Origin of the sequence: Sphingobium estronivorans (assembly GCF_008692605.1) — a bacterium.
GTDB lineage: Bacteria > Pseudomonadota > Alphaproteobacteria > Sphingomonadales > Sphingomonadaceae > Sphingobium > Sphingobium estronivorans.
This window is the reverse complement of the sequence record NZ_LFCT01000005.1, coordinates 1-54,479: the sequence shown is the minus strand read 5'-3', so window position 1 is coordinate 54,479 and position 54,479 is coordinate 1. Positions and strand designations below refer to the sequence as shown.

Sequence of the window (54,479 nt, the reverse complement as noted above, 5' to 3'; positions counted from 1 at the left end):
CTCAAATCCGCCATAGATCAGCCGCGCGCCGGAAAAGGGCATCTCCTCCCCTTCCTTGGGCTGCATCCGTGGGTCCTTCATCACCTTTTCCGCGCCCGCGTCGCGCGTGGCCTTGTCGGGCCACTCGATCCAGGAAAAGACGACTTCCTCGCCTTCCTCCGCGATGACCGCCGTGCGGAAGTCATTCACCTTGCCGGGTTTGATATCGTTCGCCCAGCACTCCACGATCCGCAGCGCGCCATATTCGATGAAGATGGGCGCGGCATAGGCCGCGACTTCCCGGTATTTTTCCTTATTGCCCTTAGGCACCGGGATCACGAAACCGTCCATATAGCTCATGACATCTCTCCTGATGAAAGGCGCAGTTTCAGGCGGCTGCTTCCTTGTTCGCCGCCAGCGCCGCTTCCACGTCCATCCACGTCACCTCCCAGATGTGGCCGTCCAGATCGGCAAAGCTGCGGCCATACATGAAGCCATGGTCCTGCTGCGGATTGGGTTCGGTCCCACCCGCGGCCAGTGCCCTTTCCGTCGTCGCATCGACCTCCGCCCGGCTCGCTTCGCTCAACGCCAGCAGCACCTGGGCGGTTGCATGCGCGTCGGGAATCTTGCGCGGCGTGAAACCGGTGAACCGCTCATGCGTCAGCAGCATGACATGGATGCTTTCGGAAAAACTCAGCATCTGGGCGCTGTCATCGGCGAAATCCTTGTTCCTGACCGCGCCTACCGCCTCGTAAAAGGCGATGGAGGCCGGCAGGTCCCGCACCGGCAGGTTCACGAAAATCATCTTCGGAGTAGGGGCATTCGACATCGCACATCTCCTCGGGATTATCTGGTCCGGCGGTCGTGCAAGACTGTCCTTGGCCGACTCACCGACTTGAACTTTATGCACTGGTAGATTATCTTCTACAACAGTTAAGTTAGAAAAGATAACCAAGGACTCAGCCAAAGTGAAGAAACGGGCTTATCAGGATGGCTGCGCCGTCGCCCATGCGCTGGATCTGATCGGGGATCGGTGGGCGATGCCGATCATGCGGGAATTGATGCTCGGCCCCAAGCGCTTCACCGATCTGCGCGCCAGCCTGCCCGGAATCAGCGCCAATGTGCTGACCCAGCGGCTGGAGGAACTGGAAGCCGCCAGCATCCTCATCCGCCGCCGCCTGCCCCCGCCCGCCGCCAGCCAGATTTACGAGCTGACGGACTGGGGCCTCGAGTCGGAAATATTGTTCCGGGTCCTGGGCCGTTGGGCTTGCCGTTCGCCAACGATGGAGCCGGGCATGCCGATGAGCAATGTGTCGGTGATCCTGTCGCTGCGCACGATGATCGACCGCAGCCGGATCGGAGATATGGACGCCACCATCGGCCTGCGCTTCGGGGAGGAAGAATTCCGCCTGATCCTGAAGCATGGCGACTTCACCGCCGATCGCGGCGAAGCGGCCGGCGCGGACGTCATCCTGTCCGGCGACCAGAATGCACTGGCCGCTATGGTCTATGGCGGCGCGCCGTTCGAGGCTGTCGCCGATGCGCTGCGGGTCGAGGGGGACCGGGCCTTGGCGGAGCGTTTCGTCCGCCTCTTTCCCCTGCCTCCCAAGGCGCCCTCGACCGTCAGCTCGACAGCTTCATAAGGACCAGCCCGCCCAGGATCATCATGGCGGCGAGCAGGCGCATGGCCGTCGCAGCCTCGCCCAGAAAGGCAATGCCGACCAGAAACGCGCCCACTGCGCCGATGCCGGTCCAGATCGTGTAGGCGGTGCCCAGCGGCAGGCTCTTCATCGACAGCGACAACAGCGCGAAACTGCCGATCATCGCGACCAGAGTGACAAGCGTCGGCGTCAGCCGCGAAAAGCCCTGCGACTGCTTCATCGCAAAAGCCCAGACGATTTCGAGCAAACCGGCGATAATCAGATAGACCCAGGCCATGCGGCCCTCCTTTGCAAGAGAGCCGGGCCGTCCCGGACTTGAAACCCGCAAGGGGGGAGGACGTGGCCTCGCTTGGTGAGCGGGATAGGATAGGCGCCCGCCCTTCGCAACCGCCTACTTCGCCGGGATGAACGTTTCCCGCATCGGCGTCAGCGGGAAAGTCGGCACTTCGACCCGGACCGGCGCCCCCGCTTGCGGAGCGTTGGGCAGAAGGGCCGAAGGCGGGGTCATGGCCGCCGCATTGGGCGCGAAACCGGACGCGACCTCCCTGGGCGCCATGGGCGGCGGCGGCAGCGGCGTGGGCGACACCACCACCGTCACCGTCCCGCCGAAGCGCGACTGCCATTCGGCCAGCCGCCGCAGATAATCGGCATAGGCTGCGTAAAATTCCTGAAACGGCTTTTCCAGCGCCGTCAGCGCCTCTGGCGCGTAAGCCAGCAACTGGCTGGACGGCATGGCCAGGATCTTGGCCCCCACCTCGATCGCCACGGGGCAGAAGCTTTTCGTCACCGGCGGCAGGGCGAAGAAATTATAGACGACGGTGTTCAGCAGTTCCCGCGCCTTGAGCCCGCCTGTCCCATAGGCGGCCAGATAATTGCGGTCGACCGCCGCATTCGCCTCCCGCAGCGCCGCCTCATGCACATGCAATATCTGGTTATACTGGATGCGCGCCGGTTCATTGACGCCATGGCAGGACAGCGCCGCCACATTGAGCGCCATGCGCACATGCCAGAGCGCCGTATTGGCCGTCACCCCGCGATTGGGCGTCAGATATTGGCCGTCGCTCGCGACCTCCGGAATGCTCATCCCGTCCACCGCCCCCATGGGGGGCAGCGGCTTGATCGTACTCACGACCGGCGGAGGGGGCGTCGGCGGCGCCTTTTCGGGCGTGGAACACCCCGCGACCAGCGCCAGCGCACCGACGGAACCTAAATGGCAGAAACGGTGAAAAACGGCACGCGGCGGCAACCTGTCATCCCTTTGAAGATCATCCAGACTGCACAACTCTTCGCAAAGTCGGGCGTTCCCGACGACCGCCGGCGAATCGCTTCGTCGGGAGAGGGATTCGGTTCGTCCGATTTAACCGCGACGCTCCAGCGCGACCGCCGCCTCGGCCAGCAATTGGGCGATGATGTCGGTCACCGGCTCTTCCTTCGACACCATGCCGACCGACTGCCCGGCCATCAGCGAGCCGCCCTCGACATCGCCGTCGATCACCGCGCGGCGGAGAGCGCCTGCCCAATAATGTTCGATCTGCAACTGCGCCTCGCCCATGTCGACCGTTCCGCCGTCCAGCAGATTGGCGACTTCGCGCTGCTTGGCGGTGAACGCTTCGGTCCCGGCGTTTTTGAGCGCGCGCACCGGAATGACGGGCAGGCGCGGATCGATCTGCACACTGGCAATCGCATCGCGGGCAGAAGCGCGGAAGAAGGCCTTTTTGAAGTTCGGATGCGCAACGCTCTCGGTCGCGCAGGCAAAGCGGGTGCCCAACTGCACGCCCGCCGCGCCCATTTCCAGATAGGCGGCAATCGCCTCGCCCCGACCGATGCCGCCCGCGACGAACACGGGCACCTGAGAGGCCATTTCCGGCAGGATTTCCTGCGCCAGCACGCTGGTCGCCACCGGGCCGATATGACCGCCGGCCTCCATGCCCTCCACCACCAGCGCGTCCACGCCGGAGCGCACCAGCTTCTTCGCCAGCGCCAATGCGGGGGCAAAGCAGATCAGCTTCGCGCCTTTTTCCTTGATCGCCTCGATGCTGCCCTTGGGCGGCAGGCCGCCCGCGAGCACGACATGGCCAACATTGTGCTTCGCGCAGACATCGATCAGTTCGAACAACTGCGGATGCATGGTGATAAGATTGACGCCGAAGGGCTTGCTCGTCAGCGCCTTGGTCGCCGCGATTTCCTTGTCGAGCAGTTCGGGCGTCATCGCCCCGCAGGCGATCACGCCAAAGCCACCGGCATTGGAGATCGCCGCCACCAGGTTCCGCTCCGAAACCCAACTCATCGCCCCACACATGATCGCGACCTCACAGCCCAGAAATTCGGTGCCGCGGGCCATCAGGGAAGCGAGTTTGGCGTTCGTCATGGTCAAGCCTCAAGAATCAAAAAGCCCCTCCCCTTCAGGGGAGGGGTTGGGGTGGGGCGTGCCGAAGCAGCGCCCACGCCCTTCCTATTTCTCCCCCTGACGGCGGAGAAAGAAAAAATCAAGCGACCGGCGCGTCCAGCCCGTATGCCGTATGCAGCACGCGCACCGCCAGTTCGGTCTCGTCCTCGTCGATCAGCACGCTGACCTTGATCTCGCTGGTCGAGATGGCGAGGATATTGATCCCACGATCGGCCAGCGACTGGAACATGGTCGACGCGACACCTGCATGGCTCTTCATGCCGACGCCGACGACGGACACCTTGGCGACCTTCGTATCGGGGATCACCCGGTTGAAGCCGATGATGTCCTTCTGGCTTTCCAGCACGTCCAGCGCCCGCGCCAGATCCGCGCCCGGCACGGTGAAGGTGACGTCCGTCTCGCCCTTGTCGCGACCGACATTCTGGATGATCATGTCGACGTTGATCGCCGCATCGGCCAGCGGCGCGAAGATGTGCGCCACGGCGCCCGGACGATCCGGCACGCGGGTCAGGGTGATCTTCGCCTCATTCTTGTCATGGGCGATGCCGGTGATGAGCTGACGTTCCATCTTGTCTTCCTTGAGCTTGGCTTCCAGTTCCTCTTCGCTGACGATCAGCGTGCCGGGGAGGTCGGTCTGGGTGGGATCATCGAAGGAGGAAAGCACCTGCACGACCACGCCTTCCTTCATGGCGAGGCCGACCGAGCGGGTCTGGAGCACCTTGGCCCCGACCGAAGCCAGTTCCAGCATTTCCTCATAGGTGACGAGGTCGAGCTTGCGCGCGCGCGCCACGATGCGCGGGTCGGTGGTGTAGACGCCGTCGACATCGGTATAGATGTCGCAACGGTCCGCCTTCAGCGCCGCCGCGACCGCGACCGCCGAGGTATCCGAGCCGCCACGGCCCAGGGTCGAGATGCGGCCATCCTCCATCATGCCCTGGAAGCCGGGGATCACCGCCACGGTGCCCGAACGCATCGACGCCAGCAGGTCGATGGTGTCGATCTCCCCGATGCGCGCCTTGGCATGGGCTTCGTTGGTGCGGATCGGGAGCTGCCAGCCGAGCCAGCTGCGCGCGTCCACGCCCATGGCCTTGAGCGTCATGGCAAGCAGACCGCTCGTCACCTGCTCGCCGCTGGCGACGACGACATCATATTCCGCCGGATCGTACAGCGCGGAGGCTTCCTTGCAGAAACCGACCAGCCGGTCCGTTTCGCCCGCCATGGCGGACACGACGACAGCGACTTCATGGCCCTGTTCGACGACATGTTTGACTCGCGCGGCCACGTTGCGAATTCGCTCCATCCCCGCCATGGAGGTGCCGCCGAATTTCATCACGATGCGCGCCATTTGCTTGTCGAGCCTGCCTGGTTGTAGGAAAGAAAATGTCCCCCTAGGGCGACCCAGAGGAACGAAAACGGCGCCTCTATTAGCAGCGGATACAAATATGGCAAGCGAACCCACATCAACCATCGACCCACGCGAGGCCGCGCATTTCGGCACGATGGCCGCCGACTGGTGGGACCCGCATGGGTCCAGCGCGATGCTGCACAAGCTGAACCCGGTCCGGCTACACTATATCCGCAACGCCATCGACCATCACTGGCCGCAGGGAAGCGGCGGATTTCGGCCTCTTTCCGGCAAGCGCGCCATCGACGTCGGCTGCGGCGCGGGGTTGCTGGCGGAGCCATTGGCGCGCATGGGCGCCAACGTGACCGCGTTGGACGCGGCGGAAGAAAATATCGCGGTCGCCCGCGCCCATGCCGCGGGACAGGGCATTGCCATCGACTATCGCGCCACCCCTGTGGAGCAATTGGAGGCGAGCGGATTCGACCTCGTCACGTCCATGGAGGTGATCGAGCATGTCGCCGATCCCGCCGCCTTCGTCTGTGCGCTGGCGGCAAAGCTGGCGCCCGACGGCCTGATGATCCTGTCCACGCCCAACCGCACGCCCCTGTCCCGGCTGGCCATGATCACGATCGGCGAAAGCATCGGCGGCATCCCCAAGGGGACGCATGACTGGCACAAATTCCTCAATCCCGAGGAACTGACCGCCCTCCTCCAGGACGCGGGCCTGGACGTCACCGACAGCACCGGCCTCAGCTTCGATCCGCGCTATGGCTTCACCCTCTCGGCCAACAAGGCGATCAACTATCTGCTGACCGCCCGGCATCGGAGGGATTGAGCGACGATGGCAACCGAGCCGAAGGTCGATGCCTATATCGCCCGGCAGGCCGATTTTGCCCGCCCGATCCTCACCCATTTGCGGGGAGTCGTCCACGCCGCCTCACCGCAAATCGAGGAAGCGGTCAAATGGGGGATGCCCTTCTTCACCTTTAAAGGGCAGAATCTCTGCAACATGGCGGGGTTCAAGGCCCATGTCGCCTTCGGCTTCTGGCATGACAAGGTCGCCAGGGACGGCGCCAGCGAAGGGGCGATGGGCCAGTTCGGCCGGATCGCCAGCCTGAACGACCTGCCCGACGACGCCACACTCACCGCCCTGGTCGCCCAGGCCATGGCGTTGATCGATGCGGGCGAAAAACCGCGCTCAGGCCCGAAGCAGGCGCGCGAACCGTTGCCCCTCCACCCCGCCTTCGCCGCCGCAATTCAGGCCGATCCTGCGGCAACGGCCGTGTGGGCAGCCTTCCCGCCCGGCAAGGTCCGCGACTATTGCGAGTGGATCAACGATGCGAAGAGCGACGCCACCCGCGACAAACGCATCGCGCAGGCCGTGGCGTGGATCGCGGAAGGCAAGGGCCGCAACTGGAAATATGAAAAGCGGTCATAAGGGGCGCATGACATCGGCGGCACCGCGCTCCCCAAATGCGCGGTCCCGTTCCCGCCAAACTCAGCCTACCGGCTTCGCCGACGCCATGACGGCCGGTTGCACCTCCGGCTTGCCGTCAGCGGGCGCGGCGGCATTGACCGGCGTTGCAGGCTGCGTCTTCAGGGACGCAGCCGCCGTCTGAAGCGCCGCGGCCGCGGCTTCCAGCGCTGCTGCCGCCGACTGGGGCGTCACCTGCTGCGCCGCCGGGGCAGGCTCGGTGGCGGCCGCAACCGCAAGCGGATCGCTTGCCACCGCCGTTTCCTTGGCCATAGCCGGGGCCGCAGCAGGGGCTGCCACCGCTATCTCGCAGACATCGCCCACGCCGGCGGGTTTTTCCGCGAAATTCCGGGCCAGCACCGCGATCTCGCTTTCATTGGCGTTGGTCGCCAATGACAGCAATGTATCCGCCATCTGACAGAATCCCGCCGTTTGCATGCCGTCGGTATGGCTATTGGCCAGGCGCGTTATGAAATCATTATAAGCATCCTGACCGCCAGCAATGCCACCTTCCCGCATGAAATGCAGCTTCAGCGCATTATTATATTTATCAAGACTCCCTGACTTCTCGTAGAACTTGTCGTATTTCGTCGATATTTCGCTGTTGGATGCCCGACATTTCAAAGATCCCAGCATCAGCATGATCTGCAAATCCCTGACTCGCGCCGCCTCTATTTCATGCGGTTGCCAACATTGCGCCTCCCCCGCCGCCGCAACCCCGCCAAAAAAGAGCGCGCCAAAACAGCAGGCGGTTCCCACCGCCATCCGCAATCTAGACATGATGGACCTCGCAGACTCGACCAGACCCCGCTGAGAAAATATTAACATTTTGCCATGAAAATGCCATGTTTATTAACTTGACAGTGGCATAAAGGACGCAGCCGAAACGATCCCGGAATGCGGCCATTCCTCCGAACGACGGAGGCGCCCTCATCCTTAATTGCCACCGCTCCGCCTTCCCGTTTAACGCGACGACGATCGAGGGACAGGTTTGGGAAAATCGGGCAAAACCATGGCTGCCCTTGTCGCTATTCGCCCACCGCTTCCGCTCGGGCGATCAGGGCTTTCGCTTCCTCCACATGCATGCTTTCGACCATGCGCCCCTCAAAGCGCTCCGCACCGCCCGTCGCTGCCTCCACCAACCGCCGCGCATCGGCCACGGCCTGGGGATCGGGACCGAAAACCTGATTGGCGACCGGCACCTGGCTGGGATGGATCAGCGTCTTGCCGTCAAAGCCCAGCACATGGCCGGCAGCGCATTCCGCTTCGAACCCGGCCTCATCGTCCAGCCGGTTGAACACCCCATCGAACACGGCGACCCGCACTGCCCGCGCCGCCAGGATGACGGCCTGCAAGGACAGCGACAGTCCCTCGCGCCCGGCAGACGGCGGAATGCCCAGATCCTGCCGCAGGTCATTATTCCCCATGAACAACCCGGCGCAGCCCTCCCCCGCGGCGATCGCGGGCGCCGCCAGAACGCCTGCCGCGCTTTCGATCATGGCGATCACCGGTTTCTGGCAGACGCTGAACACGTCCTTCACCTGCTTGGGATTTTCGACCTTGGGCAGCACCACATAATCGACGGCCGACGTCTTCATCGCCACCATTTCCCGTCCGTGCGACGGAACGCCCGCGACATTGATGCGCACCGCCGTCAGCCGCGAGCCAAAGCCCTCCGCCAGCGCCTCGACCGCATGGGCCAGCGCCTCTTCCTTGCGGTCGTCGGGCACGGCATCTTCCAGATCGAGCAGCACCATGTCGCACGGCAGGACCCGCGCCTTGGCGATGGCGCGCGGGTTCGACGCCGGCAGGAACAGCAGCGAACGGGCATGGCGCAACAACATGATGTCTCTCCTTGGCTTTCCCTTTTCCCGTTAATGATTTCGCGGCATAGTCCAAGCGGATTTAATCCAGGCAGGTTTCAGGGGGGAAGACAGCCATGCTGACGACATTCGCGCTGACAGTGACATTTCTGGTGCTGTTCTACCTGGCGGTGAGCGTCAAGGTGGTGCGTCAGGGCTATCAATATACGATCGAACGCTTTGGCCGCTTCACGGAAGTCGCCCGCCCCGGCCTCAATTTCTACCCGGCCTTCTTCTATGCGGTCGGGCGGAAGATCAACATGATGGAACAGGTGGTCGACATTCCGGGGCAGGAGATCATCACCAAGGACAATGCCATGGTGTCGGTCGACGGCGTGGTGTTCTTTCAGGTCCTCGACGCGGCCAAGGCCGCCTATGAAGTGTCGGAACTGTATGTCGCGATCATGCAGCTTGCGACCACCAACCTGCGGACGGTGATGGGGTCGATGGATCTGGACGAAACCCTGTCCAAGCGCGACGAGATCAACGCCCGCCTGCTGTCCGTGGTGGATCATGCCACCAACGCCTGGGGGATCAAGATCACCCGTGTCGAATTGAAGGACATCCGCCCGCCCGCCGACATCGTGAACGCCATGGGCCGCCAGATGAAAGCGGAACGGGAGAAGCGCGCGCTGATCCTGGAATCGGAGGGGCTGCGCGCATCGGAAATCCTGAAAGCCGAAGGGCAGAAGCAGAGCCAGATATTGGAGGCCGAAGGGCGCCGCGAAGCCGCCTTCCGCGACGCGGAAGCGCGTGAACGCGAAGCGGAGGCCGAAGCCAAGGCCACCCAGATGGTGTCCGAAGCCATCGCCAGCGGCAATGCGCAGGCGATCAACTATTTCGTCGCGCAGAAATATGTGGAGGCGGTGAGCCAGTTCGCCACCTCGCCCAACGCCAAGACCATCCTCTTCCCGGTCGAGGCGACGCAGCTGATCGGCACGCTGGGCGGCATCGGCGCCCTTGCCAAGGAGGCGCTGGGCGGCGAAGCAACCCCGCCGCAGCCCGCACCGCCCCGTCGCGGACCGTTCGGACAAGGGCCGGCATGATGGCGTGGCTCAACGTGCTGGACGATCATTGGGGCTGGCTGATCTTCGCCGCGCTGCTGGGCGTGGGCGAAGTGCTTCTGCCCGGCGTCTTCCTGATCTGGGTGGCGCTCGCGGCGGCGGTGACGGGATTGGTCGCCCTTGCCCTTCCGATCTCGATTCCGGTCCAGTTGCTGCTGTTCGCCGCGCTCTGCCTCATTTCGGTCTGGGGCGGACGGCGCTGGTACAGCAGCAATCCGGTAGCGTCGCAGGACCCGCTGCTCAATGACCGTACGGCGCGGCTGGTGGGCGAGATCGTCACCCTGGTCGAACCGATCGACAATGGTCGCGGCCGGGTGAAAGTCGGCGACAGCGTCTGGTCGTGCCGCGGCCCCGATGCGCCGGCGGGCACGAAAGTCAGGGTGATCGGGGCGGAGGCATCGGTTTTGAACGTGGAACTGGCCTGAAGGGCTGGTTTTCCGGCGGAAACCCGACACCCAAATAAAAAGGGCCGGCGTCACCGCCAGCCCCCTTTTTATAGCAAGGCGCTGAGATGCTGACGCATCACGCCTTGGACATGCTCAAGCGCCGCACGGGCTTAACCAAAGCCCGTGCAACGAACGATCAGCCGACGAATGCCCGCTCGATCACATAAGCGCCCGGTGCAGCGTTGGACCCTTCGGCAAAGCCCTGTTCCTCGAAATAGGCGCCGAACTGCTTGATCATCTCCATGCTGCCGCACATCATGATCCGGTCGGTTTCCGGGTTGAACCTGGCGTCGCCCGGAATGCCTTCGAACAGCGCGCCCGTCTCCATCAGCTTGTCGATGCGGACATTGTTGCGGAACGGCTCACGCGTCACGGTCGGCACATAATGGAACTGCGCCCCCGCCTGCTCGGCCACCAGCGGGTCTTCCGCCAGCTTGCCGGTCAGTTCGTCATGGAAGGCCAGATCGCTCACCCGGCGAACCGAATGGACCACGACGACCTGCTCGTAAAATTCATAGACGTCCGGGTCGCGCGCCAGGCTGAGGAACGGTGCAAGGCCCGTGCCCGTCGACAGCATGAACAGCCGCTTGCCGGGCAGCAGCGCGTCGGTGACCAGCGTACCGGTCGGCTTGCGGCCCAGATAGATCTGGTCGCCCGGCTGGATCAACTGGAGCTTGGAGGTCAGCGGGCCGTCCTGCACCTTGATCGACAGAAATTCCAGTTCCTCGTCCCAGGACGGGCTGGCGACCGAATAGGCGCGCAGCAGCGGCTTGCCGTTCTCGCCCTGCAAACCGATCATGACGAATTCGCCCGAACGGAAGCGGAAGCTGGCCGGCCGCGTGATGCGGAAGCTGAACAAATGCTCGTTCCAGTGCTTCACCGACAGCACGGTTTCCACGGAGAGCGCGCCGGTCGGTTCCAGTACCGGCTTTTCGATGGTCACGTCGTTCAAAATCTTTTCCCCTGCCAAATCCACATCCGCCAACGCCCGCAAGGAACGTCAGTTGCGTGGGCTTCGCAATAAGCTATGCAGCGCGAATGCGCTCACGGGCGGGGGAAGGCAAGGCGAAAAAAACTTGTCGCCAGGAAAGCTGACGATCAGGCGCGGGGACAGAGGCGGGGATTTGCGCGCCGGTCGGGTACGCAGCAGAGCGGCTCCCCATGCGGTGGCGCGTGAAAAATTCCGACCTGAACGCAGGCGCCGTCCTGCCTCTGCTCATTGGCCAGATAGTGGCCCGGCATCGGACCTTGAACGCTCAACATCGCCATCATGGCGGCGCTGTCCCGCAGCATCTCCCCGATCATGGTAGCTTCCCTTGCCCATGGTCGCGAAATGCGGCCATGCCCCGGGCAGCGCCCATAGTCCTTTATCTATCCAAAGCCATACCCAAAGCAGGGTATGCCCGTGGCGAGACGGCAAATAATTCTCGGAAGCGGTCGGCCTTAGCCGAAAAGACCCTTGGCCAGATTGCCCAGTTCATTGAGCGGATTGCCGTCGCCATCCCGGTCGAACAGCCCGCCCAGCTTCGACAACATCGCTTCGGGCCCGCCGAAATGCGCGAAAAGCTCCTGCAATTTATCGGCTGACACGCCATGTTCGGCCGCCGTGGTCGCCAGCGCGGCGACATCGGTTTCGCCCGAGCCGATCTTGCCGCCGATTTCGTTCATCAGCGCCTGCATCTGTTCCGGTTGCAGGCCGATCTTGCCGGCTACCGCTTCAAGCCCGCCCATATTGCCCAGAAGATCATCGAACATAGCCATAGGACAAATCCCTGCAGAATTTGATGCAGGATAGCATTGTCTTGCGGGAACAGAAAGCAAAAGAGGCCGGGGAGCCTATCCCCGGCCTCTCTCTGCCGCTTGCGGACGATCGTGGCGTCAGGCGGCGGTCAGCGCCGCATCCCGCACGGATTCATCGACATGATCAACGAACTGGGCGAAATTGTCGACGAACTGCTTCACCAGCTTCGAGGCCGTCTCGTCATAGGCCGCCTTGTCGGCCCAGGTCGCCCGCGGATCGAGCATGGCCGATTCGACGCCCGGCACCGCGACCGGCACTTCGAAACCGAAGTTCGGATCGGTGCGGAATTCGGCATTGTTGAGGCTGCCGTCCAGCGCCGCGTTGAGCAAAGCGCGCGTGACCTTGATCGGCATGCGCTTGCCGACGCCATATTTGCCGCCGGTCCAGCCGGTGTTGACCAGCCAGCAGGTGACGCCACCCTTGTTGATCCGCTCTTTCAGCAGATTGCCGTAGACCGATGGGTGGCGCGGCATGAAGGGCGCGCCAAAGCAGGTCGAGAAGGTCGCCGAAGGCTCGGTCACGCCGATCTCGGTCCCCGCGACGCGCGCGGTATAGCCCGAGAGGAAGTGGTACATGGCCTGGTCCGGCGTCAGCCGCGCGATCGGCGGCAGCACGCCATAGGCATCGGCGGTGAGGAAGATGATGTTCTTCGGCACCGGCCCCAGATTCTTTTCCGACGTGTTCGGGATGAAGTCGATCGGATAGGAACCGCGGCTGTTCTCGGCCAGGCTGTTGTCGTCCAGGTCGATCTCGCGCGTTTCCTCGTCGATCACGACATTTTCCAGCACCGTGCCGAAGCGCTTGGTGGTGGCGAAGATCTCCGGCTCGGCCTCGGCCGACAGGTTGATCATCTTGGCATAGCAGCCGCCCTCGAAATTGAAGACGGCGGTGTCCGACCAGCCATGTTCGTCGTCACCGATCAGCGTGCGGCTGGCATCGGCGGACAGGGTGGTCTTGCCGGTGCCCGACAGGCCGAAGAAGACGGCGGTATCGCCATCGGGACCGATATTGGCCGAACAGTGCATCGGCATCACGCCCTGCGTGGGCAGCAGATAGTTGAGAATGCCGAACACCGACTTCTTCATCTCGCCGGCATAACGGGTGCCGCCGATCAGGATCAGCTTTTCGGAAAAGTTGACCGCGATCACCGTCTCGCCGCGGCTGCCGTGGCGGGCCGGATCGGCCTTGAAGGTCGGCAGGTCGATGATCGTATATTCGGGGGCGAAATCCGCCAGTTCCCCGGCCGCCGGACGGACCAGCAGGGTGCGGATGAACAGGTTATGCCAGGCCAGTTCGTTGATGACGCGGACGTTGACGCGATATTCGGGCTGCGATCCGCCGAAGAGATCGGCGACGTAGAGCTTGTCCTTCTCGCCCAGAGCCTTGAAGAAATCTTCTTTCAGCGCGGCGAAATGCTCGGGCGTCATGGGGACGTTGGTCTTGCCCCACCAGACGGTGTTTTCGGTTTCCGCATCCTTGACGATGAACTTGTCGGAGGCCGAACGTCCAGTATGCTTGCCGGTCTTGACGACCAGCGGACCGTCCTTGGCCATCATGCCTTCGCCATTGGCGAGCGCGGCTTCGACCAGGGGCGCGGTGCCCAGATTCCAATGTTGCGCGGCTTTGGTGGAAATGCCCTGCCGGTCCAGGGTGAAAGAGGATTTGGCCTGCACGCCTTTGCTCCTGAATATCATTATGTCCGGTCGCCATCTTATCATGTTCACGACCGGTCCGCTTCTCGCCGTCGCGATCTCGATGCCGCTGACGTCCGTTGCTGCAGACAAAAGGCCCATAAGCCTTTGCGGTAGGTGCGTCAAACCCCCGGAAACCGTGCAACTCCCGCGTTTATCCCGAATACCCATGGCTACACCGCATAAACCTGTCCCAGCACCTTCCTTGCGGGCGGAGCGGGCATGGTCTAACGCTGGACTGACCGTTTCCCCTTTTCCATCCCACGATTTTTCCGGGACGAAGCATGACCGCAACCATCGCGCTGGTGGACGATGACAAGAATATCCTGACCTCTGTATCGATCGCGTTGCAGACGGAGGGGTTCATGACGCGCCTTTATTCCGACCCGGAAGCGGCGTTGAAGGCGCTGGTCGAAAATCCGGCGGACCTCGCCGTGTTCGACATCAAGATGCCGCGCATGGACGGTCTGGAATTGCTGCGCCGCCTGCGCGAGAAAAGCCATATGCCGGTCATCTTCCTGACGTCCAAGGCGGATGAACTGGATGAGGCGCTGGGCCTCGCCATGGGCGCCGACGATTATATCAGCAAGCCCTTTTCCCAGCGGCTGCTGATCGCGCGCATCCGCGCCATCCTGCGCCGGACCGAGGTGAGTCGCGCCGACGCCGCCTCGGACGAGCCGGTGGCCGACCCGATCGTTCGTGGCCGGCTGGAAATGGATCCGGCCCGGCACCGGGTGAAATGGATGGGCCGCGACGTCACGCTGACGGTGACGGAATTCCTGATCCTCGAAACGCTCGCCCAGCGGCCGGGCGTGGTCAAGAACCGCAACCAACTGATGGATGCCGCCTATCAGGATGACGTCTATGTCGACGACCGCACCATCGACAGCCACATCAAGCGCCTTCGCCGCAAGTTCCGCGAAGCCGACTCCGAATTCAACGCAATCGATACCCTTTATGGCGCCGGCTACCGTTTCTCCGAAGAAGGATGACGCGGGCGCGGGGTGGAACTGGTCCGGACGGATCAGCCTGACCCCGCGCATCCTGGCGGTCAATGTGTTCGCGCTGGCGCTGCTGGCGGGCGGCTTCTTCTATCTCGACAGCTATCGCACGCGAATCGTCGATGAACGGCTGGACCAGTCGGCGCGCGAACTGAAGCTGCTGGCCATCGGCCTGGAAAATGCGCCTGCCGAGCGGCAGAACGCCCTGATCGCGGCCTATTCGCGGCAGACGAGCGACCGGGTGCGCCGCTATGACCGCGATGGCCGGCTGATCGCGGACAGCTTCACCTTGGCGGCGCCGAGCTACCGCCTGCGCCTGCCGGAGGAGGAGGAATGGCAGCGCCATGTCGCCCGCTTCCTCGACAAGGCCGTCGACCGCATCGTTTCCGCCGACCGACCGCCCAATTTCGAGGAACCGGCGGTCGACCGGGCGCAGGCCTGGCCCGAAATGGTGCTGGCGCGCAAGACCGGACAGGCGCAGACGATGAACCGTTATGCGCCCGACCGCACCTTCATGATCTCCGCCGCGGTGAACATGAAGGACGGCTCTAGCCTGCTCGCGACCGAAAATGCCCGCGACATCACCCGCACTGTCCGGGCCGAACGCTTCCGGCTGGGCATGGTGCTGGCGGCGGCGATGCTGGCGTCGGTGCTGCTCTCGCTCTTCCTGGCGCGCACCATCGTCCAGCCGTTGCAGCGGCTCGCCCGCGCGGCGGTGCGGGTGCGGCTCGGCCGCGCGCGCGAGGTGACGGTGCCGCGCCTGCCCGACCGCCGCGACGAGATCGGCATGCTGGCCCGCGCCCTGTCGGACATGAGCCATGCGCTGCGCCAGCGGATCGATGCCACCGACGCTTTCGCCGCCGATGTCAGCCATGAACTGAAGAACCCCATTGCCTCGCTCCGCTCCGCGCTCGACGCGCTCGACCGGGTGGACAAGCCCGACCTGCGCGCGCAATTGATGGCCATCGCGCAGGACGATGTGCGGCGGCTCGACCGGCTGGTCACGGACATTGCCGAAGCCTCCCGCATCGATGCCCAGCTTTCCCGCACCCGTTTCGAACCCATCGATCTCGGCCTGCTGATCGAGCGGATGGTCGTCGCCCGGGAAGCGCGCGGCGTGCCCCGTGGCGTGCGCCTGGCCTTCGCCCGCCCGCGCAAGAATGTGGCCGTCGCGCTGGGCGAGGAACAGCGGATCGTGCGCGTGCTCGACAATCTGATCGACAACGCGATCTCCTTCTCCCCCGACGATGGGCTGGTGCAGATCGTCGCCACCGTCGCGGACGATGAAGTTCTGGTCAGCGTCGAGGATGAAGGCCCCGGCGTCCCCGAGGGCGAGCGCGAGCATGTCTTCCGCCGTTTCCATAGCGTCCGGCCGGAACATGAGACCTTCGGCAAGCATTCGGGCCTCGGCCTCGCCATCGCCCGCTCCATCGTGGAGGGGCATCAGGGCAAAATCGGCATCGCGGACCGCAAGGATGCGCAAAGCGGCGCCTGCTTCATCGTGCGCCTGCCCATGGCGGTGGCGCGCGATCCGGGCATCGTTTCGGAATAGAGAACAGCCCGGAAAGCGCGGCGGCGCATCTGGCGCCCTGCATAATGAGGCCCCCTTCCGCTAATTCCATTTCCACCCATCACAACAAGAGCTAACATGGCGGCAAAGCGATAAGGCGATATGGCGTCGACACCCTCTTCCTGCGAAACCCTTCACGCGACCAGCGTGGCGATTCAGGGCCATGCCGTGCTGCTCTGCGGCCCAAGCGGCATGGGCAAGTCCGACCTGGCGCTGCGCCTGATCGATCGCGGCGCCATGCTGGTCAGCGATGACTATACACGCGTGCATGCCATTGAGGGGCGCCTGTTCGCCCGCGCGCCCGACCGTATCGTCGGCATGATGGAGGTGCGCGGCCTTGGCCTCATCGACATGCCCCATGCCGACAACGCTCCGGTGGCGCTCGCCGTCGACCTTAGCAACACGGTGGAGCGCATGCCGCCGGAAACGGCGGTGCGGGCCATTGCCGGCATCGACGTGCCCGTGGTGCGGCTCGCCCCCTTCGAAGCCTCCGCCCCGATCAAGGTGGAACTGGCCGTCCGGAGCATGGGCTTGAAGAGCATGAGCCTGTCGTGAGTTCCGAAACACGCAAGACCATCCTGCTCGTTTCGGGCCTGTCGGGGGCGGGCAAGACCACCGCGCTCAAGACGCTGGAGGATATGGGTTGGGAGGTGGTCGACAATCTGCCGCTGGTGCTGCTCGACCGGCTGCTCGACACGCCGCTGCCCGAAGGACATGACGAGGGCATCGAGCGGCCGCTGGCGCTGGGCATCGACGCGCGCACCCGCGGCTTCGACGCCGGCGCCATCGTGCAGCGGATCAAGGCGCTGCGTTCCCGCCATGGCCATGATGTGGAGACGCTGTTCCTCGATTGTTCGGGCGCGGAACTGGAGCGCCGCTTTGCCGAGACGCGCCGCCGCCATCCGCTGGCGTCCGACCGCCCCGCCCGCGACGGCATTGCCCGCGAACGCGAGCTGACCGAGCCGCTGCGCCGCTGGGCGACCCAGGTGATCGACACCAGCAGCCTCAGCAGCAATGCGTTGCAGCAGGAAATCCGCAACCGATTCTCGCGCGACGGACTGTCGGACCCGGTGCTGACGATCCTGTCCTTCGGCTATTCGCGCGGGGTGCCGTTGAACGCCGACCTGATGTTCGACATGCGCTTCCTGCGCAATCCGCATTGGGACGAGACATTGCGTCCGAACACCGGCCTCGATCCCGATGTCGCCGCTTATATCATGGCGGATCCCGCCTATGAGGAAGCGGTCGGGCGGATCGAACAATTGCTGACCCTGCTGCTGCCGCGCTATGCGGAAAGCGGAAAAAGCTACATTACCGTTGCTTTCGGATGTACGGGCGGTCGCCATCGTTCGGTTCATGTGGCCGAACGTGTCGCCAGATACTTGCAAGATGCGGGCTTTTCGCCCACGGTCTCGCACCGAAATATGGAATCAGCGCCCCAGGACGCCCTGGAGAAGCGCAGACCGGGAGGCCCGAAAGCAAAATCATGAAACAGGTGGGCCACGTAAGTAGATGATAGGACTGGTACTCGTCACCCATGGAGCGCTGGCGACGGAATTTGTCGTCGCGATGGAGCATGTGGTCGGTCCGCAACAGCAGATCGAAACCATCTGCATCGGGCCGGAGGACGACATGGAAATGCGCCGCGCCGACATCGCGAATGCGGTCGCGCGCGTCAATGACGGCTCAGGCGTGATTCTGCTCACCGATCTGTTCGGCGGCACCCCGTCCAACCTGGCCATTTCGCTGCTGAAGGCCGGCGAGATCGAGGTGATCGCGGGCATCAACCTCCCCATGCTGATTCGCCTGGAAAGCGCGCGCAAGATCATGGACGTGCGCCAGGCCGTCGCCGCGGCGCGGGAAGCGGGTCAGAAATATATCAGCGTCGCGTCGGAATTGTTGGGCAGCACCACATGAGCGAAATCAGCCAGGAAGTCAGGATCAGCAATCGACGGGGCCTCCACGCCCGCGCCAGCGCGAAATTCGTGACCCTGGCCAGCGGCCTTCCCGCGCAGATCACCGTGCGCAAGGACGGCAGCGAAGTCACCGGCACCTCGATCATGGGCCTGATGATGCTGGGCGCGGCGATGGGCGACAGCATCGTCATCAGCGCCACCGGTCCCGAGGCCGCCGATTCGCTGGGCAAGCTGGTCACGCTGGTCGAGGACAAGTTCGGCGAGGAATAAGGCGGATCGAATCCGCCAAGCCTTTGTTAAGAAACGCCGAGCGATTATCACGGGACAAGATTGAACGAGAGTCGCGGGACGCAAGAGAGGCTGCGTCACCCATTGAGGTGCAATTGGCAATGCTCGATCCGAAGCTGATGGACGAACCCGCGCGTCTGGCCGCGCTCGATCGCTACGAAGTGCTGGACACGCCAAGAGAGCCTGGTTTCGACCGGATCACCGATCTGGTGCGCAGCGTTTTAGGCGTGCCGATTTCCGCGGTTTCGCTGGTCGACGAGGATCGGCAATGGTTCAAATCGCTGGCAGGTCTGGATGCCAGCGAAACCCCGCGAAACGTCGCCTTTTGTGATTATACCATCCGCCAACGGGCGCCGATGGTGATCGCCGACGCGCGGGAGGATGCCCGTTTCTGCGACAATCCGCTCGTCACCGGCGACCCCAATATCCGCAGCTATGCGGGCGTCCCGCTCGAAACGCCGGACGGCTACAATATCGGTTCGCTCTGCGCGATCGACACCGTGCCCCGCGAGTTCGACCCCGGCCAGATCGCCATATTGCACAATCTGGCGGCGCTGGTTGTCGAACAGCTCGAACTGCGCCGAATCGCCGAGCGCGACCATTTGACCGGCGCGCTCACCCGCCGCGCGTTCCTCAGCGAAATGAACCGCGCCGTGGCCCTGTTCGAACGCCATCAGCGGCCCGCGAGCCTGTTGCTGTTCGACATCGATCATTTCAAGCAGATCAACGACAATCACGGCCATCCCGTCGGAGATCGCGTGATCCGCAGCATCGCCCGGCTTTGCGCGGGCCTGCAACGGCCCAGCGATTCGCTCGGCCGATTGGGCGGCGAGGAATTCGGCATATTGTTGCCTGAAACCGGCGAGGCCGATGCGGCCAAGGCAGCGCAGCGCTTCTGCGAGGCGATTGCCGCGACCGAAATCCCCGGCACGCCAGCTCTCCGCGTCACCGTCAGCTTCGGCGTGGCGGAGGCGCGCGGCGACTGGTCGACATGCGAAAGCTGGCTGGCGGTGGCGGACATGGCGCTCTACGAAGCCAAGCGTTCGGGCCGCAACCGCATCGCGGTCGCCCGGCATGATGCCCTGCACGCGACCTGACCCCCTACCCTTTTCCCCGATCCCCCTATAGAGAGGCCGCTTCGACGGACCTTGAAGAGGCTTGAGACAGGATCGTGGCGCGAGAAATCACCGGATTTTCCAACCCGCTGGTGAAGCGCGTCCGCGCCTTGCGCGAGAAGAAATTCCGCAAGGCCGAGGGGCTGTTCCTGGCGGAGGGCCTGCGCATCCTCACGGAAGCCCGCGAGGAAGGCGTGCTGCCGGACATGCTGTTCCATGCCGGATCGACCCACCCCCTCGCTGCGGAACTGATCGCGGCGATGGAGACGGCGGGCGGCGACGTCATCGAAACCACGCCCGATATTCTCTCCAAGATTTCCGGCAAAGACAATGCCCAGGCAGTGGTCGGCGTCTATCGCGACCGGCTGACCCCGCTGGCGAAGCTTGACCGGAGCAAGGCGGATATCTGGATCGTCGCCCAGTCGCTGCGCGATCCTGGCAATCTGGGCACGATCCTGCGTACCGGAGACGCGGTGGGCGCGGGCGGCCTCATCCTGATCGACGATTGCGTCGACCCGTTTTCGGTGGAATCCGTGCGCGCCAGCATGGGCGCCCTCTTCACCCAGTCGATCACCCAGGCGCGCTGGGGCGAGTTCATGCACTGGCTGCGCGAAGGGCCGGGCGAATTGATCGGCACCAGCCTGAAGGCCACGCATGACTATCAGGAACCCCGCTACCAAAGCCCCAGCTTCCTGCTGGTCGGCAATGAAGCGCAGGGCCTGCCCGAAAGCTATGAGGCGGAGTGCGACCTGCTGGTGAAGATGCCGATGCTGGGCAAGGCCGACAGCCTGAACGCGGCGGTGGCCTGCGCGGTGATGGCCTATGAATTGCTGAATCAGAAAAGAGCGAAATAAATGGCAACGGGGGCGGTGCACGCGGTGGAAATGGGCGGGTTGGGCGCGATGCTGCGCCACAAGCGGGTGCTGGCGGCCAGCCTGATCGGCACGGCGGTCGAGTTTTACGACTTCTATATTTATGCCACCGCCGCCAGCCTTGTCTTCGGCCCGCTTTTCTTCCCGGCCTCCTCCCCTTCCGCGCAGTTGCTGGCGGCCTATGGCAGCCTCGCCCTCGCCTTTTTCGCCCGCCCCTTGGGCGCGGCCGTGTTCGGCCATTATGGCGACCGCATCGGACGCAAGGCAACGCTGGTGACATCGCTGATGCTGATGGGCGGATCGACGCTGGCGATCGGGTTTCTGCCGACCTACCAGAGCATCGGCTGGTGGGCGCCGCTGATCCTCTGCATATTGCGCTTCGGTCAGGGCTTCGGCCTGGGCGGCGAATGGGGCGGCGCGGCGCTGCTGGCGGTGGAAAATGCGCCCCCGGGCTGGCGGGCGCGCTTTGGCATGTTCCCGCAATTGGGGGCGCCGGTCGGTTTCCTGGCCGCTAATGGACTGTTCCTGATCCTCGGTACTTTCCTGACCGACAAGGATTTCTTCGCCTGGGGCTGGCGCCTGCCCTTCCTGGGCAGCGCGGTGCTGGTGCTCCTGGGCTTGTGGATTCGCCTGAAGCTCACCGAGACGCCCGAATTCGCCGCTGCCCGCGCTGAAGCCCCGCCGCCCGCCGTGCCGCTGGCCACGCTGTTCAAAAGCCATTTGGGCGCAGCCATTGCCGGCACCTTCGCCTGCGCGGCCTGTTTCGCCGTCTATTATATCGCGACCGCCTTCGCGCTCGGCTATGGCACGACAACGCTCAAGATCGACCGCGAAACCTTCCTCGCCATCCAGCTCGGCGCAATCCTGTTCATGGCGGTCAGCATCGTCATCGCCGGCTGGTGGTCGGACAGGAGCAGCCCGACCCGCGTGCTGGTCGCGGGGTGCATCGGCACGGTGCTGATGGGCGTGATCTTCGGCCCGGCCATGGGCACCGGGCAGTTGCTGCCGATCTTCCTGATCCTCAGCCTCGCGCTGTTCCTGATGGGTTTCGTCTATGGCCCGCTGGGCGCCTATCTGCCGCATCTTTTCCCGGTGCAGTTGCGCTACACCGGTGCATCCTTCGCCTTCAACCTGGGCGGGATCATCGGCGGCGCGCTGGCGCCCATCGTCGCGACCTGGCTGATCGGGATGCAGGGCATCGCGCTGGCCGGCCTCTATATGTCGGCGGCGGCGGCGATCAGCCTTGGCGGGCTGTGGTTCACGAGCCGGAACGAGGCGTGAAGCGGTAACCGGCAACGGTCCCCAAACAGAAACAGGCGGCGCTCCGGGGGAGCGCCGCCTGCCTGTTGTTCACATGCCGTCAGGCGAAGGAGATCAATCCTCGCTGCGCACGTCGCGACGCTCGGCGATGCGAGCGCGCTTGCCGGTGCGGCCACGCAGATAGTAGAGCTTCGCACGACGCACGACGCCGCGACGGACGACGGTGATCGAATCGATGTTCGGCGAATAGAGCGGGAAAACGCGTTCCACGCCCTCACCGAACGAAATCTTCCGCACGGTGAAGTTGCTGCCCATGCCCTTGTTGGAGCGGGCGATGCAGACGCCTTCATAGTTCTGGACGCGGCTGCGTTCGCCTTCGACGACCTTCACGCCGACGCGCAGCGTGTCGCCGGGACGGAATTCCGGGATATCCTTGGCGAGAGCCGCAATGTTTTCGGCCTCGATCTGCTGGATCAAGTTCATAACCTAGGTCCTACTTTTTGCGTTGCGCACCAGAGGGCGACTGGTCCCGAACGCCGATATGACGTTCCCAAAGGTCCGGCCGCCTTAGCCGTGTCTCGTCTTCCGCCCTTTGTTTCCGCCAGGCGGCGATCTTCGCATGATCCCCCGATCGCAACACTTCAGGGATCGTGCGCCCTTCCCATTCAACAGGTCGGGTATAGTGCGGATATTCGAGAAGGCCGCTTTCGAAGCTCTCTTCATCCCCACTGGAAGCGGCGCCCATTACCCCAGGAAGCAGGCGGATGCAAGCATCCAGCAGCATCAACGCGCCCATCTCTCCACCGGACAGGATGATGTCGCCCATGCTGATCTGTTCCACGGGACGGGCCTCGAAAATGCGCTCGTCGAAACCCTCGAACCGACCGCAGAGGATGGTCGCGCCGGGACCGGCGGCCAGTTCGCGAATGCGCCCCTGCGTGATCGGCGCGCCGCGCGGCGTCATGGCGAGGACCGGCAGGTCCGGGCGCTTGTCCAAAGCATGGTCGATGGCAAGGCCCAGAATGTCCGCGCGCAGCACCATGCCCGCGCCGCCGCCCGCCGGCGTATCGTCCACCGTCCGATGTCTGTCCGTCGCGAAATCGCGAATCTGGATGGGGTCGCAGGACCATTTCCCCTCGCCCAGCGCACGGCCCGCCAGCGATACGCCGAGCGGCCCGGGAAACATCTCCGGATAGAGGGTCAGGATCTGCGCCGCGAAACTCATCGGTCAGGCCGCGAAGGCAGCCTCGACGACTGCCTTTTCATCGGCGATGGTCACGGCATGCATCGGCGCCATGAAGCGCTTCCCATTGGGACGCTCCACCTCGATGATGTCGCCCGCACCGAAATTCTCGACCGCGACGATATGGCCCAGCCCTTCGCCATCACTGGAGAAACAGGGCAGGTCGATGAGGTCGGCATGATAATATTCGCCCTCGCCCAGCGGAGGCAGGGAGGAACGGGGCACCGTCAATTCGGTCCCGCGCAGCGATTCCGCCGCCGTGCGATCACCGATCTCGGCAAAGCGCGCGACCGCGCCGTTGGGGCCGGGGCGCACCGACTTCAGCGTCAATATGCGCCCCGCCGCATCGAAACCCTTGTAGGATTTGAGGGCATCCGCCCCCTCTCCGAAGAGTTTCAGACGGACTTCGCCCGCCACCCCATGAGCGCCGATAATGACGGCGAGAGTGACGGGCTTGTCGGTCAAGTCGATCAGCCTTCGGCCTGCTCGGCAGCAGCTTCTTCAGCCGGAGCGGCTTCTTCAGCAGGCGCTTCGGCCGGAGCGGCGGCGGCTTCGCGCGCGGCTTCCTCAGCGGCGGCAGCCTTCTCGGCGCGCTCCTCGGCGCGGTCCTTGGCCTTCTGACCCGGCTCAGCCTTCTTCGGGTTGCTGCGGGCGGCGCGTTCCTTCACGCCCGCGGCGTCGAGGAAGCGGGCGACGCGATCGGTCGGCTGGGCGCCAGCGGCAACCCAGTGCTTCGCGCGCTCGACGTCCAGAACGACGCGCTTTTCGTCGCCCTTGGGCAGAACGGGATTGTAGCTGCCGATGCGCTCGATGAACTTGCCGTCACGCGGGGCGCGGCTGTCGGCCACGACGATGCGGTAATAGGGGCGCTTCTTGGAGCCGCCGCGCGACAGACGGATGGAGGTTGCCATTAAACTTGCCTTTCTACTCTAAACCAAATGACTATATTTGCTTATTTCTTCATGAAATTCTGAAAGCCGGGCGGCAGGGTCGGCATAGTACCGCCCCCGCCGAGACCGCCCAATCCGCCAAGGTCCGGCGCCCCACCGGCACCGCCCATCAGCTTGTCCATGCCGCCGCCGGTGAACATCTTGGCCAGCCCTTTCAGGCCGCCCATCTTGCGGATCTTCTTCATCGCCGTTTCCATTTCCTGATGCATTTTCAGGAGACGGTTCACTTCCTGCACCGTGGTGCCGGACCCCTTGGCGATCCGAATCTTGCGCTTGGCGTTGATGAGCGCGGGCTTTTCCCGCTCCTTCGGCGTCATGGAGCCGATCATCGCGTCGAGATGGATCAAGGTCTTGTCGTTGGCGCCGCTGTTCGCCATCGCCGCCTGTGCCTTCTTGAGGCCCGGCAGCATCCCGGCCAGCGCGCCAAGACCGCCCATGCGGCGCATCTGATTGAGCTGGGCGCGCAGGTCGTTCATGTCGAACTGACCCTTGGCCATTTTCTTGGCGAGCTTGTCGGCTTCCTCGGCATCGATGGTCTCGGCCGCCTTTTCGACCAGCGAGACGACGTCGCCCATGCCCAGGATCCGCTGCGCCACACGCGCCGGATGGAACGGCTCGATGGCGTCGAGCTTTTCGCCCGTACCCGCGAACTTGATCGGACGGCCGGTGACCGCGCGCATCGACAGCGCCGCGCCGCCACGGGCATCGCCGTCCATACGGGTCAGCACCACGCCGGTCAGCGGCACCTGCTGGGTGAAGCTGGTCGCGACATTCACCGCGTCCTGACCCGTCAGCGAGTCGACCACCAACAGGATTTCCGCCGGGTTGGAGACTTCGGCGACCGCCTTCATCTCGTCCATCAGCGCCTGATCGACGTGCAGACGACCCGCGGTGTCGAGCATCACCACGTCGAAGCCCTGGAGTTTCGCCGCCTGCAACGCCCGCTTGGCAATATCGACCGGCTGCTGGCTCGGCACGATGGGCAGGGTCGCCACATCGGTCTGCGTGCCCAGCACCGCAAGCTGCTCCTGCGCGGCCGGACGCTGGACGTCGAGCGACGCCATCAGCACCTTCTTGCGCTCTTTTTCCTTCAGGCGCTTGGCGATCTTGGCGGTGGAGGTGGTCTTGCCCGACCCCTGCAGGCCGACCATCATGATGACGGCGGGCGGGGTGACGTCGATCAGCAGTTCCGAGGTTTCGGCGCCCAGCGTCTCGGTCAGCGTGTCCGAGACGATCTTGACGACCATCTGGCCCGGCGTGACCGAACGCAGCACGTCGCTGCCGACGGCCCGCTCCGTCGCCTGCTCGACGAACTGGCGAACCACCGGAAGCGCGACGTCAGCCTCCAGCAGTGCGATTCGCACCTCGCGCATCGCGGCGCGGACATCGTCCTCCGTCAGCGCACCGCGCCCACGCAGCTTGTCGAATACCCCACCGAGACGATCGCTTAGCGAATCGAACATCATCACCTCATTTGGGCCGAAGAGCCCGGAAAACAAGCGCTTACCCCGCCAAACGACAAAATCGCCGGCGGGCGAAATCTCGCCGGCCAGCGTCCATCCGGTGCCCCACCTGGGCGCCATGGATCTGTCAGGGCATCAGGCAGCGGACCGCCCGATTGCAGGGGCGCCTTTAGCGCAAGGGAGGGCGAGTTGCAACAGCGGCGCAGGCATGGCGATGACAGATTGCGGTGACGGAAGGATGGGCGCAGGCTCCCTGTCCCACCGCCTCGAGTCGACAGACCCAAGGAGAAGCGTCAATGCACCGCATGACCCGTCGCGCCGCGATCACCGCCCTCGCCTTCACCAGCGCATCCCTCGCCCTTCCCTCCTCGGCCCAGTTGCCCGACCTGTCGGGGAAGGCTGGCGGCCTGCTGGGCGGAATGCTGCCCAACCTCGCGACCACGGGCGCTGGCAATGCCGCGGGCATGCTCAGCTATTGCGTCAAGAACAAGCTGGTCAACGCCGCGAGCGCGACATCCGTGCTGGGTAAGCTGACGGGAAAGCAGGGCGTCAAGGAATCCAGCGGCTATTCTCTGGGCCAGAAGGGCGTGTTGCAGACGCAGGACAACCGGCTTTCGGTCGCGAACCTCAAGGGCAAGGTGAAGTCCAAACTGTGCGGCATGGTGCTGAGCCACGCGGCATCCCTGCTGTAAAATCCGACCCCATGGGCTGAGCCGCCGAGATTTCTCTTGTCATCCGCTCGTCCCGCACGCGACTTAGGGCGCGCAAGGGAGACAAGATGATGAGCTGGACGCGCCGCAAACCCATGGAGGCCATGATGCCCGCGCAGGAAGGGCACAGGCTGGCGCGCACCCTGTCCTGGCCGCACCTGCTGGCGCTGGGCGTGGGCGCCATCGTCGGCACCGGCATATTGACGCTGATCGGCGTGGGCGCGGACCGGGCCGGGCCCGCGGTGCTGCTGTCCTTCGCCATTGCGGGCGCGATCTGCGCCTGCGCGGCGCTGGCCTATGCCGAACTCTCCACCATGATGCCCGCTGCCGGGAGCGCCTATAGCTACAGCTATGCCGTGCTGGGCGAGGGCATTGCCTGGATCGTCGGGTGGAGCCTGATCCTTGAATATTCGCTGGTGGTGTCGACGGTGGCAGTGGGCTGGTCGGGCTATGCCGCGCCGCTGCTGACATCGGTGGGCTTCCCCGAGTTGCTGACCAAGGGACCGGAACTGGGCGGCTTCATCAACGCTCCCGCCATCTTCATCATCGCCGTCGTTGCCGGCCTGCTGATGCTGGGCACGCATGAAAGCGCGCGACTGAACTCCCTGCTCGTCCTCATCAAGATCGCGACGCTCAGCCTGTTCGTCGCCATCGCCCTCCCTGCCTTCGACGCCCAGAACCTTCAGCCCTTCATGCCCTTCGGCTTCGCCAAGTCGATGGGACCGGACGGAATCGAGCGCGGCGTCATGGCGGCGGCGGCAATCATCTTCTTCGCCTTTTACGGCTTCGACGCGATCTCCACTGCGGCAGAGGAAGCCAAGAACCCGGATCGCGACCTGGCCATCGGCATCGTCGGATCGCTGATCGCCTGCACGCTCATCTATGTGCTGGTGGCCGCCGCCGCCATCGGCGCCATGCCCTTCACCCGCTTTGCCGACAGTCCGGAGCCACTGGCGCTCATCCTGCGCGAAATGGGCCAGGGGCAGGTGGCGCGGATCGTCGCCATCGCCGCTGTGATTGCGCTCCCCACCGTGCTGCTGGGTTTCCTCTATGGTCAGAGCCGCATCTTCCTGGTCATGGCGCGCGACGGTTTCCTGCCGCAACGGCTGGCGCTGATTTCGAAGCGCGGCACGCCCGCCCGCATCACCGCCGTCACTGCCGTGCTGGTCGCGATCATCGCGGGCGTGCTGCCCATCGACGAGATCGCGGCGCTCGCCAATGCGGGGACGCTGATCGCCTTCACCGCCGTGGGCGCTTGCCTGCTGATCCTGCGGCGGCGGATGCCGGATATGAAGCGTCCCTTCCGCACCCCGGCGGCGACGCTGGTCGGGATGGGCGCGGTATTGGGCTGCGCCTATCTGTTCGTCAGCCTGCCGATGAAGACGATCCTTGCCTGCTTCATCTGGAATGCCATCGGGCTGGGCGTCTATTTCCTCTATGGACGCCGCCGCGCGACGTTGGGCGCGGGATAGGCTGGTCTTTTCGTCCCGCAAGCCTTACATGCGCGCCCACTATGGGCCGTTTTTCCAAAATGCATGGACTGGGCAACGATTTCGTGGTGATCGACGCGCGGGATGCCGCGGTCGACATGACGGAGCGGCGCGCTCAGGCCATTGCCGACCGCCACGCCGGGATCGGCTGCGACCAGTTGATCCTGATCGGCAATTCCGATCGCGCCGATGTGTCGATGCGCATCTTCAACAGCGACGGCGGTGAAGTGGAAGCCTGCGGCAACGCGACCCGCTGCGTGCCTTTGTTCGTTGGCCGGGACGTGCTGATCGAAACCAAGGCGGGCCTGCTGGACGCGAGGGGCGTGGACGGCGGCGCGAGCGTCGACATGGGCGAACCCCGGCTGGAGTGGGATGCGATCCCGCTGTCCTACGCCATGGATACGCTGACCATGCCGGTCAGCTGGGAAGATCTGCCCGCCCCGGTCGCGGTCAATGTCGGCAACCCGCATGTGATCTTTTTCTGCGACGATCTCGACGCGGTGGATATCGACCGGCTCGGCCCGATGATCGAGACAGACCCGCTGTTCCCGGCACGCGTGAACGTGAACTTCGCGCAGATTGTGGGGGAGAATCATATCCGCCTGATCGTCTGGGAACGCGGCGCCGGCCTGACCCGCGCCTGCGGCACCGGCGCCTGTGCGACCGCCGTGGCGGCTGTTCGCCGCAAGCTGGTGAGCGGGCCGACCCGCGTGACCCTGCCGGGCGGCGATCTTGTGATCGACTGGGCGCCGGGCGGTCATATCCTGATGACCGGCCCCGCCACCCATGTCTTCGACGGCGAGGCTGACTGGGCGCGCTTCTGATATGAGCGGGCCGCAGATCATCACCTTGGGCTGCCGCCTCAATATCGCGGAGAGCGAGGCTATTCGCGAAATGGCGGGCGGGCAGGACGATCTGATCGTTGTGAATAGCTGCGCCGTGACGGCCGAAGCGGTGCGGCAGACGCGCCAAGCCATCCGCCGCGCCCGGCGGGACCGGCCCGATGCGCGGATCATGGTGACGGGCTGCGCCGCGCAAACGGAGCCTGAGACGTTCGCCGCCATGGCCGAAGTCGATGCGGTGATCGGCAACCGGGAAAAGATGGAGGCGAGCCACTATTCGTCATCCCCGCGACCCGAAGAGCGGCGTCAGCCAACGCTGGGATCTCAGGCGATAGGGCACGACGTGGGGCCTGAGACCCCAGCCTATGCTGGGGTGACGGGAAAGGCGAATGTCTCCGACATCATGGCCGTGCGCGAAACCGCGCCGCATATGGCCAGCGCCTTTGCCGAACATGCCCGTGCCTTTCTGGAGGTGCAAAATGGCTGCGACCATCGCTGCACCTTCTGCATCATCCCCTATGGCCGGGGGAACAGCCGCTCCGTCCCCGCAGGCGCGGTGATCGACAAGGCCCGCGAACTGGTCGATGCGGGCTATCGGGAAATCGTGCTGACCGGCGTGGATGTCACCAGCTACGGCCCGGACCTGCCCGGCGCGCCGTCGCTCGGCCTGCTGATCGAGCGGATCCTGAAAGGCGTGCCCGACCTCCCCCGCCTGCGCCTCTCCTCGCTCGACAGCGTGGAGATCGATGAGCGCCTGTTCGACCTGCTCGCTCATGAGCCGCGCATGATGCCGCATCTGCATCTCTCGCTTCAGGCCGGTGACGACATGATCCTCAAGCGCATGAAGCGCCGCCACGGCCGCGCCGACGCGATCCGCATCGTCGAACGGCTGAAAAGCGCCCGCCCGGACATCAGCATCGGTGCCGACATCATCGCCGGCTTCCCGACCGAGGACGATGCGATGTTCGAAAACAGCCTGAAGCTGGTCGAGGAATGCGCCATCGTCCACGGCCACATCTTCCCCTATTCGCCGCGCACCGGCACCCCCGCCGCCCGCATGCCGCAGGTCGACCGCGCCACCATCAAGACCCGCGCCGCCCGCCTGCGCGCCGCCTGCGAAACGCAGCGGACAAGCTGGCTCCACAGCCTGATCGGCACCCGGCAATCCGTGCTGGTCGAACGCAACGGCGCCTCCGGCCATGCCGAGAATTTCGCCCCGGTGCGCTTCCTTGCACCGCAATCCCCCTCCTCCATCGTCCGCGCGACGATCACGGGCCTTGAGAATGGCGCGCTGATCGCGCAAGAGGCGCAGCAATGACTGAACCCGGCACCAGCTGGCGCGACCGCCTTTTCGGCGGCCTCAAGCGCACTTCCGACAAGCTCGGCGAGAATCTCACCGGCCTCTTCACCAAGGCTGCGCTCGACGAACAGACTCTGGACGAGATCGAGGAAGCGCTGATCGTCAGCGACCTTGGCCCCACCATGGCCGCCCGCGTGCGCGACCGCCTGTCCGAAGGCCGCTACAACCGGGAACTGACCGAAGACTATCTGCGCGAGATCATCGCGGAGGAGATCGAGAAAACCCTGGCCCCGGTCGCCCGCCCGCTGGAGATCGAGGCTTTCCCCCGCCCGCAGGTGATCCTGGTCATCGGCGTCAACGGATCGGGCAAGACCACCACCATCGCCAAACTCGCCAATAATTTCCTGGAGCAGGATTATGGCGTGATGCTGGCGGCCGGCGACACCTTCCGCGCCGCCGCCATCGGCCAGCTCAAGGTCTGGGCCGAGCGGCTGGGCATCCCCATCGTCGCGGGCAAGGAGGGCGGCGACGCGGCGGGCATCGTGTTCGACGCAGTGAAGCAGGCGACCGCCACCGGCATCGACGTGCTGATCGTCGACACGGCGGGCCGCCTTCAGAACAAGACCGAACTGATGGACGAATTGGCGAAGATCCGCCGCGTGCTTGGCCGGCTGAACCCGGCGGCGCCGCATGACGTTGTCCTGGTTCTGGATGCCACCACGGGACAAAATGCGTTGAGCCAGATCGAGGTTTTCAAGGAAGTCGCGCAGGTGACGGGCCTGGTCATGACAAAACTGGACGGCACTGCACGCGGCGGCGTGCTGGTCGCGGCAGCGGAGAAATATCGCCTGCCCATCCATGCCATCGGCGTCGGCGAAAAGATCGAGGATCTGCGCCCCTTCGATCCGGGCGACATGGCGCGCGCCATTGCAGGAACCGCTTATGCCCGCTGAAAAGAAACCGGCCCATGGCGGCAACCTCAGCCTCGCGCTCGATTTCGGGCCTCTGCTGGTCTTCTTCCTCAGCTACAAGGGCGCGGGCTGGATCTGGGGGCCGGGCAATCCGATCACCGCCATGACCTTTGGCACCGCCGCCTTCATGGCCGCCATCGTCGTCGCCGTCATCATCTCCAAGGTGAAGCTGGGCCGCGTGTCGCCCATGCTGTGGCTGTCCGCGATGCTGATCCTCTTCTTCGGCGGGCTTACCATCTATTTCCGCGACCAGAGCTTCATCCAGATCAAGCCGACCATCATCTACGCCTTCTTCGCGCTGATGCTGTTCGCCGGCCTGGTGCGGGGGAAGGCGCTGCTCAAATATCTGCTTCAGGCCGCCTATGACGGGCTGACGGACGAGGGCTGGCGCAAATTATCGCGCAACTGGGCCTTTTTCTTCGTCTTCATGGCGATTGCCAATGAAGTGATGCGCCGGACGATGAGCTTCGATAGCTGGCTGGCCGTCAAGGTCTGGGGCGTCACCATCGTGTCGGTGGTCTTCGCGGGCGCCAATATTCCGATGTTGATGCGGCACGGCCTCACCCTTGGCGACAAGCTCGACAGCGAGGAAATCGGCGAAACCACCCCGCCGCAGGGCTGAATCCGCCCGCGCTCCTGAGATCGTTTCGCAATAGGCATATATCTGTTTCCTTGGCGCCTGGGCGCGCATATGGGAGGGACGCGGCGGCGTCCACGCCCCGACAGGACCATTGAACCAACTGGCCGCGCCATCCGTTGTGCGGCCGTCTGAAAAACGAACCCGAGGAGTTCTGCCATGGCCTTTGTTCTTCCCGAACTGCCCTATGCCAAGGATGCATTTGGCGACATTCTTTCCGCCGAAACCTTCGACTATCACCATGGCAAGCACCACAATGCCTATGTCGTGAAGGCCAATGAACTGGTCGCCGCCGACGCCTCGCTCCAGGGCAAGTCGCTGGTCGAGCTGATCAAGTCGAGCAAGGGCGGTCTCTTCAACCAGGTCGGCCAGATCTGGAACCACACTTTCTACTGGCAGTCGCTTTCGCCGACCAAGACCGCGCCGAGCGGCGACCTGCTGGCGAAGATCAACGACGCCTTCGGTTCGGTCGATGCGCTGATCGAGAAGCTCAAAGCCGAAGCCGTCGGCCATTTCGCCAGCGGCTGGGCAGCACTGATCCTGAAGGACGGCAAGCTCGAAGTCACCAGCTATCATGACGCCGACACGCCGGTCGCGCATGAAGGCCATGCGCCGCTGCTGATCCTCGATGTGTGGGAACATGCCTATTATATCGACTATCGCAACGCGCGCCCCAACTATGCCGACCGCATCCTGAAGGACGCGATCAACTGGGACTTCGCGGCCCAGAATCTGGACGGTCAGGGCGCCAGCCGCGCCGACCAGCAGGGCTGATCGGCAGGGACCCGCCCGCCGCTCCGCAGGAGCGACGGGCGGTTCGCCCAAACCGGCCGATCGAATTGATGTTCATCAGGCCGGGGGGCCGAGATCCGCTTTGGACGGGGCAAGATCCAGCGCCTCCGCCAGTTCATCCAGATCGGCACCCGGCCGCACCAGCAACCAGTCCCGCGCCTGCGCGCCGTTGACGACCGTCACCGCGCCCTTGGGGCAGACGCCGAGGCAATTGACCTCGATAATGCCCGCCGAAGCCTTGCGCCCCTTTTTCAGCGAAAGATGACGGCGCAGCGCCTTGGCCAGCCGTTGCTCGCCGTCGCGGCCAAAGCCGCCATCCAGCTTTTTCGAACATTTGCGGCAGACGAGAACCGCATGATCCCAGTTCGAATGGACGATATCCTTCAATCCACCCGCTCCCGCGGCTTCCACGTCCGCCGTTCCTCCGCCGCGCGCAGCACTTCATAGGCGGCCTGGATCGTCTGGAAACGGATGGCGGCCTGCGCGTCGCCCGGCTTCACATCCGGGTGATATTCCTTGGCGAGCCGACGCCAGCTCTTCTTCACCGCCTCGAAATCCGCGTCATCCTCCAGGTCCAGCGCCTTCAGCGCATGGAGTTCGTCGCGCGATCGGCTGCCGTCGCCGGGTCCGCCCCAGCCATGATAGGCGCTGTTCTGATATCCTCCGGCGTCGCGGCGCTCGGCATGTTCGCGCTGCTCGCGTTCCTCGCGGTCGAGGCCCTGAAAATAATCCCAGTTACGGTTATATTCCGCCGCATGGTCGGTGCAGAAATACCAGCGCTCACGGCTGTTGGGCGATTTGGGCGCGGGGCAGTCGCCCGGCTTGTCACAGCCGTGCCGGTCGCACAGGCGCACCTGCTGCGCCTCACGCGATGCGCCGTAGCTGCGCCAGCGGGGAAAGCCCCAGTCATTTGATCGGCTGCTTCTTGCCATCGTTCCAAATTAGGCAAGCCACAGGCGGAACGCCACCCCGGCAGGCCATGAAATTGCTATCACTTCGATGCCAGAGGGCCTGTAAGCCGGGTTCTGTCCTCTTCTTGCGAAGAGTGGCGACCATTCCTCTAGGGGACGGATTGCTCCGTCCCTCAAGCAACCAACCCGGGCGGTCTCAGCCGAAACAGGCCTAGCAGTCAAGCTGCGCGCCGCCCCTATTCGGTCTTGCTCCCGGTGGGGTTTACCGTGCCGCCTTCCGTTGCCGGAGACGCGGTGCGCTCTTACCGCACCCTTTCAATTTCACCCGACCGAAGTCTTGGGGCCGAAGCCTTGGGCGACCTGCTTTCTGTTGCACTGTCCCTTGGATCACTCCAGCCGGCCGTTAGCCGGCACCGTCATTTCGTGGAGCCCGGACTTTCCTCGCCGTGGCGGTTACCCCCCACGCCGCGGCCGCCCGGCCCTCTGGCAACGGCGCCTATACACAGGTTGGAACCTTCAGTCATCCCCTCGCGGTTTTGGCAGCAGCAACGCCAGCAAGATCGCCCGGCATTCGCCATCGATGATCCCGTCGATCAGTTCGGGGCGGAAGCGCCGCTGGAACGCGACCACCGCCGCCTGCGGCTCGGCAATGTCATAGCCGAAGCGCTCCAGCGCCAGCATGAAGCCGCCGTCGCTCCAATGCGGGTCCATCAGATTTTTGGTCGGGCGCGGCAAAGCCAGCCGCAACCGCGCCAGTTGCCCCCAGGGGAACAGTTCGCCCGGGTCCTGTTTCCGCGCCGGGGCGACATCGCTATGGCCGACGATATTGCCGCGCGTGATCTTGTGACGCTGGACGATCTGATGGATCAGCGGGATCAGCGACCCCATCTGCGCATCCGGGAAGGGCCGATAGCCCCATTCATGGCCCGGATTGACGATCTCTATGCCGATACTGGCCGAATTGATGTCGTCGACCCCCCGCCAATGCGCGCGCCCGGCATGCCAGGCGCGCTTGTCCTCACCGACCATGCGGATGACCTGCCCATCCTCGGTCACGACATAATGGGCGGACACCTTGGATTCCGGGCTGGCGAGCCAGTTGATCGCGGTCGCTGCGTCAGCCATTCCGGTATAGTGCAGCACCAGCATGGATATGGGCAGGCTGCGCTCGTCGAAATTGGGTGACGGCGTATCGATCATCGGAAAGTCGGTCATTGCGAAAGGCCAGTCACCCGCACTCGTCCATCCTCGGCTACCGGCGGAGCATGGCCGACCGCGCCGGGGCAATCAAGCGCGCTGCGCCGCAAAAAACGCGATTATACCATCACGCTCGGTCTGCGACCGATCACAAGTGGGTTTCGCACAGGCGCCGGGCGGGTTTTACCAAGATCCGATGAGTCAACCTCATCGCGCCTTGGCATGAGGGGTTCAGACCGCCCGGCGGAACGCGGCTTCGGCCTGCGCAGGCGTTCCTGTCCGCCGGCCATAGCCACCGCGAAAGTCGGGATGCGGCACGAAATCCTCGCTATGGCCGATCACCGTTTCGCCCGCGCCCAGCAGCAGGACCGACCGCGCATGGCTGTGCTGGGCCAGCATCCGGAAAACAGCCTGGCGCCGTTCCAGCGTGAAATAGAGCAGGACATTGCGGCAGAGCAGCAGGTCATATTCGCCCATCGGTGCGCGATGGTCGAACAGATTGTCGGTGCGGAAATCAATCATCTGCCGCAGCACCGGACTGGCGCACCAATCGTCGCCGGCCGGTTCGAACCATTTGATGAGGTCCCCCACCGCCAGCCCGCGCTGCACGTCCATCTGGGTGAAGATGCCCGACTTCGCCTGATCGATGGCGGCGGTGGAAATATCCGTCGCCAATATCTCGATCCGCCAGCCGCGCCACCGCGCCATGTCGTTGCAAAGCTGGATCGCGATCGAATAGGCCTCCTGCCCCGTCGAACAACCCGCGCTCCAGATGCGCAGGGTCCGGTCGTCCCGCTGCGCATGGATCTGCGGCAGGATCTGGCGATGGATCATGTCGAAAATCTGGAGATCGCGGAAAAAACTGCTCTCATTGTTGAGCAGCGCGTTGACCACATCCTCTTCCAGCGCGGCCTCCTTGCGCGCGATCAATCGCGCGGCCAGGGCGTCTATGTCCGCCAGGCCGTGGCTGCGCAGCACGGGCTTCAGCGCCGTCTCCATCCGCCAGGCGCGGTTTTCCGACAGGATCTGCCCGGTGCGCGCCTCCAGCAGGCCGGAGAGGATGCGGGCCGCCCCGCGCGAAGAAGAACCGGAATCCGCGAACCGGGACGAAGGAGACAATGCCATCAGTTTCTGTTCTTTCCTCGTCGGGTCACGAAATCCATGATCGCACGGGGTTCCAACAATGCGCAGTTCAGGCCTTCGCCCGCGATTGAGCCGGGCATGCCCCAGACGACGCTGCTGGCCTCATCCTGCGCCACGATCCAGCCGCCCGCCGCCACCATGTCCCGCGCACCGGCAGTGCCGTCGCGGCCCATCCCGGTCAGCACCACGCCCGCCGCGCCCGCGCCATAGACCTGCGCCATGCTGGCAAACATCGGATCGACGCCGGGCAGATTGCCCGCCGGCGTGCGCTGCGGATCGAGCATGACGGACACACGCCCATGCAAACCCCGCCGCAGCTGGAGATTGGCATCGCCCGGCGCGACATAGACGATATCGGGCGCGAGCAGTTCGCCCTGTTCGGCCACCTTGACCTTCAGGCTGGTCATGCGCCCCAATTGCTGGGCAAAATAATAAGTGAAGCTGGCCGGCAGATGCTGGGTCAGCAGGATGGGCACGCCCAATGGCTCGGTCAGGCCCGCGAACAACTGCCCCAGGGCATGAATGCCTCCGGTCGACGCGCCGATGCCCAGGCACGCCAGGGGCTGCGCCGCCTGCCCCGCCTCGATCGCCGGGGCGGGAGGGGCGAAGACCGGCGGCGCGCCGCCGCTGAACAGACGCGACAGCCGCTCGATCAGAGCCTGCGGAAAATGTTCGCCAAAGCTGCCGCTGCCCGGCTTGGCGAGAATGTCGCTCGCCCCCAGCGCCAGCGCCTCGATGGCGGCGGCGCTGCCCTCCTCGCAATTGCCCGACAGGATCACGACCTTGGCATTGGGGCTGGTCCGCAGGATCGCGGGCAGCGCCATCAGGCCGCTCTGGCCGGGCAGTTCGATGTCGAGCAGCACCAGGTCGACCTCATGCTCGCCCAGATAACCCAGCGCATGTTCGGCGCTGTTGGTCTTGTGGGCGACGAAATAGCCCCGGTCCGCGTTCAATATCCGTTCGATCACCGTGCGCACCACGACCGAATCGTCGACGATCAGGGTGCGCACCGCCCTCTCTTCGCTCCGTTTGCTGGTCATGATCGGCACGAGGACGGTCATTGAAGGAAGCACTTTCTCAAGCGAAGGCGAAGGACAGGGGGCAGTCGGGCAAATGGCGGTCAGATCACTCCGACGATCGACAATTTGCTTTCCAGCGTTTCGCGATCGAAGGGCTTCATCACATATTCGTCCGCGCCCGCCTCGACAGCGGCCTTGATATGGCCGACGCCGTTTTCGGTGGTGCAGAAGATGATCTTGGGCCGGGCCGTCAGCTTGGCGCTGGACAGCGCCTGGAGAAATTCCATCCCGCTCATCACCGGCATGTTCCAGTCGAGCAATACGACATCGGGCGCGGAGGCTTCGCACTGGGTCAGGGCGTCACGGCCGTCGACCGCTTCGCTGACCGTCAGGTCCAGTGACTCCAATATATGGCGGGCAACCTTTCTTATGACCTTCGAATCATCGACAACCAGGCAATTTTTCATGAAGCGTCCCTTTATTTTACATCCCGTTTGGACGAGATTTATCCGGCAAACCCAAGCAATTGGTAAACGTCAGTAAAATTGTTCAGGCCGCTTGCGCCAGCGCGCCCGCCTCGATGAAACCGGCCAGCGAGACCAGCAGATGGGGCTGTCCTTCATGTTCGACCAGTCCGCGCGCATGGGGCAGCCAGGCGGGGTCGAGCTGGCCCCGCAACGGCAATTCGCCCTCCGGCACCTGGCAAATGTCGTAAACCGCATCGACCATCAGCCCATAGCTGTGACCGGCAATATCCGCGATGACGGCAAAGCCCCGTTCCGCGATGGGCGTAGGCTGCCCCCGGATCAGCGCGGCCACGTCGATCACCGTCAGCACCCGGCTGCGCAGCGCGGAAAGCCCCGCGACATGCGCGCCCATCCCCGGCACGGGCGAAATATCGGTCAGCTTCACCACGGCCTCGACCTCACGGGTTTCGATGGCGACCCGCGCACCGGCCAGCCGGGCAAGAAGATAGAGCCGGTTCATGCCTTGTCCCCCTTCACGCGCGCGATCCGGCGACTGCCGCCATCAGCGCGTCCTGGTCATAGCGATAGATGCTGCCGTCCTGCGGGCTGCTGGGCCGGGGCGTGGCGCGCAGATGGACGACGCGGCAGCCCAGCAATTCGCCCGTCTCCGACAGGTCGGCACCGGTGAACAGCACCACGTCCTGCGGATCGACCGCCGCGTCGGACGGCAGGCCCAGCACCACCTCGTGCCCTGCCTGCCGCAGCAGCGGCGCCAATATCTCGCGGGTCCAGCCATCCTCGCTGTCGGCCAGCAGGCATCGGCCGCCGCGCTTTTCCAGGATCGCCTCATCCGGCAACGCAGCGAACAGGGCAAAGGGGTTGATGACCTCCAGATGCTCGCCCTCGATCACCGCCACGCCGCTCAGCATGCCGTGCATCGTCACCATGTCAGGCATGGCGGGCATGTCGACGATGTCGAGCACCGCCGCGACCGGATAACAGGCTTCCCGCGCGCCGTCGCGCAGACGCAGCGCCGCGACCTTCGTCCCGGAGAAGCGGTGATGGTCATTGGCCACCGGCACCAGACGCCCGTCCAGACGGACATAGTTGCGCGTGCCCGACCGCCCGAACAGATGCGTATCGACATCCTCGACCCGCTCGATCAGCGACAGTTTGAGCAGGCGGCGTTCGCCCGACAATTCCTCGAAACGCAGTGCGGCCACCATTTCGACGACGCCCTGCGCGTCCTCCGCCTCCACCGCCTGCTGCGCGGCGCGGTCGTCCAGGATATTGGGCAGGCGCGCCGCATTGGCGAGGCCGGCCGCATCCAGCAGCAGCATCGGCTTGCCATTGTCGGGCAGGGTCATGCCCGCATAGACGCCCGTCGCCATCACCAGCGGCGAAGCCGGGCGGATCACCAGTTCCTCATGATTGTCGACCGCCGACACGCCCATGGCAAAGGGGACGCCGGTGGCCGATCGCACGACCATGATGGCGCGCGGCCCTGCCTGCGCGGGCTTTTCCATGCCCAGCACATCCTCCAGATCGATCATCGAATGCCGGACCGAACGGATGGTGGCGATCTTCGCGCCGCCCACTTCGGCGACGACCAGCGTTTCATTGTTGTCGTGCAGAATCTCCACCACCGCGGCGCGCGGAATGGCGAAATGCAGCCCCCCAGCCCGCACGATCAGGCCCGGGATGATGGTCAGCGTCAGCGGCACGCGCAGCATGATCGTCAGGCCGCGCCCGGGCCGATTGTCGAGCGCGATGACTCCGCCGATCCGCTCCACATTGGCGCGGACCACGTCCATGCCGACCCCGCGCCCCGAAATGGCCGTGACCTGACTGGCGGTCGACAGACCCGGCTGGAAGATCAGGTCGAGTCTGTCCCCCTCGCTCATGCGCGCCGCCGCTTCCGGCGACAGCCGGCCCGCCGCGACCGCCTTGTCGACCAGGCGCCCGGTGTCGATGCCCTGCCCGTCGTCGGAAATCTCGATGACGATCTGGTTGCCCGACTGGCGCGCCTCCAGCTTCAGCCGACCCGTTTCCGGCTTGCCCAGCGCGCGGCGCTTCTCGGGCGCCTCTATGCCATGATCGATGCTGTTGCGGACGATGTGGGTCAGAGGATCGACCACCATCTCCACCATTTCGCGGTCCATCTCGACATCGCCGCCTTCCAGCGTGAGGTCGATGCGCTTGCCGAGGTCCCGGCCCAGGTCACGGACCATGCGCGGGATGGCGGTGAACAACCGGTCGACGCGCTGCATCCGCGTCTTGGAAATGGCGTCGCGCATGTCCGCCACGCAGGTCGACAACCGCTCGAAGGCGCTCTCCAGCTCCGGGTCGCCGATCCGCTCACGCAGCTTGCGCGACAACTCATTACGAGCCAGCACCATGTCCGACACGCCATTCATCAACTGATCGATCAGCGACAGCGGCAGGCGGATCGTCCGCGGCGCGGCCTGTCCGCCATTTGAACGGGCCACGGCGAGGGCGGGCTCCATGCTTTCCATTCCGAGGGCGGCGGCGTCCTCCTCCCGTTCGGTCAGGGCAGCGATCAGATAATCGTCATTCTCCTGCGGCAGCGCCGCGCCGATGGCGACCGCCTCGGCCAGTTCGGCGATCCGGTCCATCACGCCCAGCACGGCACTCACCGTGGCGGCGTCGGGGCTGCGCTTGTCGGCGCGAATCTCGGCCAGCACATCCTCTGCCGCATGGCTCAACCGTTCGAAGCGCGGCAGGTTCAGGAAACCGCAGCTGCCCTTTACCGTATGGAAGAAGCGGAAAATGGCGTCCAGCCGGTCGCGGTCCGAAGGATCGGCTTCCCAGGCGACGACTTCCCCGGCCAGCGCCTCCAGCGTTTCCTGCGTTTCGGATATGAATTCCTGAAGTAACTCGTCCATTCCCGCGCCTCATGGATAGCGCGCGGACCATGGCCGGCCCGTGGTTAAAGGCCGGTTAAAGAGAAGAAATCTCAGACAAATGGTACAAAAAAGGCGCCGCGACCCATCGGTCGCGACGCCTCGTTTTCAACGGACCGTAAAATCAATGCTTCTCGGTCTTTTCCACCGCGTCCGCCGCCTTTTCACCGGCCTCGCGAGTGGCATCGGCCTTGTTTTCCAGCGCGTCGGCCGCATTTTCAGCCGCGTTTTCGGCGTTGCCGCTCAGATTATCAGCCATGGCTTCCATATTCGCCGCCTGATTGTCGATGGCGTCCGCCTGATTCTCATACGCGTTCTCGACCTTGTTCTCCTTCTTGGAATCGCACGCACCGAGTGCGATCAAGCTGGCAAGGCCAAGGACTGATACGATGGTTTTCACGGCGTTTTCTCCTGTTACGCCCCTTTCGGGCAGACGTCTTTCGGCAAGGGCCGGCTGTCCGGAACCCTGACCGCGATCAACCGGTCGCGCGCAGGATGGTTCCCGCCGCAAGCTCCTTTCGTCGCAGAAACGATTTATTTTTTCAGATTATCCCTGATTTCGCGGAGCAGAAGGACCTCTTCCGGCGTAGCAGCAGGGGCCTCTTCCGGCTTGGGCATCAGCTTGTTCACGGCCTTGACCAACAGGAAGATGATGAACGCCAGGATCAGGAAATTGACGAACACCGTCAGAAATTCGCCCCAGCCGACCATGGCGACACCGGCGGCCTTCAGATCCGCATAGCTTTCGGGATTACCCTTGAACCCGGCGGGCAGATCGCCCAACCGGATGAAGTAGCGCGAAAAATCCGCGCCGCCGAAGAGGTAGCCGACCACCGGCATGATGAGGTCGTCGGTCAGCGACTTGGTGATGGTGGCGAAGGCACCGCCGATGATCACACCGACGGCCAGGTCCATGACGTTGCCGCGGTTGATGAATGTCTTGAATTCGGAAATCAGCCCCATGGTGAAACCCCTTGTCCTGATTGCGATAATGACAGCATGAGCCGTTGCGAAGGGTTCGACAACCTCCTATTTCCACACACGAAACAATGACGAGGATGCTCCATGACGATCCTGCGCCAATTCCGGTTATTTCTCCTGCCGTTGCTCGGCGCCTTCGCGCTGTCCGCCTGCGGCATCAACAGCGTCCCCGCCGCCGAGGAAGTCGCCAAGGCCAAATGGGCCGATGTACAAGCCCAGTATCAGCGCCGGGCGAACCTGGTCGGCAATCTCGTCGCCACGGTGAAGGCGGCAGGCAAGCAGGAGCAGGACACGCTGGTCAAGGTGACGGAGGCCCGCGCCAAGGCCACGTCGGTGCAGGTCAATGCGGAGGATCTGTCCGATCCCGCCAAGGTGCAGCAGTTCCAGCAGGCACAGGCGCAGCTCAGCCAGGGCCTTGGCCGCCTGCTCGCGTCGGTGGAGGCGTATCCCGACCTCAAGACCAACCAGAATTTCCTCGACCTGCAATCGCAGCTTGAGGGGACGGAAAACCGCATCGCGGTCGCGATCCGCGACTATAATGAAGCGGTCCGCGCTTATAATACCCGCATCCGCACCTTCCCCGACGCCATCGGCGCGAAGATCATCCACGGCGCCAAGCCGATGACCCCGTTCCAGGCCACCACGCCGGGCGCGGAAGAAGCGCCGAAGGTCGACTTCGGCAACTGAGGCGACCGCCATGCTCCGCCGCCTGCTCCTGATCCTCGCCTTGCTGGTTTTCATGCCGGCCACGGCGGGGGCGCAGACCTTCCCCAAGCTGACCGGGCGGGTGGTGGATGATGCCGCCCTGCTCTCCCCGCAACAGGAACAGGCGCTGACCGACAAGCTCGCGGCGCTGGAAAAGCAGAGTGGGCGGCAACTGGTCGTCGCGACCATCCCCGACCTGCAAGGCTATGATATTTCCGATTATGGCTATCAGCTGGGCCGGAGCTGGGGCATCGGATCGAAGGACAGGAATGACGGCGCGTTGCTGATCGTCGCCCCGCACGAGCGCAAGGTGCGGATCGAGGCGGGTTACGGACTGGAAGGCATCATGACCGACGCCTTGTCGTCCCGGATCATCCGCAACGACATCACCCCCCATTTCAAGGCGGGCGACATGCCGGGCGGGATCGATGCGGGCGTCGACGCCATCGCGAAATTGCTGACCCTCCCGCCCGAAGAGGCCAAGGCGCTCGCGGCACAGGCGGCCGCGAAGGCGCGCGACGCATCGGACAACGGTGGCGGCTTCATGGTCGTCTTTTGGCTGATCGTCGTCGCGATCATCGTCATCGCCATGTTTTCCAATCGCGGTCGGGGACGGCGGTATCGTGGCGGCGCAGGTCCGGTCATTCTGTGGGGACCGGGCGATTCCGGCTGGGGCAGCGGCGGCGGATCGGGCTGGGGCGGTGGCGGCTGGGGCGGCGGAGACGGCGGCGGCTTCTCGGGCGGCGGCGGCAGCTTCGGCGGCGGCGGCGCTTCGGGGGGCTGGTAATGGGTCTGGCGTTGAGCGAAGCCGATCATGACCGCGTGACCGCTGCGGTAGCCGAAGCGGAAGAGACGACCGATGGCGAGATCGTCACCATCGTCGCCCGCCGGTCCGATGCCTATCATGATGTCGGCCTGCACTGGGCGATTGGGGTGGTGTTCCTGGCCCTCTCCGCAGCGGCGGCTTTCCCGCAGCAATTCCGCGCTCTCTGCTCCTGGCTGCTGCAAAGCTGGGACCATGAGATCGCGGACTGGAAGCTGCTGACGATCCTGCTCGGCATTCTGATCCTCAAATTCCTGATCGTCCGCTATGCGCTGGCGTGGATGCCGCTGCGCATGGCGCTGACCCCGAAGGCCACCAAGGCCCGGCGGGTGCGGCGCCGCGCCATCACCCTTTTCCGCGCCGTGGCGCAGGGGCGGACGCGCGGGCGGACCGGCGTGCTCATCTATCTTTCGCTCGACGAGCACCGGGCGGAGATCGTAGCCGACGCCGCCATCAATGCGAAGGTCACGCCCGACATCTGGGGAGAGGCGATGGCCGCGCTGATCGACGCCGTGCGGGAAGATCGCGCCGCCGACGGCATGGCCGAAGCCGTGCGGCAGGTCGGGCTGGTGCTTGCCCGCCACTTTCCGGCAAGCGGCGACAATCCCAATGAACTGCCCGACAGGTTGATCCTCTTATGAGCGAACAGGATATGGCGTCTTCCGAAGAAATCATGTGGGAGGGCCGCTTCATCACCGCCAAGCGACGGGGGCGCTGGGAATATGTCGGCCGGGCGCGCGGCATCCACGCCGCCGTCATCCTGGCCGTCGATGAGGCTGCCGACGGCCGCCATGTGCTGCTGGTCGACCAGTTCCGCGTGCCGTTGGGCCGCCGCTGCATCGAACTGCCCGCCGGGCTGGTAGGCGACCATGACGAAGGCGAGGAAGCCATGCTCGCGGCAACCCGCGAACTGGAGGAAGAGACCGGCTATCTCGCGAGCCGGATGGAGACGCTGGGCGAATTCTACAGTTCGCCGGGCATGGTGTCGGAAAGCTTCACCCTCTTCCGCGCCCACGGTCTTGTCAAAACCGGGGAAGGCGGCGGCGTCGATGGCGAGGACATCCGCGTCCATCGCATCGCCTTGGCGGACATCAACGACCGGATCGCCGCCTGGCGCGCGGAAGGCTTTGCCATCGACGTCAAGCTGCTGTTGCTGCTGGGCGCGGGGATCGTCGGCTAAGCGCGGCTCCTAAGCCACCCGATACCAGGCCGCCACGCGGTCCAGCGCCAGCGTCAGCACCAGCTTTCCCGCTCGCGTCGGCCAGCCGAGCGCTTTTTCCGCTGCCGCCAATCCTTCCCCCGCACAGGCCACCCGCCAGAGTATATCCGCCAGGCCCGGCCCCGCCGCGCGGATCGCGCCATCGAAACGCTCCCGCGCGGATAGCTGCGCCACCGTCGGCTCCGCCTTGCGCCCCGCCCGCCCCTGCGGCGGTGTCGCATCCCAGCGCATGGTGACGCGCGGTCCCAGCCCGGCTTTCTCCCAATCCGCGCGCAGATTGTCGCCCGCGACATAATGGCGCTCGCTCAAATGCCCCCGCGCATGCAGCCAGGCGAGCGGCGATTCCCCGATATTCACCGCCACCTTTCGCGTCTGGCCAAAGGGGTCCTCGATGATCTGCTCGATATATTGCGCGGCCATGGCTCGCTCCCTGCTGGAATCCGATGCAAGGGACTTGCCATGCAGGCTCCTTTGTAGGAAAGGATAAAAACCAAATAGGTAAAACAGGACGCCATATGATTACCCGCATCCGGGAAGTGCGCAAGGCAAAGGGGCTGACGCTGGAGCAGGTGGGCGCATTGTGCAATCCGCCGACCACGGCCCAGACCATCGGCCGCCTGGAAACCGGCACCCGAACCGTATCGGTCAACTGGCTGAACCGCATCGCCCTGGCACTGGGGGTCGCCTCCTCGGAACTGGTTGCCCTGCCCGGACAAAGCGTCGTGCCCGTCGCCGCGCTGCTTGGCCCGGATGGCGCCCGCGCCCCGACCCGCCCGCTCTCGCTCCCCCCGCCGGCCCCGATAGACGCCATGGTCGGCGTGCAGGTGTCGGGCAGCATTGGCGATTATCGCAGCGGCGATGAAATCTGGTGCCGCCGCATCATGCCCGACGAATTCGCCAGCGTCCTCAACCGCGACCTGCTGCTGCCGCGCCATGCCGGGCGCTTCCTGTTCGGACGGCTGATCGGGCGAGAGGACGACCGGCTGCAAATCCTGCCGCTGGGCAGCGGCTCCCGCCAGCAGGTGATCACTGACCCACCCTGGGGCGCCGTGGCGGTTCAACTGGTAAGAAGGCTGTAGACAGGCGGCCCGCTTCATCCTTAACCCGTCAGAAACCACGGTGTTGTAGGAAAATGCCATGACGCTGAACGTCCTGACCCTGTCGACCCTGTTCCCGGACATGAGCCGCCCCAATTTCGGCGTCTTCGTCGAACGGCAGGCGCGGGAGCTGGCGAGCCGGGATGGCGTCACAGTCACGGTCGTCGCGCCGCTGGGCATCCCGCCCTGGCCGCTTTCCCGGTCGAAGCGTTATGCGGCCCTCGCCGCGCTGCCCGCCAAGGAACGGTGGAAGGATCTGACCGTCTATCGCCCGACCTTCCCGATCCTGCCCAAATTCGGCGGCCGGCTGAACGTCCACAGCATGACCCGCGCGATCCTGCCGCTGGTCCGGCATCTGCACGAGCAGCAACCCTTCGACGTGATCGACGCCAGCTTCTTCTTCCCCGACGGCCCGGTCGCGCAGCGTCTGTCCCGCGCGCTCGGCATCCCCTATTCGGTCAAGGCACGCGGCGCCGACATTCATTATTGGGGCACCCGCAAGGGCACCCGCAAGATGGTGAAGCGCGCCGCCGACGACGCTACGGGACTGCTCGCCGTATCGGGCGCGATGCGCCGGTCGATGGCGCATATGGGGATCGATGCCGACAAGATCCGCGTCCATTATACCGGGGTCGACCTCGACCGTTTCGAGATCGTCGACCGCGCCGCCGCGAAGGAGGCGCTGGGATTCGAGGGACCGGTGGTGCTGTGCGTCGGCGCGCTGATCCCGCGCAAGGGGCAGGAATTGCTGGTGGAGGCGCTGCCGCAACTGCATGGCGTGACGCTCCTGTTCGCGGGCCAGGGGCAATATCGCCGGGCGCTGGAAAAAAGGGCGGAGGAACTGGGCGTCGACCGGCGCATCGGCTTTCTCGGCTCCGTGCCGCATGACCGGCTGCCGCGCATCTATGCCGCCGCCGACGTGATGGCGCTGCCCTCCTCCTCGGAAGGGCTCGCCAATGCCTGGGTCGAGGCGCTGGCCTGCGGCACGCCGATCGTCATCACCGATGTCGGAGGCGCGCGGGAACTGCTGGATCGCCCCGAAGCCGGGCAGATTGTCGCGCGCGAGCCGGACGCGCTGGCCGCCGCGATCAGCGAGATCCTCGTCAACCCGCCCCAGCGCGAGGCCGTCCGCGAAACCGTCCAGCGCTTTACCTGGAGCGCGAATGGCGACGCGCTGCTGGACCATTTACGGGACATCGCTCGCGGCGCATGAGCTGCGGAAAATGCGGACAAACGATCGGAAAACTGGCAGAAAGCGCCGATGCAGAAAGTGATTCTCCGCGCGCTCGCGCTGCTCGCTATATTCTTTCATATATCGCTTGCGCCCGCCATGGCGCAGCAGCGCGGGCCTTTGGTCCTTGCCGCCGCCAGTATGCAGGAGGCGATGAACGCCGCCGCCGACGCATGGACGGCACGACGCCATGCCCGCCCGGTGCTGTCCTTCGCCGCTTCCTCCGCGCTGGCCCGCCAGATCAAGAGCGGGGCGCCGGCGGACCTCTTCATCTCCGCCGATGAGGACTGGATGGACGATGTGGAAAAGGCCGGATTCATCCAGCGCGGCAGCCGCGCCGATCTGGCCGGGAACCAGCTTGTGCTGATCGCGCCCGCGCGGATGCCGGTCCGCCTGCGAATCGTCCGGAACATGCCGCTCGCCCGGACGCTGGGCGATTCGCGTCTCGCCATGGCCAATCCCGACAGCGTGCCTGCGGGCAAATATGGCAAGGCGGCGCTGACCGCGCTTGGCGTCTGGCCCTCGGTCGCGAACCGGCTGGCGCTGGGCGACAATGTCCGCTCGACCATGGCGCTGGTGGAACGCGGCGAGGCGCGGCTGGGCATCGTCTATGCCACCGACGCCCGCGCCTCGAAAAATGTGACGGTGGCCGGCGCGTTCCCGCCGGGCAGCCACGAACCGATCCGCTATCCCGTCGCGCGCCTCGTCAAGAGCCGAAACGCCGATGCGGAAGGCTTCCGTCGCTTCCTGCTCTCGCAGGCCGGGCAGAGCATCTTCGCCCGCTACGGTTTCACCCGGCCCTGAAGAAAGGGCGACCCTTTATTTCTGACAGGCGATGATCGCGTCGATCACCGCCAGCGTCTCCTGCGGGTCGCGCACCCGCACCGTGTCCAGCCCCAATTGCTTCGCCGGATAATCGTTGCCGCCCGGGAAGATCGCATCGCCAATGAACATCATCGCGTCGAGCGCGATGCCGCTCGCATCGCGCAGCTTTTTCAGGCCATAAGCCTTGTCCACCCCCTCACGGGTGATGTCGATGGAGGTCGCCCCGCCCATGTTGATCGACAGGCCGGGCAGCCTTTCCCGCAAATCCGCCTGGATCACCTTGCGCTTGGCGAAATCCGGGTCCCACACTTCCTTCGCATGGATCGGCGCCTGCTGACCGAGCGCGGAAAAGGTGATCTGGCTCCCGCGATCCTCGATCCGCTCGCCCCACACCTCTTCCGGCACGAAGCCGGTCGCTTCCAGCGAGGCGTCGAACGCCTCGAAAATCGCCTGCTTCTGCGCCTCGTCGAACAGTTCGGCATAGACCGGCGCCCAGCCGCCCGCGCCATAGGTGTAGAGCTTCGTGCCCGTAGTCGGCATCAGCCACAGCCGCGAACGGTCCGTCCGTTCCGGCAGGCGGCTCGCCACCTGCTTGTCGAATTGCGGCCAGTCACCGCCGGAAATCACCGCGACATGCGCGACCTGCAACAGGCCCGCCAGCGCCGCGCCCATCGCCTCGTCCAGCGGCTGCTTGCTTTCGGCCAGGGTTCCATCAAGGTCGAAGGCGATCAATTCTTTCATGGCGGAGCTCCAGACTGGACAGGCGGTGGCTTTGCCCTGTGCATGCCCGCGATGCAATGCTGATGACGAAGGCTGGTTTTTTCCATTTTCCTGTTCAAAAAGGGGGGATGATCCTGTCCTCCGAAGAATGGGGCGTCGTCCTGTTGTCGCTTCAGGTCAGCCTGGTCGCGGTCGGGCTGATGCTGCCCTTCGCCTTTGCGCTGGCCTGGCTGCTGGCCCGCGCCCGCTTTCCCGGCAAGCTGCTGATCGACGCCTTCGTGCACCTGCCGCTGGTGGTGCCGCCGGTCGTCACCGGATGGCTGCTGCTCCTGCTCTTCGGCGCCAACGGCCCGCTGGGGGGATGGCTGGAACGGACGCTGGGGATCAGCCTCATGTTCCGCTGGACCGGCGCGGCGCTGGCCGCCGCGATCATGGCGATGCCGCTGATGGTCCGCGCCATGCGCCTGTCGATCGAGGGCATCGACCGCCGGCTGGAACTGGCCGCCCGCACGCTGGGCGCAAAACCCTGGCGCGTCTTCTTCACCATATCCCTGCCGCTGGCCTTGCCCGGCATATTGGCGGGATTGGTGCTCGGCTTTGCCCGCTCCATCGGGGAGTTCGGCGCGACCATCACCTTCGTATCCGACGTGCCGGGTGAAACCCGGACCCTGCCGATCGCCATCTATTCCGCGCTGCAAGTGCCGGGCGCGGAAACAGCGGTGACGCGGCTCGCCATAGTGTCGGTCATCCTGTCACTGGCGGCGCTGGTCGCATCGGAAATGCTGGCCCGCCGCGCCTCGGGAGGCCGCACCAACCATGTCCTTTGACCTCGACCTGGACCATCGCGTCGGCGAACGGCGGATCACGCTTCAATGCCGCACGGACGCCGGCCTCGTCGCCCTGTTCGCCCCATCGGGGGCGGGCAAGACCAGCATCCTCAACATGGTCGCGGGCATCCTGACCCCGGACCGGGGCCGGATCGCAGTCGCGGGTGAGACGCTGTTCGACAGCGCGGCGGGCATCGACCTGCCCCCGGAACGCCGCCGCGCCGGCTATGTATTCCAGGACGGCCGCCTCTTCCCCCACAAGAAGGTGCGCGCCAACCTGCTCTACGGCCGCCATGCCGAACCGCCCATGCCGTTCGAGGCCGTGCTCGATTTCCTCGGCATCGGTCATTTGCTCGACCGCTGGCCCGCGACCCTCTCCGGCGGCGAGGCGCAGCGTGTCGCCATCGGCCGGGCGCTGCTGTCGGGTCCGCGCTTCCTGCTGATGGACGAACCGCTTTCCTCGCTCGATCCGTCGCGGCGGGAAGACATCCTCTCCGTCATCGAGAGGATGAAGCACGACCTCGCCATGCCAATCCTCTATGTCAGCCACGACCGCGCCGAGGTGGACCGGCTGGCCGACCAGATCATCCCGTTGTAACGGTCAAACCCACATCCATCAGCGCGCGATTGAGATAGGCCAGAAACGCCTTCTGCCGAACCGGCGCACGGGCACGCAGCCAGGCCAGCGCGACGATCGCCCGCCACTCCGGCACCTGCGCCAAATGTGCGGGCGCGATCCGGCGATAATGGTCGGCATAACAGCGCGCCGCCCAATCGCGCGTCCGGTTGGTCAGCCAGTCCTGCGGCCCCTCGCCAAAGCGCATCAGCATCTCGGTCCGCAGCATGTCCGGCGTGACCGCCCCCCGCGCCGCCTTGGACCAGTCGATGGCGACAGGCCCGCCCTGCGTCACCAGGATATTCTTCACATGGAAATCGCCATGCAGCAGCCGGTCGCCATCGGGCAGCCCATCAAGCAGACGAAGCGCCGCCTGCTGCAAGGCCGGATCGGCAGGCCCATGGATGATATCGGTCCGCAACACCTCCCGCAACGAACGCAGGCCCGGCGCCGGACAGTCATGTATCCGCCGGTGGAACGCCGCCATATCGCGCAGCATCGAGCCGCTGTGCAGGGGACGCACGCGCATCCGCCGCATCATTGTCGGCCCCACGATCTCCGGGTAGAGGATGGCTCGTCCTGCCTTCAGCCGCAATCGCTCGACCGGTCGGGCAACCGCGATGCCGCAGTTCGCCGCCAGCGTCGCCGCCGCAAATTCGCGGGCGATCATCTCCTCCGACACGCCAGCGTGAAAAATCTTGACGACATGGCCTTCGGCCACGCGACACACCCTGGCGCTGGCCCCGGATGCCAGGGTCGAAAGATCGTCTTCCACTATTCCGGAAAGCGTGGACGGCACCCTAGCGTGCAGCGGTTCGCGCGGAATGGAGATCATGCACCTGCGCCCGGCGCTGAACGGGCGCGCGCACGGGCGGTCGGCGCGTCAATCGTTCGACCGCATTCTCGACCAGCATGGCCAGCCCCTGCTCGCTGAGCAGCCCGCCCCGGATCAGGCAGCGGTCAATCAGCACCCGGCGGAAGGCGGAATAGAGCGCCATGTCCGGCGCCCCCGGCGCCGACCAGAATTCGTCGAGCGACCTCTTATGCACCACGCCTGGCACCTTGTAGACCGCATGGCCCAGCACGACGACGGGCTTGCCAGCGTTCAGCGCCAATGTGCCGACGGTGCTGTTGACTGTCACCACGCCCAGCGACTTGCCTACCACCTCGGCAATGTCCCAGTCCGCCAGATAGTGGACCCGGTCGCCCACGCCATAACGGGCGGCCAACCGCCGCGTAAGCCGACCCCAGGCCACCAGCCCCGGATCGAGCGGATGTCGCTTCACCACCAGCGCGGTATTCACCGGGGCATGGGAGGCGAAGCTCTTGATGACGAAGCGCAGCGCCGCCCGCATCGTGCCGAAGGGTGAATGCACGCGGATCTGATAGTCGGAATCGAGTTGGAGCGGCAGCGTGAAATAGCGCCGGTCCTTGACGCGCTCCCATTCGGCGCGGGACTTGCGGCGCTCGGCATGGCGCAGGTTCAGCTTCTTGAACCAAGCCACCGTCTCCAGAAGGAAGCTGTTCGGCCGATGCGTCCGGTAAAAGGGGAAGGCCGGGCGCATCAGCGCCGACGCCATGCCGTTGCGCCCGGTGTTGAAGGCGCGCTGACGGAAGGTGGAGGGGATTTGCGGCTCCCGCCCGTTTTCCTCCGGCGGCAGGGCCTTGGCCTGCTCCAGATACCAGTCGGGATCGAGCGGCAGGGTCGAATTACCGTTCACCCCCTCTTCCTGAAGCGTCAGGAAATCGGGGCGGATATAGCCTTCTTCCACCACATGAACGCGCAGGCTGCGCAGCCGCGCCATCTTGTGCGCCGACGCATGATAGGGGCGGCAATCGCCGTAGAGGATCAGGTCGGTGACGCCATGGTTGACGATATAATCGTCGAAGAAGAGCGGCCAGTTACGGAACGTCCCGCGATAGTCGGTCGCGCCCTCCCCCGGCCAGTCGACCTTGTCGCCACCATTGATGTTGATCCGCAGCGCACGGTGCCCCTTGGCCTGCAACGCTTCTGCCAACATAGCGAAATAAGGTCCATGCGGACCCTGAAGGAACAGGAAGGTCTTGGCGTCGGCGTCAACCATGCAAATACTCGGCGGACAAAGTCATAAATCTCTGCAACTTCCCCTGTAAAGTCCGCAGCCGTATCAACCAGGACACCGGCGAAGATGTTCCGCTTGCCAGCCGTTCCACCATCACTTCAGGGCCGCAGGGCAAGCGCGTCACCGGATCCAGATAGAGTGGATAGAGAATGAGAGCGCCCGCGACAAGCTGATCCAGCGTCAGCTGCCTCCCGCGCCGCGCATTGGGCTGTGCCAGATCGCGCGTCAGGCCCCATCCGGCGTAGAAGGGCATGCCGTGCACCGTCACCGGCCGGTCGCGCATCAGTGCCTCGAACCCCGTAAGGGAGGAGAGGACATGCACCTCGTCGACCGCCTGCACCAGTTCCATGAGCGGCGATCCCGTGTCGATGCAGTCCGCGTGGCTCAGCACCACGGCGTCGCTCAAATGCCCCTTGCGCAACCCCGCCTGCACATCGGGATGCGGGCGATAGACGATGAACGCCTCCGGCTCGGCGGCGCGCACGCGCTTCAGCAGGTCCAGATTGCCCGCCACCCCCGCGCCGCCATAGGCGACCGACAGGTCATCCTCCACCTGCCCCACGGCCAGAACGGTGCGGCGTCCCCGTGGCAGGTCGATCATCCGTCCGGCATCGCGGCCATATTTGGTGACGGCCGACGCCCGGATCGCCGCGCGCAGCCGCGCGGCGCGCGCCTCCAGTTCGGGGGAAAATGCATGGGTCGCCAGCAGCTTTTCCATGTCGCTCGGACGCCGCGCGTCGTAATAGATGCCCGCCCGGTCGACCACCACCGAACCCGGCGGATGCAGCGCGGCGCCCAGCCCCTTGGACCGAAGAAAGCCGTCCTCGACCCGGGCAATGGTGACGCTGCCCTGCTCCAGCACGGTCAAAGACACGCGCGAGGGCCAGACCGCCAGCGCGCCGCCCTGCTTTCGCGCCCGCCGCAAGCCCTTTTCCGCCGCCAGAAAAGGGGGCGAGCGCACCCCGTCCCACAGGAAATGGCGGATCGCCTCCCGTTTCCAGAAAGCCATGCCGCACGCCGCGACGATGCCCCGGTTGCCATCCAGATGCCGCCGCCAATCGGCAAGCTGGCTCACCGCCCGTGCCGCGTCGACATCTTCCCCACTAAAACAGTCGCGATAACGGGCGGCGCCGACCGCGGCACGCGCAGTTTGACGCAGCAGGTCCGGCGCGACCCGTTGCCCATCGGGGCCAAAGACCGGTACGTCCAACAACCCTGCGATGATCGCCAGTTCATCCTCCGGTGCAGCGTGGACGGAGCGCGCCCCGGCGATCACCGCCCAGAGGTCGCTGGGCGGCGGCAAGATGCGCCCCGCAAGGACGGCGCGTCCGCCGCCACCGCGCACGATTCCGATATCCTGCCGTGACAGACCGTCCAGCGCCGCCTGCATGACCGCGACGCCTTCGCGGGCGACCAGCCTGATCCCTTGGGGCCGATGGCCCCAGAAAGGTCCGCCGACCCGCGCCGCCGCTATGGCATCGAGCAGCGCGTCGGACACCGGCTCCGCCCGTTCGCCATCCTGCCGCAACGCGCTGATCGCAGCCACGGCGGGCCGCACCCCCGGAAAGGGCGGAGAGCGCAGAAAGGGTTGCGCGTTCGTCAAAGCCGTCCCCTGCCCCCGTCAGATCCGCAGCGCATCGGGCAATGCTTCAGCCGCCAAAAACGCAATTCATACAATGGCTTCTGCGCACGCCCTGGAAAGACGTCAAGCATCGACCGAGGCCGTCATCTCCTGCAACATATTCTCTATGCTGTCGAAATAAGCTTCCCAGGTCGGCGGCCGCCAATTCGCGATCCGCGCCAGCTGCGCCGCCCGTTCCCGCGAATCCGGCTGACAATAGGCGTCGATGACGCGCAGCCAGCCCAGGCCGTCCAGCGGATCGAGATAGTCGGGCGCATCGCCGCCGACTTCCCGGTGCGCGATGATGTCGCTACAAATCACCGGCACGCCCGCCGACAGCGTCTCGATCACCGGCATGCCATAGCCTTCCTCGAAGGACGGCATCAGCATCGCCCGTGCCCCCGCGACCAGCGCATTCATCCGGTTGTCGGGCACGCTGCCCGCCTCGATCACATGGCCACGCAGCATCTCCGCGCGCTCCAGCATGTCGACGACATTCTCATTTTCCCAGCCGCGCCGCCCGATCAGCACCAGCACCGGCGCCCTGTCGCCCAACTTTTCCACCAGCCGCCGCCAGACATTCAGCAGCAGCAGATGGTTCTTTCGCGGTTCGATGGTGGAGATATAGACGAAATAGGGCCGATCCGGCACGTCATGACCGCCCGTCACCAGCATGTCAGGCGCATCGGCGCCGAAATGCGCCACCCGGATCGCCCGCCCGTCCAGCCCGCGCGTCAGATATGGTGCGAGCGCGTCGATGGTCGCCTGGCTGTTGCCGATGATCCCGTCGGCATAGCGGTCAATCGTCCGCACCCGCTTCAGATGCTCCTCCGCCCCCTGTGGCCGCGCGAATTCGGGATGGGTGAGCGGGATCACGTCATGCACCAAAATCACGAAACGCGCGCCCTCCGCCCGCAGGATCGCGCCCACCTGATCGGCATCGTCCAGATGATGCGGCGACACCTGCAAATAGATGCGCGGCCCGTCCGCCACCGGCACCGGACGAGGACGCAGCGCGATCAGATGGCGAATGACCGCCGCCTTGCTCTCCCGTTCATCCACCTGATCCGTATTCCGCCAGCGCGCCGCCGTGAAGGCCAGAAACTGGCGTACCGCCGCACTGTTCAGTCGGCCATAATAGCCGCCCGCCGGATGCACGGCGGCGAAGGCCAGCCGCTCCGGCATCCGCTCCAGCAATTCACGGGCATAGGTATATTCGACCCGATCGATGCCCGTCGGCGCGGCATGGAAACTGCGCGAGAGCAGCCGCGAAATATCGAGAATGACCTCCGTCGACCGGCCGCCGCCGGCAAAGCGCAGGCTTTCCCGCTTGGATCGCAGCGCCAGCCGCGCCCCAGGGGCCTTGAAGGGCTTGAGTGCCATGTCAAAGAAACCGCATCAGAACTGCGCGCGAATCTCTTCCGCCAACAGCTGCAATGCCGCCGGATCGGCGAAATCGCCCTGCGCATGGGCCACGAAGTTCCGGGACTGCCCCTCCCAGCGCGGCACGATATGCACATGCAGATGGAACACGGTCTGCCCGGCAGGCGCACCGTTGAATTGCGCGACATGGATGCCGTCTGGGTCCAGCGCCTTGCGCGTGGCCTTGGCGACCTTCTTCACGGTCGCCATCACCTGCGCCAGCGCTTCATCCTCGACCTCCAGGATGTTTCGGGCCTTCGACCATTTGGAAATGACCAGACTGTGCCCTTTGGACTGCGGCTGGATATCGAGGAAGGCATAAGTATGCTCATCCTCATACAGCTTGGTCGAGGGGATTTTCCCGGCCAGGATCAGGGCGAAGACATTGCCCTCGTCATAGGTGCCGTCGAGGCTCATTGCGCTTCCTTAAGCAAGATAATGCGCAGAGGTCTTAGCGGCGACTTCCTCTGCCGTCACGC

At 64.8% G+C, this 54,479-nt stretch carries 64 protein-coding genes and 1 other RNA gene (1 of these 65 running past the window's edge); 30 read left to right on the top strand and 35 right to left on the bottom strand.

Annotated elements, in window-relative coordinates:
* A protein-coding gene (locus F7P65_RS05470) for a DUF1428 domain-containing protein (RefSeq protein ID WP_150290752.1) crosses the window boundary here: on the bottom strand, window positions 1–339 show its 5' portion. It extends 24 nt beyond the left edge of the window; the window shows 339 of its 363 coding nt (coding positions 1–339); it begins with the start codon at window positions 337–339; its stop codon lies off the left edge, out of view.
* 28 nt (window positions 340–367) lie between these two features.
* Entirely contained in the window at window positions 368–808 is a 441-nt protein-coding gene (locus F7P65_RS05465) for a VOC family protein (RefSeq protein WP_150290751.1), read from the bottom strand.
* Between the two features lie 139 nt (window positions 809–947).
* On the opposite strand from F7P65_RS05465, the gene F7P65_RS05460 reads away from it, so the two are divergent.
* Window positions 948–1,622, top strand: coding sequence for a winged helix-turn-helix transcriptional regulator (locus tag F7P65_RS05460; RefSeq protein ID WP_150290750.1), 675 nt, complete (start codon window positions 948–950; stop codon window positions 1,620–1,622).
* Here the strand turns inward: F7P65_RS05460 and F7P65_RS05455 are convergent.
* The 4 genes from F7P65_RS05455 to F7P65_RS05440 form a co-directional block, all read right to left on the bottom strand.
* Window positions 1,603–1,917 carry a DMT family transporter gene (locus tag F7P65_RS05455; RefSeq protein WP_150290749.1) on the bottom strand — a complete coding sequence of 105 codons (315 nt, stop codon included), beginning with the start codon at window positions 1,915–1,917 and terminating at the stop codon, window positions 1,603–1,605. The genes F7P65_RS05460 and F7P65_RS05455 overlap by 20 nt on opposite strands.
* 114 nt (window positions 1,918–2,031) lie before the next feature.
* Complete coding sequence (locus tag F7P65_RS05450) at window positions 2,032–2,886, bottom strand: hypothetical protein (protein ID WP_150290748.1); 855 nt, start codon at window positions 2,884–2,886, stop codon at window positions 2,032–2,034.
* Window positions 2,887–2,997: 111 nt separating this feature from the next.
* Window positions 2,998–4,008 (bottom strand): NAD(P)H-dependent flavin oxidoreductase, encoded by a 1,011-nt coding sequence (locus tag F7P65_RS05445; protein ID WP_150290747.1) that lies wholly within the window; start codon window positions 4,006–4,008, stop codon window positions 2,998–3,000.
* A 118-nt stretch (window positions 4,009–4,126) separates the two neighbouring features.
* On the bottom strand, window positions 4,127–5,392 hold the full coding sequence (locus tag F7P65_RS05440) for an aspartate kinase (protein ID WP_150290746.1): 1,266 nt from the start codon (window positions 5,390–5,392) through the stop codon (window positions 4,127–4,129).
* 97 nt (window positions 5,393–5,489) lie between these two features.
* Here F7P65_RS05440 and ubiG point away from each other — a divergent pair, with 97 nt between their 5' ends.
* Window positions 5,490–6,227 (top strand): bifunctional 2-polyprenyl-6-hydroxyphenol methylase/3-demethylubiquinol 3-O-methyltransferase UbiG, encoded by a 738-nt coding sequence (gene ubiG, locus F7P65_RS05435; RefSeq protein ID WP_150290745.1) that lies wholly within the window; start codon window positions 5,490–5,492, stop codon window positions 6,225–6,227.
* Window positions 6,228–6,233: 6 nt separating this feature from the next.
* A complete protein-coding gene (locus F7P65_RS05430; protein ID WP_150290744.1) occupies window positions 6,234–6,830 on the top strand; it encodes a YdeI/OmpD-associated family protein in 597 nt (198 codons plus the stop codon).
* Between the two features lie 60 nt (window positions 6,831–6,890).
* Here F7P65_RS05430 and F7P65_RS22305 read toward each other — a convergent pair whose 3' ends face one another.
* Together F7P65_RS22305 and F7P65_RS05420 are read right to left on the bottom strand one after the other, a co-directional pair.
* Window positions 6,891–7,280, bottom strand: coding sequence for a hypothetical protein (locus F7P65_RS22305; RefSeq protein ID WP_240334212.1), 390 nt, complete (start codon window positions 7,278–7,280; stop codon window positions 6,891–6,893).
* Window positions 7,281–7,894: 614 nt separating this feature from the next.
* A complete protein-coding gene (locus F7P65_RS05420; protein WP_150290743.1) occupies window positions 7,895–8,710 on the bottom strand; it encodes an HpcH/HpaI aldolase/citrate lyase family protein in 816 nt (271 codons plus the stop codon).
* A gap of 95 nt (window positions 8,711–8,805) precedes the next feature.
* On the opposite strand from F7P65_RS05420, the gene F7P65_RS05415 reads away from it, so the two are divergent.
* Together F7P65_RS05415 and F7P65_RS05410 are read left to right on the top strand one after the other, a co-directional pair.
* Window positions 8,806–9,774, top strand: a complete 969-nt coding sequence (locus F7P65_RS05415) for an SPFH domain-containing protein (RefSeq protein WP_150290742.1) — start codon at window positions 8,806–8,808, stop codon at window positions 9,772–9,774.
* Window positions 9,771–10,217, top strand: a complete 447-nt coding sequence (locus F7P65_RS05410; protein ID WP_150290741.1) for an NfeD family protein — start codon at window positions 9,771–9,773, stop codon at window positions 10,215–10,217. The genes F7P65_RS05415 and F7P65_RS05410 overlap by 4 nt, the downstream gene beginning before the upstream one ends.
* A gap of 157 nt (window positions 10,218–10,374) precedes the next feature.
* Here F7P65_RS05410 and F7P65_RS05405 read toward each other — a convergent pair whose 3' ends face one another.
* The 4 genes from F7P65_RS05405 to F7P65_RS05390 all read right to left on the bottom strand — a co-directional run bounded on the left by F7P65_RS05405 (window position 10,375) and on the right by F7P65_RS05390 (window position 13,712).
* The gene (locus F7P65_RS05405) at window positions 10,375–11,190 is read right to left on the bottom strand and encodes a ferredoxin--NADP reductase (RefSeq protein WP_150290740.1); all 816 of its coding nucleotides are present in this window, start codon (window positions 11,188–11,190) and stop codon (window positions 10,375–10,377) included.
* 146 nt (window positions 11,191–11,336) lie between these two features.
* Window positions 11,337–11,543 (bottom strand): hypothetical protein, encoded by a 207-nt coding sequence (locus tag F7P65_RS05400; RefSeq protein ID WP_150290739.1) that lies wholly within the window; start codon window positions 11,541–11,543, stop codon window positions 11,337–11,339.
* A gap of 138 nt (window positions 11,544–11,681) precedes the next feature.
* The gene (locus F7P65_RS05395; protein ID WP_150290738.1) at window positions 11,682–11,999 is read right to left on the bottom strand and encodes a hypothetical protein; all 318 of its coding nucleotides are present in this window, start codon (window positions 11,997–11,999) and stop codon (window positions 11,682–11,684) included.
* Window positions 12,000–12,116: 117 nt separating this feature from the next.
* Window positions 12,117–13,712, bottom strand: coding sequence for a phosphoenolpyruvate carboxykinase (locus F7P65_RS05390; protein WP_150290737.1), 1,596 nt, complete (start codon window positions 13,710–13,712; stop codon window positions 12,117–12,119).
* Window positions 13,713–14,014: 302 nt separating this feature from the next.
* Here F7P65_RS05390 and F7P65_RS05385 point away from each other — a divergent pair, with 302 nt between their 5' ends.
* The 9 genes from F7P65_RS05385 (at window position 14,015) to F7P65_RS05345 (ending at window position 21,773) form a co-directional block, all read left to right on the top strand.
* Window positions 14,015–14,722, top strand: coding sequence for a response regulator transcription factor (locus tag F7P65_RS05385; RefSeq protein WP_150290736.1), 708 nt, complete (start codon window positions 14,015–14,017; stop codon window positions 14,720–14,722).
* Window positions 14,688–16,283 (top strand): sensor histidine kinase, encoded by a 1,596-nt coding sequence (locus tag F7P65_RS05380; RefSeq protein WP_150290735.1) that lies wholly within the window; start codon window positions 14,688–14,690, stop codon window positions 16,281–16,283. The genes F7P65_RS05385 and F7P65_RS05380 overlap by 35 nt, the downstream gene beginning before the upstream one ends.
* A 120-nt stretch (window positions 16,284–16,403) precedes the next feature.
* The gene (locus tag F7P65_RS05375) at window positions 16,404–16,856 is read left to right on the top strand and encodes an HPr kinase/phosphorylase (protein ID WP_150290734.1); all 453 of its coding nucleotides are present in this window, start codon (window positions 16,404–16,406) and stop codon (window positions 16,854–16,856) included.
* Complete coding sequence (rapZ, locus tag F7P65_RS05370) at window positions 16,853–17,791, top strand: RNase adapter RapZ (protein ID WP_150290733.1); 939 nt, start codon at window positions 16,853–16,855, stop codon at window positions 17,789–17,791. Before F7P65_RS05375 ends, rapZ begins: the two co-directional genes overlap by 4 nt.
* A 22-nt stretch (window positions 17,792–17,813) precedes the next feature.
* Window positions 17,814–18,218: a PTS sugar transporter subunit IIA gene (locus F7P65_RS05365; RefSeq protein WP_150290732.1), complete on the top strand. Its 405-nt coding sequence runs from the start codon at window positions 17,814–17,816 to the stop codon at window positions 18,216–18,218.
* A complete protein-coding gene (locus tag F7P65_RS05360; RefSeq protein ID WP_025547580.1) occupies window positions 18,215–18,487 on the top strand; it encodes an HPr family phosphocarrier protein in 273 nt (90 codons plus the stop codon). Before F7P65_RS05365 ends, F7P65_RS05360 begins: the two co-directional genes overlap by 4 nt.
* Window positions 18,488–18,606: 119 nt before the next feature.
* Window positions 18,607–19,602, top strand: coding sequence for a sensor domain-containing diguanylate cyclase (locus tag F7P65_RS05355; RefSeq protein ID WP_150290731.1), 996 nt, complete (start codon window positions 18,607–18,609; stop codon window positions 19,600–19,602).
* A gap of 74 nt (window positions 19,603–19,676) precedes the next feature.
* Window positions 19,677–20,474, top strand: coding sequence for a TrmH family RNA methyltransferase (locus F7P65_RS05350; protein WP_150290730.1), 798 nt, complete (start codon window positions 19,677–19,679; stop codon window positions 20,472–20,474).
* A 30-nt stretch (window positions 20,475–20,504) separates the two neighbouring features.
* Window positions 20,505–21,773 carry an MFS transporter gene (locus tag F7P65_RS05345; RefSeq protein ID WP_150290837.1) on the top strand — a complete coding sequence of 423 codons (1,269 nt, stop codon included), beginning with the start codon at window positions 20,505–20,507 and terminating at the stop codon, window positions 21,771–21,773.
* A gap of 93 nt (window positions 21,774–21,866) precedes the next feature.
* On the opposite strand, the gene rplS is transcribed toward F7P65_RS05345, so the two are convergent.
* The 5 genes from rplS to ffh are packed head-to-tail and all read right to left on the bottom strand — an operon-like array spanning window position 21,867 to window position 25,411.
* Complete coding sequence (gene rplS, locus F7P65_RS05340) at window positions 21,867–22,235, bottom strand: 50S ribosomal protein L19 (protein ID WP_150290729.1); 369 nt, start codon at window positions 22,233–22,235, stop codon at window positions 21,867–21,869.
* A 10-nt stretch (window positions 22,236–22,245) separates the two neighbouring features.
* Entirely contained in the window at window positions 22,246–22,977 is a 732-nt protein-coding gene (gene trmD, locus F7P65_RS05335; RefSeq protein ID WP_150290728.1) for a tRNA (guanosine(37)-N1)-methyltransferase TrmD, read from the bottom strand.
* A 3-nt stretch (window positions 22,978–22,980) separates the two neighbouring features.
* Window positions 22,981–23,460, bottom strand: a complete 480-nt coding sequence (gene rimM, locus F7P65_RS05330; protein WP_150290727.1) for a ribosome maturation factor RimM — start codon at window positions 23,458–23,460, stop codon at window positions 22,981–22,983.
* 5 nt (window positions 23,461–23,465) lie between these two features.
* Window positions 23,466–23,906, bottom strand: coding sequence for a 30S ribosomal protein S16 (gene rpsP / locus F7P65_RS05325; RefSeq protein WP_150290726.1), 441 nt, complete (start codon window positions 23,904–23,906; stop codon window positions 23,466–23,468).
* Window positions 23,907–23,947: 41 nt separating this feature from the next.
* Window positions 23,948–25,411, bottom strand: a complete 1,464-nt coding sequence (gene ffh / locus F7P65_RS05320) for a signal recognition particle protein (protein ID WP_150290725.1) — start codon at window positions 25,409–25,411, stop codon at window positions 23,948–23,950.
* A 293-nt stretch (window positions 25,412–25,704) separates the two neighbouring features.
* Between ffh and F7P65_RS05315 the strand changes: the two genes are divergently transcribed.
* The 7 genes from F7P65_RS05315 (at window position 25,705) to F7P65_RS05285 (ending at window position 32,132) form a co-directional block, all read left to right on the top strand.
* Window positions 25,705–26,100: a DUF2501 domain-containing protein gene (locus F7P65_RS05315; RefSeq protein ID WP_150290724.1), complete on the top strand. Its 396-nt coding sequence runs from the start codon at window positions 25,705–25,707 to the stop codon at window positions 26,098–26,100.
* A gap of 89 nt (window positions 26,101–26,189) precedes the next feature.
* A complete protein-coding gene (locus F7P65_RS05310; protein ID WP_150290836.1) occupies window positions 26,190–27,590 on the top strand; it encodes an amino acid permease in 1,401 nt (466 codons plus the stop codon).
* A gap of 41 nt (window positions 27,591–27,631) precedes the next feature.
* On the top strand, window positions 27,632–28,432 hold the full coding sequence (gene dapF, locus F7P65_RS05305; protein ID WP_150290723.1) for a diaminopimelate epimerase: 801 nt from the start codon (window positions 27,632–27,634) through the stop codon (window positions 28,430–28,432).
* Window position 28,433: 1 nt separating this feature from the next.
* Window positions 28,434–29,768, top strand: a complete 1,335-nt coding sequence (gene mtaB, locus F7P65_RS05300; protein ID WP_150290722.1) for a tRNA (N(6)-L-threonylcarbamoyladenosine(37)-C(2))-methylthiotransferase MtaB — start codon at window positions 28,434–28,436, stop codon at window positions 29,766–29,768.
* A complete protein-coding gene (gene ftsY, locus F7P65_RS05295) occupies window positions 29,765–30,703 on the top strand; it encodes a signal recognition particle-docking protein FtsY (protein WP_150290721.1) in 939 nt (312 codons plus the stop codon). Before mtaB ends, ftsY begins: the two co-directional genes overlap by 4 nt.
* Window positions 30,693–31,343, top strand: a complete 651-nt coding sequence (gene ispZ, locus F7P65_RS05290) for a septation protein IspZ (protein ID WP_150290720.1) — start codon at window positions 30,693–30,695, stop codon at window positions 31,341–31,343. The genes ftsY and ispZ overlap by 11 nt, the downstream gene beginning before the upstream one ends.
* A 174-nt stretch (window positions 31,344–31,517) precedes the next feature.
* Window positions 31,518–32,132 (top strand): superoxide dismutase, encoded by a 615-nt coding sequence (locus F7P65_RS05285; RefSeq protein WP_150290719.1) that lies wholly within the window; start codon window positions 31,518–31,520, stop codon window positions 32,130–32,132.
* Between the two features lie 75 nt (window positions 32,133–32,207).
* Here the strand turns inward: F7P65_RS05285 and F7P65_RS05280 are convergent, their stop codons facing one another.
* The 11 genes from F7P65_RS05280 to mscL form a co-directional block, all read right to left on the bottom strand.
* Entirely contained in the window at window positions 32,208–32,561 is a 354-nt protein-coding gene (locus F7P65_RS05280; protein ID WP_150290718.1) for a (2Fe-2S) ferredoxin domain-containing protein, read from the bottom strand.
* A complete protein-coding gene (locus F7P65_RS05275) occupies window positions 32,534–33,082 on the bottom strand; it encodes a J domain-containing protein (protein WP_150290717.1) in 549 nt (182 codons plus the stop codon). The genes F7P65_RS05280 and F7P65_RS05275 overlap by 28 nt, the downstream gene beginning before the upstream one ends.
* Before the next feature lie 66 nt (window positions 33,083–33,148).
* Window positions 33,149–33,548: RNase P RNA component class A (rnpB, locus tag F7P65_RS05270), an RNA gene on the bottom strand.
* A gap of 29 nt (window positions 33,549–33,577) precedes the next feature.
* Window positions 33,578–34,276, bottom strand: a complete 699-nt coding sequence (locus tag F7P65_RS05265) for an N-acetylmuramoyl-L-alanine amidase (protein ID WP_150290716.1) — start codon at window positions 34,274–34,276, stop codon at window positions 33,578–33,580.
* 213 nt (window positions 34,277–34,489) lie between these two features.
* Window positions 34,490–35,383 (bottom strand): CheR family methyltransferase, encoded by an 894-nt coding sequence (locus tag F7P65_RS05260; protein WP_150290715.1) that lies wholly within the window; start codon window positions 35,381–35,383, stop codon window positions 34,490–34,492.
* Window positions 35,383–36,462 (bottom strand): chemotaxis protein CheB, encoded by a 1,080-nt coding sequence (locus F7P65_RS05255; protein ID WP_150290714.1) that lies wholly within the window; start codon window positions 36,460–36,462, stop codon window positions 35,383–35,385. The genes F7P65_RS05260 and F7P65_RS05255 overlap by 1 nt, the downstream gene beginning before the upstream one ends.
* A 59-nt stretch (window positions 36,463–36,521) precedes the next feature.
* Entirely contained in the window at window positions 36,522–36,887 is a 366-nt protein-coding gene (locus F7P65_RS05250) for a response regulator (protein ID WP_150290713.1), read from the bottom strand.
* An 82-nt stretch (window positions 36,888–36,969) separates the two neighbouring features.
* Entirely contained in the window at window positions 36,970–37,407 is a 438-nt protein-coding gene (locus F7P65_RS05245; RefSeq protein ID WP_150290712.1) for a chemotaxis protein CheW, read from the bottom strand.
* A gap of 13 nt (window positions 37,408–37,420) precedes the next feature.
* Window positions 37,421–39,793, bottom strand: coding sequence for a chemotaxis protein CheA (locus F7P65_RS05240; RefSeq protein ID WP_150290711.1), 2,373 nt, complete (start codon window positions 39,791–39,793; stop codon window positions 37,421–37,423).
* Between the two features lie 142 nt (window positions 39,794–39,935).
* Complete coding sequence (locus F7P65_RS05235) at window positions 39,936–40,211, bottom strand: hypothetical protein (RefSeq protein WP_150290710.1); 276 nt, start codon at window positions 40,209–40,211, stop codon at window positions 39,936–39,938.
* Between the two features lie 134 nt (window positions 40,212–40,345).
* Window positions 40,346–40,774 (bottom strand): large conductance mechanosensitive channel protein MscL, encoded by a 429-nt coding sequence (gene mscL / locus F7P65_RS05230; protein ID WP_150290709.1) that lies wholly within the window; start codon window positions 40,772–40,774, stop codon window positions 40,346–40,348.
* Window positions 40,775–40,876: 102 nt separating this feature from the next.
* Between mscL and F7P65_RS05225 the strand changes: the two genes are divergently transcribed.
* Genes F7P65_RS05225 through F7P65_RS05210 form a run of 4 tightly spaced genes read left to right on the top strand, consistent with a single transcriptional unit; the run spans window position 40,877 to window position 43,500 of the window.
* Window positions 40,877–41,479: a LemA family protein gene (locus F7P65_RS05225; protein WP_150290708.1), complete on the top strand. Its 603-nt coding sequence runs from the start codon at window positions 40,877–40,879 to the stop codon at window positions 41,477–41,479.
* Window positions 41,480–41,489: 10 nt separating this feature from the next.
* Window positions 41,490–42,284, top strand: coding sequence for a TPM domain-containing protein (locus F7P65_RS05220; protein WP_150290707.1), 795 nt, complete (start codon window positions 41,490–41,492; stop codon window positions 42,282–42,284).
* The gene (locus tag F7P65_RS05215) at window positions 42,284–42,961 is read left to right on the top strand and encodes a TPM domain-containing protein (RefSeq protein ID WP_150290706.1); all 678 of its coding nucleotides are present in this window, start codon (window positions 42,284–42,286) and stop codon (window positions 42,959–42,961) included. Before F7P65_RS05220 ends, F7P65_RS05215 begins: the two co-directional genes overlap by 1 nt.
* Complete coding sequence (locus tag F7P65_RS05210; RefSeq protein ID WP_150290705.1) at window positions 42,958–43,500, top strand: NUDIX hydrolase; 543 nt, start codon at window positions 42,958–42,960, stop codon at window positions 43,498–43,500. The genes F7P65_RS05215 and F7P65_RS05210 overlap by 4 nt, the downstream gene beginning before the upstream one ends.
* A gap of 9 nt (window positions 43,501–43,509) precedes the next feature.
* Here F7P65_RS05210 and F7P65_RS05205 read toward each other — a convergent pair whose 3' ends face one another.
* Entirely contained in the window at window positions 43,510–43,959 is a 450-nt protein-coding gene (locus tag F7P65_RS05205) for a DUF6456 domain-containing protein (protein ID WP_150290704.1), read from the bottom strand.
* Window positions 43,960–44,054: 95 nt separating this feature from the next.
* Here F7P65_RS05205 and F7P65_RS05200 point away from each other — a divergent pair, with 95 nt between their 5' ends.
* The 3 genes from F7P65_RS05200 to modA are packed head-to-tail and all read left to right on the top strand — an operon-like array spanning window position 44,055 to window position 46,671.
* Complete coding sequence (locus F7P65_RS05200) at window positions 44,055–44,618, top strand: helix-turn-helix domain-containing protein (RefSeq protein WP_150290703.1); 564 nt, start codon at window positions 44,055–44,057, stop codon at window positions 44,616–44,618.
* A 58-nt stretch (window positions 44,619–44,676) separates the two neighbouring features.
* A complete protein-coding gene (locus F7P65_RS05195; RefSeq protein WP_150290702.1) occupies window positions 44,677–45,849 on the top strand; it encodes a glycosyltransferase in 1,173 nt (390 codons plus the stop codon).
* 48 nt (window positions 45,850–45,897) lie between these two features.
* Window positions 45,898–46,671, top strand: a complete 774-nt coding sequence (gene modA / locus F7P65_RS05190; RefSeq protein ID WP_150290701.1) for a molybdate ABC transporter substrate-binding protein — start codon at window positions 45,898–45,900, stop codon at window positions 46,669–46,671.
* A 15-nt stretch (window positions 46,672–46,686) separates the two neighbouring features.
* On the opposite strand, the gene F7P65_RS05185 is transcribed toward modA, so the two are convergent.
* Window positions 46,687–47,433, bottom strand: coding sequence for an HAD-IIB family hydrolase (locus F7P65_RS05185; protein ID WP_150290700.1), 747 nt, complete (start codon window positions 47,431–47,433; stop codon window positions 46,687–46,689).
* 107 nt (window positions 47,434–47,540) lie between these two features.
* Here F7P65_RS05185 and modB point away from each other — a divergent pair, with 107 nt between their 5' ends.
* Together modB and F7P65_RS05175 are read left to right on the top strand one after the other, a co-directional pair.
* Window positions 47,541–48,239, top strand: coding sequence for a molybdate ABC transporter permease subunit (gene modB, locus F7P65_RS05180; RefSeq protein ID WP_150290699.1), 699 nt, complete (start codon window positions 47,541–47,543; stop codon window positions 48,237–48,239).
* Window positions 48,229–48,837 carry an ATP-binding cassette domain-containing protein gene (locus F7P65_RS05175; RefSeq protein ID WP_150290698.1) on the top strand — a complete coding sequence of 203 codons (609 nt, stop codon included), beginning with the start codon at window positions 48,229–48,231 and terminating at the stop codon, window positions 48,835–48,837. Before modB ends, F7P65_RS05175 begins: the two co-directional genes overlap by 11 nt.
* Here the strand turns inward: F7P65_RS05175 and F7P65_RS05170 are convergent.
* The 5 genes from F7P65_RS05170 to F7P65_RS05150 form a co-directional block, all read right to left on the bottom strand.
* A complete protein-coding gene (locus F7P65_RS05170; RefSeq protein WP_420853305.1) occupies window positions 48,824–49,630 on the bottom strand; it encodes an aminoglycoside phosphotransferase family protein in 807 nt (268 codons plus the stop codon). The genes F7P65_RS05175 and F7P65_RS05170 overlap by 14 nt on opposite strands.
* Before the next feature lie 25 nt (window positions 49,631–49,655).
* Window positions 49,656–50,939: a capsule biosynthesis protein gene (locus tag F7P65_RS05165; RefSeq protein WP_150290696.1), complete on the bottom strand. Its 1,284-nt coding sequence runs from the start codon at window positions 50,937–50,939 to the stop codon at window positions 49,656–49,658.
* Window positions 50,932–52,560, bottom strand: a complete 1,629-nt coding sequence (locus tag F7P65_RS05160; protein ID WP_150290695.1) for a capsular polysaccharide export protein, LipB/KpsS family — start codon at window positions 52,558–52,560, stop codon at window positions 50,932–50,934. The genes F7P65_RS05165 and F7P65_RS05160 overlap by 8 nt, the downstream gene beginning before the upstream one ends.
* 102 nt (window positions 52,561–52,662) lie before the next feature.
* Window positions 52,663–53,961 carry a glycosyltransferase family 4 protein gene (locus F7P65_RS05155; RefSeq protein WP_150290694.1) on the bottom strand — a complete coding sequence of 433 codons (1,299 nt, stop codon included), beginning with the start codon at window positions 53,959–53,961 and terminating at the stop codon, window positions 52,663–52,665.
* 15 nt (window positions 53,962–53,976) lie between these two features.
* Window positions 53,977–54,417, bottom strand: coding sequence for an HIT family protein (locus F7P65_RS05150; RefSeq protein ID WP_150290693.1), 441 nt, complete (start codon window positions 54,415–54,417; stop codon window positions 53,977–53,979).
* Window positions 54,418–54,479: the final 62 nt, after the last annotated feature.

Coding starts and splice junctions, on each gene's coding strand:
- F7P65_RS05465 (WP_150290751.1), bottom strand. CDS start 808: ATGTCGAATGCCCCTACTCCGAAGATGATTTTCGTGAACCTGCCGGTG.
- F7P65_RS05455 (WP_150290749.1), bottom strand. CDS start 1,917: ATGGCCTGGGTCTATCTGATTATCGCCGGTTTGCTCGAAATCGTCTGG.
- F7P65_RS05445 (WP_150290747.1), bottom strand. CDS start 4,008: ATGACGAACGCCAAACTCGCTTCCCTGATGGCCCGCGGCACCGAATTT.
- F7P65_RS05440 (WP_150290746.1), bottom strand. CDS start 5,392: ATGGCGCGCATCGTGATGAAATTCGGCGGCACCTCCATGGCGGGGATG.
- ubiG (WP_150290745.1), top strand. CDS start 5,490: ATGGCAAGCGAACCCACATCAACCATCGACCCACGCGAGGCCGCGCAT.
- F7P65_RS05430 (WP_150290744.1), top strand. CDS start 6,234: ATGGCAACCGAGCCGAAGGTCGATGCCTATATCGCCCGGCAGGCCGAT.
- F7P65_RS22305 (WP_240334212.1), bottom strand. CDS start 7,280: ATGGCGGATACATTGCTGTCATTGGCGACCAACGCCAATGAAAGCGAG.
- F7P65_RS05420 (WP_150290743.1), bottom strand. CDS start 8,710: ATGTTGTTGCGCCATGCCCGTTCGCTGCTGTTCCTGCCGGCGTCGAAC.
- F7P65_RS05415 (WP_150290742.1), top strand. CDS start 8,806: ATGCTGACGACATTCGCGCTGACAGTGACATTTCTGGTGCTGTTCTAC.
- F7P65_RS05410 (WP_150290741.1), top strand. CDS start 9,771: ATGATGGCGTGGCTCAACGTGCTGGACGATCATTGGGGCTGGCTGATC.
- F7P65_RS05400 (WP_150290739.1), bottom strand. CDS start 11,543: ATGATCGGGGAGATGCTGCGGGACAGCGCCGCCATGATGGCGATGTTG.
- F7P65_RS05395 (WP_150290738.1), bottom strand. CDS start 11,999: ATGGCTATGTTCGATGATCTTCTGGGCAATATGGGCGGGCTTGAAGCG.
- F7P65_RS05385 (WP_150290736.1), top strand. CDS start 14,015: ATGACCGCAACCATCGCGCTGGTGGACGATGACAAGAATATCCTGACC.
- F7P65_RS05380 (WP_150290735.1), top strand. CDS start 14,688: ATGGCGCCGGCTACCGTTTCTCCGAAGAAGGATGACGCGGGCGCGGGG.
- F7P65_RS05375 (WP_150290734.1), top strand. CDS start 16,404: ATGGCGTCGACACCCTCTTCCTGCGAAACCCTTCACGCGACCAGCGTG.
- F7P65_RS05365 (WP_150290732.1), top strand. CDS start 17,814: ATGATAGGACTGGTACTCGTCACCCATGGAGCGCTGGCGACGGAATTT.
- F7P65_RS05360 (WP_025547580.1), top strand. CDS start 18,215: ATGAGCGAAATCAGCCAGGAAGTCAGGATCAGCAATCGACGGGGCCTC.
- F7P65_RS05355 (WP_150290731.1), top strand. CDS start 18,607: ATGCTCGATCCGAAGCTGATGGACGAACCCGCGCGTCTGGCCGCGCTC.
- F7P65_RS05345 (WP_150290837.1), top strand. CDS start 20,505: ATGGGCGGGTTGGGCGCGATGCTGCGCCACAAGCGGGTGCTGGCGGCC.
- rplS (WP_150290729.1), bottom strand. CDS start 22,235: ATGAACTTGATCCAGCAGATCGAGGCCGAAAACATTGCGGCTCTCGCC.
- trmD (WP_150290728.1), bottom strand. CDS start 22,977: ATGAGTTTCGCGGCGCAGATCCTGACCCTCTATCCGGAGATGTTTCCC.
- rpsP (WP_150290726.1), bottom strand. CDS start 23,906: ATGGCAACCTCCATCCGTCTGTCGCGCGGCGGCTCCAAGAAGCGCCCC.
- ffh (WP_150290725.1), bottom strand. CDS start 25,411: ATGATGTTCGATTCGCTAAGCGATCGTCTCGGTGGGGTATTCGACAAG.
- F7P65_RS05315 (WP_150290724.1), top strand. CDS start 25,705: ATGCACCGCATGACCCGTCGCGCCGCGATCACCGCCCTCGCCTTCACC.
- F7P65_RS05310 (WP_150290836.1), top strand. CDS start 26,190: ATGAGCTGGACGCGCCGCAAACCCATGGAGGCCATGATGCCCGCGCAG.
- dapF (WP_150290723.1), top strand. CDS start 27,632: ATGGGCCGTTTTTCCAAAATGCATGGACTGGGCAACGATTTCGTGGTG.
- mtaB (WP_150290722.1), top strand. CDS start 28,434: ATGAGCGGGCCGCAGATCATCACCTTGGGCTGCCGCCTCAATATCGCG.
- ftsY (WP_150290721.1), top strand. CDS start 29,765: ATGACTGAACCCGGCACCAGCTGGCGCGACCGCCTTTTCGGCGGCCTC.
- ispZ (WP_150290720.1), top strand. CDS start 30,693: ATGCCCGCTGAAAAGAAACCGGCCCATGGCGGCAACCTCAGCCTCGCG.
- F7P65_RS05285 (WP_150290719.1), top strand. CDS start 31,518: ATGGCCTTTGTTCTTCCCGAACTGCCCTATGCCAAGGATGCATTTGGC.
- F7P65_RS05275 (WP_150290717.1), bottom strand. CDS start 33,082: ATGGCAAGAAGCAGCCGATCAAATGACTGGGGCTTTCCCCGCTGGCGC.
- F7P65_RS05265 (WP_150290716.1), bottom strand. CDS start 34,276: ATGACCGACTTTCCGATGATCGATACGCCGTCACCCAATTTCGACGAG.
- F7P65_RS05260 (WP_150290715.1), bottom strand. CDS start 35,383: ATGGCATTGTCTCCTTCGTCCCGGTTCGCGGATTCCGGTTCTTCTTCG.
- F7P65_RS05255 (WP_150290714.1), bottom strand. CDS start 36,462: ATGACCGTCCTCGTGCCGATCATGACCAGCAAACGGAGCGAAGAGAGG.
- F7P65_RS05250 (WP_150290713.1), bottom strand. CDS start 36,887: ATGAAAAATTGCCTGGTTGTCGATGATTCGAAGGTCATAAGAAAGGTT.
- F7P65_RS05245 (WP_150290712.1), bottom strand. CDS start 37,407: ATGAACCGGCTCTATCTTCTTGCCCGGCTGGCCGGTGCGCGGGTCGCC.
- F7P65_RS05240 (WP_150290711.1), bottom strand. CDS start 39,793: ATGGACGAGTTACTTCAGGAATTCATATCCGAAACGCAGGAAACGCTG.
- mscL (WP_150290709.1), bottom strand. CDS start 40,774: ATGGGGCTGATTTCCGAATTCAAGACATTCATCAACCGCGGCAACGTC.
- F7P65_RS05225 (WP_150290708.1), top strand. CDS start 40,877: ATGACGATCCTGCGCCAATTCCGGTTATTTCTCCTGCCGTTGCTCGGC.
- F7P65_RS05220 (WP_150290707.1), top strand. CDS start 41,490: ATGCTCCGCCGCCTGCTCCTGATCCTCGCCTTGCTGGTTTTCATGCCG.
- F7P65_RS05215 (WP_150290706.1), top strand. CDS start 42,284: ATGGGTCTGGCGTTGAGCGAAGCCGATCATGACCGCGTGACCGCTGCG.
- F7P65_RS05210 (WP_150290705.1), top strand. CDS start 42,958: ATGAGCGAACAGGATATGGCGTCTTCCGAAGAAATCATGTGGGAGGGC.
- F7P65_RS05205 (WP_150290704.1), bottom strand. CDS start 43,959: ATGGCCGCGCAATATATCGAGCAGATCATCGAGGACCCCTTTGGCCAG.
- F7P65_RS05200 (WP_150290703.1), top strand. CDS start 44,055: ATGATTACCCGCATCCGGGAAGTGCGCAAGGCAAAGGGGCTGACGCTG.
- F7P65_RS05195 (WP_150290702.1), top strand. CDS start 44,677: ATGACGCTGAACGTCCTGACCCTGTCGACCCTGTTCCCGGACATGAGC.
- modA (WP_150290701.1), top strand. CDS start 45,898: ATGCAGAAAGTGATTCTCCGCGCGCTCGCGCTGCTCGCTATATTCTTT.
- F7P65_RS05185 (WP_150290700.1), bottom strand. CDS start 47,433: ATGAAAGAATTGATCGCCTTCGACCTTGATGGAACCCTGGCCGAAAGC.
- modB (WP_150290699.1), top strand. CDS start 47,541: ATGATCCTGTCCTCCGAAGAATGGGGCGTCGTCCTGTTGTCGCTTCAG.
- F7P65_RS05175 (WP_150290698.1), top strand. CDS start 48,229: ATGTCCTTTGACCTCGACCTGGACCATCGCGTCGGCGAACGGCGGATC.
- F7P65_RS05165 (WP_150290696.1), bottom strand. CDS start 50,939: ATGGTTGACGCCGACGCCAAGACCTTCCTGTTCCTTCAGGGTCCGCAT.
- F7P65_RS05155 (WP_150290694.1), bottom strand. CDS start 53,961: ATGGCACTCAAGCCCTTCAAGGCCCCTGGGGCGCGGCTGGCGCTGCGA.
- F7P65_RS05150 (WP_150290693.1), bottom strand. CDS start 54,417: ATGAGCCTCGACGGCACCTATGACGAGGGCAATGTCTTCGCCCTGATC.